Annotated in this window: 54 protein-coding genes (1 of these 54 running past the window's edge); 24 read left to right on the forward strand and 30 right to left on the reverse strand. The window is 57.2% G+C overall.

Features of this window, described 5'->3' with window-relative positions:
- Positions 1-101 precede the first annotated feature (101 nt).
- Positions 102-311 (reverse strand): cold-shock protein, encoded by a 210-nt coding sequence (locus NTD86_RS17795; RefSeq protein ID WP_002554837.1) that lies wholly within the window; start codon positions 309-311, stop codon positions 102-104.
- Between the two features lie 354 nt (positions 312-665).
- Between NTD86_RS17795 and dcd the strand changes: the two genes are divergently transcribed.
- Both dcd and NTD86_RS17805 read left to right on the forward strand, forming a co-directional pair.
- Positions 666-1232, forward strand: coding sequence for a dCTP deaminase (gene dcd / locus NTD86_RS17800; RefSeq protein WP_262204127.1), 567 nt, complete (start codon positions 666-668; stop codon positions 1230-1232).
- A gap of 92 nt (positions 1233-1324) precedes the next feature.
- The gene (locus tag NTD86_RS17805) at positions 1325-1525 is read left to right on the forward strand and encodes a hypothetical protein (RefSeq protein ID WP_262204128.1); all 201 of its coding nucleotides are present in this window, start codon (positions 1325-1327) and stop codon (positions 1523-1525) included.
- Between the two features lie 47 nt (positions 1526-1572).
- On the opposite strand, the gene NTD86_RS17810 is transcribed toward NTD86_RS17805, so the two are convergent.
- From NTD86_RS17810 to NTD86_RS17860, 11 genes are all read right to left on the reverse strand, one after another.
- On the reverse strand, positions 1573-2337 hold the full coding sequence (locus tag NTD86_RS17810; RefSeq protein ID WP_262204501.1) for an ABC transporter ATP-binding protein: 765 nt from the start codon (positions 2335-2337) through the stop codon (positions 1573-1575).
- A 7-nt stretch (positions 2338-2344) separates the two neighbouring features.
- The gene (locus NTD86_RS17815; RefSeq protein ID WP_262204129.1) at positions 2345-3466 is read right to left on the reverse strand and encodes a succinylglutamate desuccinylase/aspartoacylase family protein; all 1122 of its coding nucleotides are present in this window, start codon (positions 3464-3466) and stop codon (positions 2345-2347) included.
- Between the two features lie 9 nt (positions 3467-3475).
- Positions 3476-4186, reverse strand: coding sequence for an ABC transporter permease (locus tag NTD86_RS17820; RefSeq protein WP_262204131.1), 711 nt, complete (start codon positions 4184-4186; stop codon positions 3476-3478).
- On the reverse strand, positions 4183-4911 hold the full coding sequence (locus tag NTD86_RS17825) for an ABC transporter permease (RefSeq protein ID WP_262204133.1): 729 nt from the start codon (positions 4909-4911) through the stop codon (positions 4183-4185). The genes NTD86_RS17820 and NTD86_RS17825 overlap by 4 nt, the downstream gene beginning before the upstream one ends.
- Positions 4912-4968: 57 nt before the next feature.
- The gene (locus NTD86_RS17830) at positions 4969-5751 is read right to left on the reverse strand and encodes a transporter substrate-binding domain-containing protein (RefSeq protein ID WP_262204134.1); all 783 of its coding nucleotides are present in this window, start codon (positions 5749-5751) and stop codon (positions 4969-4971) included.
- 271 nt (positions 5752-6022) lie between these two features.
- Positions 6023-8485 (reverse strand): penicillin acylase family protein, encoded by a 2463-nt coding sequence (locus NTD86_RS17835; protein ID WP_262204135.1) that lies wholly within the window; start codon positions 8483-8485, stop codon positions 6023-6025.
- Between the two features lie 173 nt (positions 8486-8658).
- Positions 8659-9300, reverse strand: coding sequence for a glutathione binding-like protein (locus NTD86_RS17840; protein WP_262204137.1), 642 nt, complete (start codon positions 9298-9300; stop codon positions 8659-8661).
- Positions 9301-9464: 164 nt separating this feature from the next.
- A complete protein-coding gene (locus tag NTD86_RS17845) occupies positions 9465-9662 on the reverse strand; it encodes an SEC-C metal-binding domain-containing protein (RefSeq protein WP_262204138.1) in 198 nt (65 codons plus the stop codon).
- 7 nt (positions 9663-9669) lie between these two features.
- The gene (locus NTD86_RS17850; protein ID WP_262204139.1) at positions 9670-10155 is read right to left on the reverse strand and encodes an LEA type 2 family protein; all 486 of its coding nucleotides are present in this window, start codon (positions 10153-10155) and stop codon (positions 9670-9672) included.
- A gap of 14 nt (positions 10156-10169) precedes the next feature.
- On the reverse strand, positions 10170-10646 hold the full coding sequence (locus NTD86_RS17855) for a YchJ family protein (RefSeq protein WP_262204140.1): 477 nt from the start codon (positions 10644-10646) through the stop codon (positions 10170-10172).
- A 4-nt stretch (positions 10647-10650) separates the two neighbouring features.
- Positions 10651-11151, reverse strand: coding sequence for a DUF6231 family protein (locus NTD86_RS17860; RefSeq protein ID WP_262204142.1), 501 nt, complete (start codon positions 11149-11151; stop codon positions 10651-10653).
- Between the two features lie 191 nt (positions 11152-11342).
- Here NTD86_RS17860 and NTD86_RS17865 point away from each other — a divergent pair, with 191 nt between their 5' ends.
- Both NTD86_RS17865 and NTD86_RS17870 read left to right on the forward strand, forming a co-directional pair.
- Positions 11343-11621: a DUF1145 domain-containing protein gene (locus tag NTD86_RS17865; protein WP_262204143.1), complete on the forward strand. Its 279-nt coding sequence runs from the start codon at positions 11343-11345 to the stop codon at positions 11619-11621.
- Complete coding sequence (locus NTD86_RS17870) at positions 11614-12372, forward strand: collagen-like protein (protein WP_262204144.1); 759 nt, start codon at positions 11614-11616, stop codon at positions 12370-12372. The genes NTD86_RS17865 and NTD86_RS17870 overlap by 8 nt, the downstream gene beginning before the upstream one ends.
- A 138-nt stretch (positions 12373-12510) precedes the next feature.
- On the opposite strand, the gene NTD86_RS17875 is transcribed toward NTD86_RS17870, so the two are convergent.
- Positions 12511-12975: a CopD family protein gene (locus NTD86_RS17875; RefSeq protein WP_262204146.1), complete on the reverse strand. Its 465-nt coding sequence runs from the start codon at positions 12973-12975 to the stop codon at positions 12511-12513.
- A gap of 98 nt (positions 12976-13073) precedes the next feature.
- On the opposite strand from NTD86_RS17875, the gene dinG reads away from it, so the two are divergent.
- The 6 genes from dinG to NTD86_RS17905 all read left to right on the forward strand — a co-directional run bounded on the left by dinG (position 13074) and on the right by NTD86_RS17905 (position 21698).
- Positions 13074-15218 carry an ATP-dependent DNA helicase DinG gene (gene dinG / locus NTD86_RS17880; RefSeq protein ID WP_262204148.1) on the forward strand — a complete coding sequence of 715 codons (2145 nt, stop codon included), beginning with the start codon at positions 13074-13076 and terminating at the stop codon, positions 15216-15218.
- Positions 15219-15315: 97 nt separating this feature from the next.
- On the forward strand, positions 15316-17667 hold the full coding sequence (locus NTD86_RS17885) for a beta-galactosidase (RefSeq protein WP_262204149.1): 2352 nt from the start codon (positions 15316-15318) through the stop codon (positions 17665-17667).
- A gap of 292 nt (positions 17668-17959) precedes the next feature.
- Complete coding sequence (locus NTD86_RS17890; protein WP_262204151.1) at positions 17960-19105, forward strand: serine hydrolase domain-containing protein; 1146 nt, start codon at positions 17960-17962, stop codon at positions 19103-19105.
- A gap of 110 nt (positions 19106-19215) precedes the next feature.
- Positions 19216-20367 carry an OmpA family protein gene (locus NTD86_RS17895; RefSeq protein WP_262204152.1) on the forward strand — a complete coding sequence of 384 codons (1152 nt, stop codon included), beginning with the start codon at positions 19216-19218 and terminating at the stop codon, positions 20365-20367.
- 24 nt (positions 20368-20391) lie between these two features.
- Complete coding sequence (gene pdxH / locus NTD86_RS17900; protein ID WP_262204154.1) at positions 20392-21039, forward strand: pyridoxamine 5'-phosphate oxidase; 648 nt, start codon at positions 20392-20394, stop codon at positions 21037-21039.
- 194 nt (positions 21040-21233) lie between these two features.
- On the forward strand, positions 21234-21698 hold the full coding sequence (locus NTD86_RS17905; protein ID WP_262204156.1) for a glycine zipper 2TM domain-containing protein: 465 nt from the start codon (positions 21234-21236) through the stop codon (positions 21696-21698).
- A gap of 85 nt (positions 21699-21783) precedes the next feature.
- Here the strand turns inward: NTD86_RS17905 and NTD86_RS17910 are convergent, their stop codons facing one another.
- The 5 genes from NTD86_RS17910 to NTD86_RS17930 form a co-directional block, all read right to left on the reverse strand.
- Positions 21784-22383 carry a hypothetical protein gene (locus tag NTD86_RS17910; RefSeq protein WP_262204158.1) on the reverse strand — a complete coding sequence of 200 codons (600 nt, stop codon included), beginning with the start codon at positions 22381-22383 and terminating at the stop codon, positions 21784-21786.
- A gap of 82 nt (positions 22384-22465) precedes the next feature.
- Positions 22466-23647 (reverse strand): Na+/H+ antiporter NhaA, encoded by a 1182-nt coding sequence (gene nhaA, locus NTD86_RS17915; RefSeq protein WP_262204160.1) that lies wholly within the window; start codon positions 23645-23647, stop codon positions 22466-22468.
- 256 nt (positions 23648-23903) lie between these two features.
- Complete coding sequence (locus tag NTD86_RS17920) at positions 23904-25514, reverse strand: NAD(P)/FAD-dependent oxidoreductase (protein WP_262204161.1); 1611 nt, start codon at positions 25512-25514, stop codon at positions 23904-23906.
- 118 nt (positions 25515-25632) lie between these two features.
- Positions 25633-26304 carry a COG3650 family protein gene (locus tag NTD86_RS17925; protein ID WP_262204162.1) on the reverse strand — a complete coding sequence of 224 codons (672 nt, stop codon included), beginning with the start codon at positions 26302-26304 and terminating at the stop codon, positions 25633-25635.
- 131 nt (positions 26305-26435) lie between these two features.
- Positions 26436-27035 (reverse strand): short chain dehydrogenase, encoded by a 600-nt coding sequence (locus tag NTD86_RS17930; protein WP_262204163.1) that lies wholly within the window; start codon positions 27033-27035, stop codon positions 26436-26438.
- A gap of 104 nt (positions 27036-27139) precedes the next feature.
- Here NTD86_RS17930 and NTD86_RS17935 point away from each other — a divergent pair, with 104 nt between their 5' ends.
- A complete protein-coding gene (locus tag NTD86_RS17935) occupies positions 27140-28072 on the forward strand; it encodes a LysR family transcriptional regulator (protein ID WP_262204164.1) in 933 nt (310 codons plus the stop codon).
- Positions 28073-28200: 128 nt separating this feature from the next.
- Here NTD86_RS17935 and NTD86_RS17940 read toward each other — a convergent pair whose 3' ends face one another.
- The 5 genes from NTD86_RS17940 to NTD86_RS17960 all read right to left on the reverse strand — a co-directional run bounded on the left by NTD86_RS17940 (position 28201) and on the right by NTD86_RS17960 (position 33231).
- Positions 28201-28902: an ABC transporter ATP-binding protein gene (locus tag NTD86_RS17940; protein WP_262204165.1), complete on the reverse strand. Its 702-nt coding sequence runs from the start codon at positions 28900-28902 to the stop codon at positions 28201-28203.
- On the reverse strand, positions 28903-29670 hold the full coding sequence (livG, locus tag NTD86_RS17945; RefSeq protein ID WP_262204167.1) for a high-affinity branched-chain amino acid ABC transporter ATP-binding protein LivG: 768 nt from the start codon (positions 29668-29670) through the stop codon (positions 28903-28905).
- The gene (locus tag NTD86_RS17950; RefSeq protein ID WP_262204168.1) at positions 29667-30923 is read right to left on the reverse strand and encodes a high-affinity branched-chain amino acid ABC transporter permease LivM; all 1257 of its coding nucleotides are present in this window, start codon (positions 30921-30923) and stop codon (positions 29667-29669) included. Before NTD86_RS17950 ends, livG begins: the two co-directional genes overlap by 4 nt.
- Positions 30920-31843: a high-affinity branched-chain amino acid ABC transporter permease LivH gene (gene livH / locus NTD86_RS17955; RefSeq protein ID WP_048369467.1), complete on the reverse strand. Its 924-nt coding sequence runs from the start codon at positions 31841-31843 to the stop codon at positions 30920-30922. Before livH ends, NTD86_RS17950 begins: the two co-directional genes overlap by 4 nt.
- Positions 31844-32091: 248 nt before the next feature.
- Positions 32092-33231, reverse strand: coding sequence for a branched-chain amino acid ABC transporter substrate-binding protein (locus tag NTD86_RS17960; RefSeq protein ID WP_315974758.1), 1140 nt, complete (start codon positions 33229-33231; stop codon positions 32092-32094).
- A gap of 357 nt (positions 33232-33588) precedes the next feature.
- Here NTD86_RS17960 and NTD86_RS17965 point away from each other — a divergent pair, with 357 nt between their 5' ends.
- Positions 33589-33894, forward strand: coding sequence for a DUF2288 domain-containing protein (locus NTD86_RS17965; protein ID WP_262204172.1), 306 nt, complete (start codon positions 33589-33591; stop codon positions 33892-33894).
- A 158-nt stretch (positions 33895-34052) separates the two neighbouring features.
- On the opposite strand, the gene NTD86_RS17970 is transcribed toward NTD86_RS17965, so the two are convergent.
- A complete protein-coding gene (locus tag NTD86_RS17970) occupies positions 34053-36251 on the reverse strand; it encodes a putative bifunctional diguanylate cyclase/phosphodiesterase (protein ID WP_262204173.1) in 2199 nt (732 codons plus the stop codon).
- 234 nt (positions 36252-36485) lie between these two features.
- Positions 36486-39332 (reverse strand): RNA polymerase-associated protein RapA, encoded by a 2847-nt coding sequence (gene rapA, locus NTD86_RS17975; RefSeq protein WP_262204175.1) that lies wholly within the window; start codon positions 39330-39332, stop codon positions 36486-36488.
- Between the two features lie 155 nt (positions 39333-39487).
- Here rapA and NTD86_RS17980 point away from each other — a divergent pair, with 155 nt between their 5' ends.
- The 3 genes from NTD86_RS17980 to ccoM all read left to right on the forward strand — a co-directional run bounded on the left by NTD86_RS17980 (position 39488) and on the right by ccoM (position 40317).
- Positions 39488-39799 (forward strand): aspartate-semialdehyde dehydrogenase, encoded by a 312-nt coding sequence (locus NTD86_RS17980; RefSeq protein WP_262204176.1) that lies wholly within the window; start codon positions 39488-39490, stop codon positions 39797-39799.
- A gap of 97 nt (positions 39800-39896) precedes the next feature.
- Positions 39897-40058, forward strand: coding sequence for a hypothetical protein (locus NTD86_RS17985; protein WP_262204177.1), 162 nt, complete (start codon positions 39897-39899; stop codon positions 40056-40058).
- 145 nt (positions 40059-40203) lie between these two features.
- A complete protein-coding gene (ccoM, locus tag NTD86_RS24275) occupies positions 40204-40317 on the forward strand; it encodes a cytochrome c oxidase subunit CcoM (protein WP_315974756.1) in 114 nt (37 codons plus the stop codon).
- Between the two features lie 135 nt (positions 40318-40452).
- On the opposite strand, the gene NTD86_RS17990 is transcribed toward ccoM, so the two are convergent.
- Both NTD86_RS17990 and NTD86_RS17995 read right to left on the reverse strand, forming a co-directional pair.
- Positions 40453-41925: an inorganic phosphate transporter gene (locus NTD86_RS17990; protein WP_262204179.1), complete on the reverse strand. Its 1473-nt coding sequence runs from the start codon at positions 41923-41925 to the stop codon at positions 40453-40455.
- 346 nt (positions 41926-42271) lie between these two features.
- Positions 42272-42472, reverse strand: a complete 201-nt coding sequence (locus NTD86_RS17995; protein WP_262204181.1) for a hypothetical protein — start codon at positions 42470-42472, stop codon at positions 42272-42274.
- A gap of 810 nt (positions 42473-43282) precedes the next feature.
- Between NTD86_RS17995 and pcaR the strand changes: the two genes are divergently transcribed.
- From pcaR to pcaC, 8 genes are all read left to right on the forward strand, one after another.
- Entirely contained in the window at positions 43283-44125 is an 843-nt protein-coding gene (pcaR, locus tag NTD86_RS18000) for a pca regulon transcriptional regulator PcaR (protein WP_262204182.1), read from the forward strand.
- Positions 44126-44408: 283 nt separating this feature from the next.
- Positions 44409-45266: a CoA transferase subunit A gene (locus NTD86_RS18005; protein WP_262204183.1), complete on the forward strand. Its 858-nt coding sequence runs from the start codon at positions 44409-44411 to the stop codon at positions 45264-45266.
- Complete coding sequence (locus NTD86_RS18010; RefSeq protein ID WP_262204502.1) at positions 45263-46045, forward strand: CoA-transferase subunit beta; 783 nt, start codon at positions 45263-45265, stop codon at positions 46043-46045. The genes NTD86_RS18005 and NTD86_RS18010 overlap by 4 nt, the downstream gene beginning before the upstream one ends.
- Positions 46042-47247 (forward strand): 3-oxoadipyl-CoA thiolase, encoded by a 1206-nt coding sequence (gene pcaF / locus NTD86_RS18015; protein ID WP_262204185.1) that lies wholly within the window; start codon positions 46042-46044, stop codon positions 47245-47247. Before NTD86_RS18010 ends, pcaF begins: the two co-directional genes overlap by 4 nt.
- A gap of 122 nt (positions 47248-47369) precedes the next feature.
- Positions 47370-48662, forward strand: coding sequence for an MFS family transporter (locus NTD86_RS18020; protein WP_262204186.1), 1293 nt, complete (start codon positions 47370-47372; stop codon positions 48660-48662).
- A 48-nt stretch (positions 48663-48710) separates the two neighbouring features.
- The gene (locus NTD86_RS18025; protein WP_262204187.1) at positions 48711-50063 is read left to right on the forward strand and encodes a 3-carboxy-cis,cis-muconate cycloisomerase; all 1353 of its coding nucleotides are present in this window, start codon (positions 48711-48713) and stop codon (positions 50061-50063) included.
- A gap of 13 nt (positions 50064-50076) precedes the next feature.
- Positions 50077-50877, forward strand: coding sequence for a 3-oxoadipate enol-lactonase (gene pcaD / locus NTD86_RS18030; RefSeq protein ID WP_262204189.1), 801 nt, complete (start codon positions 50077-50079; stop codon positions 50875-50877).
- A 10-nt stretch (positions 50878-50887) separates the two neighbouring features.
- Entirely contained in the window at positions 50888-51280 is a 393-nt protein-coding gene (gene pcaC / locus NTD86_RS18035; protein WP_262204191.1) for a 4-carboxymuconolactone decarboxylase, read from the forward strand.
- 363 nt (positions 51281-51643) lie between these two features.
- Here pcaC and NTD86_RS18040 read toward each other — a convergent pair whose 3' ends face one another.
- Genes NTD86_RS18040 through NTD86_RS18050 form a run of 3 tightly spaced genes read right to left on the reverse strand, consistent with a single transcriptional unit; the run spans position 51644 to position 57402 of the window.
- Positions 51644-53095, reverse strand: a complete 1452-nt coding sequence (locus tag NTD86_RS18040; RefSeq protein WP_262204192.1) for an AdeC/AdeK/OprM family multidrug efflux complex outer membrane factor — start codon at positions 53093-53095, stop codon at positions 51644-51646.
- Complete coding sequence (locus NTD86_RS18045) at positions 53092-56247, reverse strand: efflux RND transporter permease subunit (RefSeq protein ID WP_262204194.1); 3156 nt, start codon at positions 56245-56247, stop codon at positions 53092-53094. The genes NTD86_RS18040 and NTD86_RS18045 overlap by 4 nt, the downstream gene beginning before the upstream one ends.
- Positions 56248-56250: 3 nt before the next feature.
- Positions 56251-57402 carry an efflux RND transporter periplasmic adaptor subunit gene (locus NTD86_RS18050; RefSeq protein ID WP_262204195.1) on the reverse strand — a complete coding sequence of 384 codons (1152 nt, stop codon included), beginning with the start codon at positions 57400-57402 and terminating at the stop codon, positions 56251-56253.
- A 265-nt stretch (positions 57403-57667) separates the two neighbouring features.
- On the opposite strand from NTD86_RS18050, the gene NTD86_RS18055 reads away from it, so the two are divergent.
- Positions 57668-57671, forward strand: the 5' end (the start) of a protein-coding gene (locus NTD86_RS18055; protein WP_262204197.1) for a TetR family transcriptional regulator. It continues 632 nt past the right edge of the window; the window shows 4 of its 636 coding nt (coding positions 1-4); it begins with the start codon at positions 57668-57670; its stop codon lies beyond the right edge, outside the window.

The following is a 57671-nucleotide window of genomic DNA, read 5'->3' on the forward strand; positions in this document are numbered from 1 at the left end:
AAAAACGAGCGCGCGCCCCCCACGCTCCTACAGCTCTTTAAACGGCGGGCATAAAAAAACCCCGCTTTTGAGGGCGGGGTTTTTTACTGGATCAGTACAAGTTAGATAACTTGAACTTCCTCAGCTTGCATGCCTTTCTGACCGCGAGTAGCGATGAAAGAAACCTGTTGGCCTTCTTTCAGGCTTTTGAAGCCGTCGGATTGGATAGCTTTGAAGTGAACAAACAGGTCGTCACCGGATTGTGGAGTGATGAAGCCGAAGCCTTTTTCATCGTTGAACCACTTAACGGTACCAGTTTGGCGATTAGACATGGTGTAACTCCTTGAACAAAGATAACTGCGACACAGGAAGAGCCCTGGCCGAGACTGAGTGCAAAGAGCAGGAAAAATTCTTGGAGATGGTTGGATCGAAATTCAACATATCGTGTAGAGATTCTCAGTGACACAAGCAGCACAGTGACGCCACCTTAACCCTTTTTCCGGAACGTGCAAAGGGTCTTTGCGAAGGTTTCTCGAAAAACGTGACTGATGGCTGTCTGTACAGCCTGTATTCAGTGCGCCTACGGCTATTTCCAAGATTTTTCCCCCAGCCTTTGAACCCAAACCCCAGCCCCGGTAAGATGCCGAACAGAATTTTTCCACCTCGCTATTCAGGACACCCCCGCCATGAGCATCAAATCAGACAAGTGGATTCGCCGCATGGCGCAAGAGCACGGGATGATCGAACCTTTCGTCGAGCGCCAGGTGCGCGGCGAGGGACCTGATCGTCTGATCTCCTACGGTGTGTCGAGCTACGGCTATGACGTCCGCTGTGCCAATGAATTCAAGGTGTTTACCAACATCAATTCGGCTACCGTCGATCCGAAAAACTTCGATGAGGGCAGCTTTGTCGATGTCACCAGCGATGTGTGCATTATTCCGCCTAACTCCTTCGCCCTGGCGCGTACGGTTGAGTACTTCCGCATTCCACGCAACGTATTGACCATCTGCCTGGGTAAAAGCACCTACGCACGTTGCGGCATCATCGTAAACGTGACGCCGCTTGAGCCTGAGTGGGAAGGCCACGTGACGCTGGAGTTCTCGAACACCACTACGCTGCCGGCCAAAATCTACGCAAACGAAGGTGTGGCACAGATGCTGTTCTTCGAATCTGATGAAGAATGCGAAGTGTCTTACAAGGATCGCGGCGGCAAATACCAGGGCCAGCGTGGTGTGACTTTGCCACGTACCTGACGAACAGCAGGAATTTCTCAGCGAAAAAGCACTCTATTGAATGTATTCCGGTTTCGCACCTCAGCGAACCGGACATCGCTCAGGAGTGCCCCATGAAGATCGATCCGAGTATCCGCGCCAAACTGGCAAACCTTGAGCCAAACCAGGTTGGATTATTGGCCTGGTCCTTACTCGCGTTTCCCCAGTTGCATGCAGGTGGCATCCCCGGCCAGCCTGATCCCGATACCCCGCAACCGACCGAGCCTGGCGTGCCGACACTGCCGGATGAAGCGCCGCCTGCGCCTGTAGCGTGAGACACCGCCCGTAGCTGCTGCAGTGTCAGCAGCTACACGAATATGCGCTACTTCAGGTTACTGCTCAAAAACTGTCGCAAGCGCTCGCTTTGAGGATTGTCCAGAACCTCGCTCGGCGGCCCTTGTTCCTCTATCAATCCCTGGTGAAGGAACACCACTTGACTTGCCACTTTGCGGGCGAAATTCATCTCGTGGGTCACCATAATCATGGTGCGACCTTCTTCGGCCAACCCCTGAATCACCTTTAGCACTTCGCCCACCAGCTCTGGATCAAGCGCTGATGTTGGCTCATCGAACAGTAACACTTGTGGTTCCATCGCCAGCGCCCTGGCAATGGCGACACGCTGCTGCTGGCCACCGGAGAGGAATGCCGGATATTGATCGGCCACCCGTGAAGGCAGGCCCACTTTGTCCAGATAGCGTTTCGCTCGTTCTTCGGCCTCCTTTTTGCTGACCCCCAGCACTCGATGCGGCGCCAGGGTGATGTTCTCCAGCACCGTCATATGGCTCCACAGGTTGAAGTGCTGAAACACCATGGCCAGCCGGGTTCGCAGCAGCTGTAGCTCAGTGTCGTCAGCGACCCGCATGCCGTGTGTATCACTGACCATGCGAATCAATTTCCCATCAAGGCTGATGGCGCCATCGTTGGGTGTTTCCAGAAAATTGATGCAGCGCAAAAAAGTGCTTTTTCCGGACCCACTGGCGCCGATCAGGCAAATAACGTCGCCGGTCTTGGCCTTCAGCGACACGCCTTTCAAGACTTCGTTGTCGCCATAGCGTTTGTGCAATCCGTCGACGCTGAGTTTGTACATGCGCACCTCAAGCAGAGAGAAGGTAGCCGCTACGGTAGGCTTCGTGCCCGGCGACATGCGCAATCACCATGCCGGCGGTGGCCATGCGCCTTATCGAGCGGGCGTAAAGCAGGCCCGCGCGGGTGGTGTAAACCGGTGTGAGCCGGTCACTGATGGGGTCAATGACATCGGCCACCAACTGGCCGGCACTCATGTAGTCGCCGGGTTTGACGTGAAACACCAGCACGCCCCCGGTCGTTGAAGTCACCGGTTCGACACCGGCCAGCGGGGTGGCGGGGTAGAGCAGTTCCGGCAGCGGTTCGGGGACGCCTTCAATGGCTCCCAGCGTGATCAGGTAATTGATCAGCGCCTGACAGTCTTGCTCGGCCAAGGCATGGCTGACATCGCCCTGACCGCGCAACTCTACGGTGACAGAGAAACTGCCTTGTGGAATGTCAAAAGTACCCTCGAAACGCTGCTGCAACGTCCACCACACTAAGGTGAAGCACTCATCAAACGACAGGCCGCCCGAGTCGGTTGCCAGTAGGCTGGCCTGAGACCCGAGGTAACGCGCCAGCGGTTCAACCTGCGACCAGGCTTCAGGTGTGGTGTACACATGGGGCACGGCTTCAAAGTCACAGTGCAGATCCAGCACCACATCGGCGTCACATGCCAGCGTTTGCAGGGCCAGGCGCTGGGATTGCAACTGTGTTGCAGGGACTTGTGCGGTCAAGGCTTTGCGCAGCTGTTGGCGAATGATCTGTCGGTTTTCGGCGGGATCGCGGGTGAGCAGGCCTTGGACTTCATCGCCAATCTGGGCGCTCAGATCGAGAAAGTTGCGGTTAAAGTTTTGTCCGCTTTCCAGCTCAAAACGGCCTAAAGGAATGTCCATCACGACTTGTTCAAGCCCCACCGGGTTGGCCACCGGGACCAGAACGATTTCGCTGCGCAGGCGACCGGCACATTCCAGTTCGGCCAAGTGTTTTTTCAGGTGCCAGGCCACCAGCATGCCGGGCAATTCATCGGCATGCAGCGACGCTTGAATGTAAACCTTGCCCTCGGGCCGGGGCGGGCCGTAATGGAAGCTGTGAATCTGTCGATCGGTGCCCGGCACAGGGGCCAGCAAGGGATGGACTTGATGTCGCTGCATATGAAATTCCTAGTGAGCTGGGCCGAGAAAGGCTAACCAGCGGCGCTCCGCCAGTCGAAACAACCCGACCAAAATGAAGGTCACGCACAAATAAATAATGGCTGCGATACCGAAAGACTCGAAGGTCAAGAACGTCGCCGAGTTGGCGTCCCTTGCGACTTTCAACACGTCAGGGATGGTTGCGGTAAACGCCACGGTGGTCGAGTGCAGCATCAGGATCACCTCATTGCTGTAAAACGGCAATGAGCGACGTAATGCCGAGGGCATGATGACGTAGGCGTACAGTTTCCAGCCACTCAGGCCAAAGGCTTTGGCCGCTTCGATTTCGCCATGGGCCATGCTGCGAATGGCACCGGCAAAAATCTCCGTGGTATAGGCGCAGGTGTTCAGGGCGAAGGCCAGGATCGTGCAATTCATGGCATCGCGAAAGAACTCATTGAGCACCGGTTGGGCGCGAACGGCAGCGATGCTGTAGATCCCGGTGTAGCAAATCAGTAACTGGATATACAGCGGAGTCCCTCGAAACAGATACGTGTAGAACTGCACGGGCCAACGAATCCAGCGTCGTGACGAAACCCGGGCGATAGACAATGGAATGGATAGCACAAAGCCAATGATCAGCGCGGCGCTCAACAACCACAGGGTCATGGCCAGCCCGGTGATCTGATGGCCGTCACTGTACAGAAACGGCCGCCAGTACTCCTGCAACAACTCGATCATCGCACGGCCTCCCGAGCACCCAGGGCAAAGCGGCGCTCAAGCCGGCGCAAGACATAATTCGATGCGCTGGTGATTGCCAGATAAATGAGGGCGGCGATGACCAAAAAGTAAAACAGTTCATATGTGCTTTTGCCCGCATCCTGGGCGGCCTTGACCAAATCAGCCAAACCAATGATCGATACCAGGGCCGTGGCTTTGAGCATGACCATCCAGTTGTTGCCGATACCTGGCAAGGCAAAGCGCATCATTTGCGGGAACACGACAAACCGCAAGCGCTGCCAGCGTTTGAGACCATAAGCGGTGGCGGCCTCGACCTGGCCGCGAGGGACGGAAAGAATTGCGCCGCGGAAGGTTTCGGTGAAATAAGCCCCGTAGATAAAGCCCAAGGTGATCACCCCTGCGCTAAACGGGTTGATTTCGATGTAATCCCAATCCATGGCATCTGTAAGGCTGGTCAGCCAGGTCTGCAGGCTATAAAAAATCAGCAGCATCAGCACCAGGTCCGGCACACCGCGAATCAGGGTGGTGTAAAGCTGTGCCGGAAGGCGCAGCAGTTTCAGGCTGGAGAGTTTGGCGCTGGCGCCGAGCAGTCCGAGTACCACGCTCACCGCCAGCGACAGCACCGATAATTTGAGGGTCATCCACGTGCCCTCCAGCAATAAGGGGCCAAATCCCTTCAGGCTGAGGGCAGAAAGTCCAAGGTTCTGTATGAGATTTTCAAGCATGACAGTCGAACCCAAGGCATCTAAAAAAGCACCCACGCGTACGTGGGTGCCGGAGCGTTATTTGCCGCTGTAGAGATTGAGGTCGCCGAAGTGCTTTTGCTGGATTTTGGCGTAGGTGCCGTCGTCATGTAACGCTTTGATACCCTTGTTCAGCAGGGTCTGTAGCACTTGGTTACCTTTCTTAATACCCACCGCGGTTTTTGACGGCAGCAGCGGATCGTCAATCGGTGCGCTGATTTCGTAACCCACGCCCTGCGGCGACTTCAGGAAACCCAACTCGGCCTGCAGCATGTCCTGCACCGAGGCGTCGAGACGACCTGAAACCAAGTCGGCATAGACCTGATCCTGGTTGGCATAGGCTTGTGTTTTTACCCCGGCTTTATCCAGCACCGCCTTGGCGTAGGCTTCCTGGATGGTGCCTTGTTCATAGCCCACTGTTTTGCCTTGGAGCGAGGCCGTATCGGCGCTTAATCCGGAGCCTTTTTTGTACACCAGCGAGGTGGGGCCCGAGAACAGCTCATTAGAAAAGTCGATGGCTTTTTCACGGGTTGGCGTGACGGTCATCGACGAGATCACACCGTCGAACTTGTTGGCTTTAAGCCCTGGGATCATGCCGTCAAAGTCGGATTCGACCCATTTGCACTTCACTTTCAGCTCGGCGCAGATGGCGTTGCCCAAATCGATGTCAAAGCCCACCAGGCTGCCGTCAGCGGCCTTGGACTCAAAGGGTGCATAGGACGGATCTACGCCGAAACGCAGCTCTTTGTAATCCTTGGCCAGAACAGAACCCGCAGCCATGCATAGCGTCAGTGCAGAAAGGGCCAGAAATGCTTTTTTCATTTTTCAATCCCTATTAGCGGTTGCTGGAGCGTAACGACGTCAGAGACGAAGCAATAACCGAACCACTTAGGGATGCAGGGGGATTTGAAGCTGATGGGCGGTTATTAAGCGACAGGCCTGCACGACAAAAGAGCGCTCATACAGGCGCGAGCCATAACAGTGCGTGGGTTTGCATACCCGCTTCGATGCAACCAGAAGGGGCTACCGAAGGCTGGATCTTTAGCCATCAAAAGATCCAGCCTGCGGCAGTTCCTTCACACCGACAGTGCGTTTATTTGCCGGGAACCAACGTGAGGCGCGTCTTGCCGTACACGCTGTCAAAGTTCTGCGGCTGCATCGGGAAACTCATGTATTGACCCTTGAGCCATGGGTCAATGCCATCCGTGTAATGCGGGCTGGCCGGGTTGCTGGATTGCCCGGTGCTGTTTTGACCCATCATCGGTTCGTTTTGCCCGAAGTCGACGATCATGCGCATGGCCGGCACCACCGTGGTCGCAAAGCTGTTGCTGGCGATGGAGTAGGCCGCCATGTTGAGGGTGGTGTGGTCGCCGCCCGCCGCAATCGGCCCGCGCACGGTCTGGCCATGGGTATTGCGCCACAGGTAGTGGTGCAGTTTGCCCCATTGCCATGCACGGTGATCGCTGCCCATCAGGCTGTCGCCGGCGGTAATGGCTGCGGCCAGGCTGCGGGCCAGAATGGCGGGCTTGTCATCTTTTGGTGCGGTGCGGCTGTCACCCCAGAACGGACTGTCTTCGCGCCCCAGCAAATGGTCGCTAACGGCCGAGTACGACAAGTTGCTGTTGGCGATAAAGGCTTTCCAGGTATCCCCGGACTCCGGGCCCAGTTTGCCGAGGAAGATTTGTTTGGCGCTCTCTTGCAAGAACAGCTCGTACAACGCTGCATCGGCAGAGGTCGGGCTGAGTTTGCCATCAAAGGTCATCAGGCGGCTCAAGGCTTCGTTGGCCTTGGCCTGGTCTGCGGCAGGCAAGGCGGCGATGGCGTGTTTCAGCGGCTGGGCCATGCCCGGTGCGCTGAACATGGTTTTGAGTTTGCCGGCAAACAACGTGGTCTGGTCGTACTGCATGGCGATCAGGCTACGCGCATCCTGCTTGCCGCTGCCCGCCAATTGGGCGATGCGCTCGCTGCGCTCAGGCGAGAGCCACGAGTTGGACAATTGCATGCCGTAGCCGTAGGCGGCCGTGCGTTGGTTCGCCGTGCCCAGCCAGCCTTGCGCCGGGTCCTGATCGTAGGGGTGCAGCATGGCGTCGGCGTATCCGTCCCAGTCGTAGCGGCTGTCCCAGCCCGGCGACGGGTACAGGCCCAGGCCGTCGCGGCGATTCGGGTACAGGCCCGTGACTTGCCAGCCGATATGGTTGGCGTCTGCGTACAAGAGATTCAGCGCAATCGCACGGATTTCGCGGCTCGCGTCCGACGCACTTTCACTGTTTTGCGCGCGAGACAGGTCGAAGAACGCATCTAGGGTTTTGTCGCCCTTGAAGTCCGGCGTTTGCAGGGCCAACCCGAGGCTGCTGTTCAACGCGGTGGTCGAACCTACGACACTGTTCAACAGAGGGCCGTGGCGTGTTTCGTAAATGGCTTCGCGAATCGGGCGCTGACCTTTGACGAAAAAGGTTTCGTTGCGCACCGTGGCGGGCAGCCATTTTCCGTCAGCCAGGTAGTAGAGGCTGTTGCCCTGGCGCTTGAGTTTCTCGATGAACACATCTTGGTTGTCGCCCATGGCCATGCTCATGCCCCACGCGACTTTGCCGTTGAAACCGGCAAACAGAGTCGGCAAGCCCGCAATCGACGCGCCCGCGGCCTGGTATTTGGGGGCGCGGATCTGCACGTAGTTCCAGGCAGAGGGCACGCCGATCGGCTGGTGAATATCGTTGGCCAGCAAACTTTTGCCACTGCGACTACGTTGCGGGCCAATGGCCCAGTCACTGGACGCCGTGACCCCGGGCAGATTGAGCTCTGTTACTCGCTCCAAGGCATGCGTCACGCCATTCAAGCCTGGCAACTGGCTGGCCAGGTTCAGGCCGTTGAGTTTTGCAGCTTCGCCGGTGGGCAGTTGCTCATTGGGGTAGGTCGGCGTCAGCCATGGCAGTTGGCTAGCACCGACTTTTTGTGCCAGTACCAGGGTATTGAGCTCTTCTTGCAAGTTGACCGAGGTCGAGAAGTTCAACAGGCTAAAAATCAGCGCCGAGTCTTCAGGTTTCCAGTATTCGGCCCGATAGCCCGCTTGCGCCAGATCGGCAGGGAGCTTGTCGCGGTAGCGGAACAGATACGCGTTGACCCCGCGGGCATAGACTTCAAAGAACTTTTTAAGGCGTGGCGATGAACTCTTATAGAGCTCGTCGGCGGTTCTTTTCAGATTGATGCTGCGCATCAAACGGTCGGTGTCGAGTGCGTCGGCACCCTCCAGCTCGGCCAAGCGGCCTTGGGCCAGTAACCGCAGGCGAACCATTTGGCTGATACGGTCGCCAGCGTGGACGTAGCCCAAGGTGAACAAGGCATCATGAAAACTGCTGCTTTCGATCAGCGGGATGCCCTGGCTGTTGCGGCGCACCGAGACATTCTGCGCCAAGCCCTTGAGTGGCTGCACACCCGACGTAGGAATCAGGCTTTCACTGGACAGTGAGTTTAACTGGCAACCGGACAGGCCCAGCAGGCTGACCATTGCCGCGGCAACGCCGAACCGGGGTAGAAAATGAGTGAGGGCTGGCGAGGCCATGGCAAAGCTCCTGCGGGGGAATGTCATCGAAAGGCGCTACGTTAGTGAGGCCGATGACACTGCGCAAGCGCTATCTATGGTGCGGCGATGGGCTATTCGCAGGCACACGCTTGCCTTGGGATCTTTTGATTTTTAAAAGACCTCGAGGCAAGCCGCCTCCTGCAGATAGAGGGCTATTTCGGCGGATTGACCGTGTTCACCAGCGCATACGCGCGCTCGGTTGCCGGGCGCGCCTTGATCCGCAAGAACCAGCCCTTGAGCGCCGGGAAATCATCCAGGTTTTGAAGTTGGTACTCGTGCGGCACGATCCAGGGGTAAATCGCCATATCCGCAATGCTGTATTCGTCGCCGGCCACAAATTGACGACCTTCCAGCTGACGGTTCAGTACCCCGTACAGACGAGCGGTTTCGTCGGTGTAACGCTTGATGGCGTACGGGACTTTTTCGGGCGCAAAACGGTTGAAGTGGTGATTTTGTCCCGCCATTGGCCCCAGGCCGCCCATCTGCCAGAACAGCCATTGCAGGGCTAGCTGGCGACCCCGCAGGTCTTGGGGCAGGAACTGGCCGGTTTTTTCCGCGAGGTACAACAAGATGGCGCCCGACTCGAACAGCGACAGCGGTTCACCGCCATCTGCCGGTTGGTGGTCGACAATGGCCGGGATGCGGTTGTTCGGGGCGATCTTCAAAAAAGAGGGTTCGAACTGTTCGTTTTTACCAATATTTACCGGGTGAATCGTGTACGCCAGGCCCGTCTCCTCAAGGAAGAGGGAGATTTTGTGGCCATTTGGCGTAGTCCAGTAATAAAAATCGATCATGAAGGGCTCCAGAGGGAAAGATTCACACAGCAGTCGCGGATCTCTGCGAACTGCCAGTTTTACTCCCATTGGCCCCTCGGTTACAAAATGTTTACGCGAGCCCTTAAACAAACACGCCGCACGTGCTCAAGGCAGGTGCGGCGTGTTTGGGGCGCTCTGAAATATCAGGCGCCGTGGCACTTCTTGAACTTCTTGTTGCTGCCACACGGGCAAGCGTCGTTGCGGCCAACGTCTTTCAAGGCGTTACGCACGGGCTCTTGAGGGGCGTGGCCGCAGTTTGGGCCATGTACATGACCGTGATCGTGATGATGGTCATGATCGTGGTTGCAGTCAGGGCCATGAACGTGGGGTTGCTGGGTCATTACTCAATCACTCTGGAATTAAATCGCCGGGGATTATCTCGCCTTTACGCACCACGTGCACGTCGTAACCGAAGAACAGGCCGGTCTGCAGCGTACCCTCGAGGCGATAGGGGATAGGCTGATCGGGGGTTTCGAGCAATTTGATCAACGGGCGCATGTGTTGCCACAAGTTGGTGCGCACTGGCACCACCAGATCGGCGTGGCTATTGGGCTCGACACTGAACCAGTGGCTGTATTCACCTTCGGTCATTTTGATCGACCCCACGTAAACGGTGTAGACCAGGCCGCGCACTGTGAGGGTCGAGTCATTCGGGTTGTCGATTCTGAAATGCAGCTTGAAGCGTTGCTCAAGCAGTTTGGCCCGAACCAGTTCGATCCGCTCCAAATGCACTTGCGGGTCTTTGTCATCAGCGTTGAACCACGATGCACATCCCGACAGTGCCAGCAGCATGACCAGCACGAGGGTTGTGTTTAAGCGAGTTTTAGAATCCATTCTTTACTCCCGGCTTAGTGGCCGAAAAAACCCGCGCAGCATTTTTTGAATTTCTGCCCGCTGGTGCAAGGGCAGGCATCATTGCGTCCGACCTTGAGTGGCACCGTAGGATCGATGAAGTACCAACGTCCCTTGTTCTGTACAAAAGAAGAGCGTTCCCGGTGGCTGTGTTCGCCGCTAGCGTCATGCCAGCGCGCAGTAAAGGTCACAAAGGCATGCTCAGGCTGACCACCAAACACCTCATTGCTTTCAACATCAAGGCCCAGCCAGGTGCTTTGCGCGCTCCACTGTTCAATAGAACTGCGGTCGAGCCCGGACTGTTGCACAGGCAGCGTCGTCTCGACCAGATAGTCGATCAGCCCCAGGACGTAGGCGCTATAGCGTGAGCGCATGAGTGTTTCGGCGCTGGGAGCCGGGTGTCCACTGTGATAAAGCCCGCAGCAGGCGTTAAGCAAATTGCCGCTGCCGCACGGGCATATGGATGTACTCATCGGCTTACCACCAATACTTGCCAAAATTTTCCGGGTTGGCCCAAAACCTGGCGTTCAGCCAGTCGGGGACTTGTTTGTATTCGCGTAAGTCGTAAGTAAAGAGCGTCAATATCTGTTCGTCACGTTGAAAACGTTCATTGTTTTGTAGCGCAAGTGCGAAAAAATCCGTTTCTTTCCATTCACAGGCGGCCAGGTCCGCCAGCACGGCCATGCGGCTGGCATTCAGATTGCGAATCCCGCCCAGTAACTCCAGACCTTCGCGTTTGGATAAATGTTCCAGGCAATCGACTGCCAGGGCGAGATCGAAACGTTGCCCGGCCAGCGCCTCGGGCAGTGCGCCAGGTTTGGCCTGGGCAACATGTACGTCAGGATGCGCCTCTTTATAGGCCTCCAATGCAGGGAAATGGCTGGCGCCGACTACCAGCAGGCGTTCAGGTGCATAGCTGTCAAGCAACGCGGCCAAGGCTTGTTGAGGTGTTCGTGCGGAAAAAACAGGGGTCGTCATTTCATGTCCTCGATCATAGCGCTCAAGACTAGCGTGCCTGGGCGTTTCATTGCACGCCGCGTCTTTGCGGCAAATCGGCTGCCGATGGGGGCGAGGGTGGCACATTGATGTATTTTTGCAGGCGCCTCTGGCGCGGCTATCCTGCTAGCCGTTAATGTTCACTTAAAGAAAAACATAGATAGGGCTGTTACATGAAGGTGCTTTGGGGACTGGGGAAGGTGCTGACGTTGTTGTTCTGGGTGGTCGTGGTGATCAATATCTTCAAACCCTTGAGCAACCCGTTCGATCTGCTGATCAACCTGGCAGGTAGCCTGTTATTTTTGACCCATTTGCTTGAACTGTTGCTATTTAACAGCAGCTTGCAAGGGCGCCCACATCCTTGGCGTGACCGCCTGTACATCCTTCTCGTGGGCATTCTGCACGTACAAACCCTCCCTAAATCCTCCGGACAAGGCAACAGTCATGCGTAAGTTATGGTTAATGGCTGCCCTTTGCAGCCCTCTCGCACAAGCCGAAGTGGTACAGGTCGATGCCAACTCGATGGTACGGCTGCCCGCGAATGTGTCCGTCCTGAAACTCGAAAAACTCGATGTAGCGGACTACGGCACTTTGCTGATTCCGGCGAGCGTCAGCCAGGTTGATATTGATCAACTGCACCTGGGGCATGAGTCGCGCATTGTCATTGTGCCTGCCGACCATGGGATCGACTTGAGCGTGGGGTACGCGGTACTCGATCAAGGTAGCCAGATCAGCACGCGGGGTGCGCCGGGGACCTTTGAAAAACCAGCCAAACCTGCGCGTGACCTCAATCTGAAAATCCAGGCACTGCAAGCCGATCAACTCGCCATCGACGCCCGTGGCGGCACTGGCGCGCCAGGATTTGCCGGACTGGATGGTGGCAATGGTGCCGAGCCGGGCTGCACCTGGGGAGCGGCCGGTGCGGGGGCTAATGGAGACGACGGCGGCAATGGGCATCAGGGTGCTGCTGGCGCACGGGTGCGGGTTGAACTGCCGCGAGACTTCCCCGATGAGCAGATTAAAGTGTTGGTTGACGGCGGCGCTGGTGGCAAACCTGGCGCAGCCGGCCGGCCAGGCGCGGGCGGCAAGTCCAAGGGCTGCATTGTTTACCGCACCGATGGCGGTAAAGCCGGTCGTCCGGGGCAGGCCGGGCAACCAGGTGAAGCAGGGCCTGCGGGTGCTGTAAGCATCCAGCGCTTGTAACCGCCTCAGCAGGAACGCGCCCGCACCGGTCCAAGAGCCCCTCTCCCGAAGGAGAGGGCACCGACTAGGGAAAGCACGAGATTCCGCCCGTTTGCTGCGCGACAGCGCGGCGTCGAAGACGCAGCTTCAGTAAACCCTTCAAAACATCGGGCGCGCACCGGCAATCGCCACCAGCGCCAGCCCGATCAGCAGGTTGCACCCGACCAGGCGTCGAATCCGCCCCATTACCGCTGCGCCTGCCGGCCATTGCTGCTCTTGGACGGCTTTGCGCAACTCTGGCAGTTGCAGCGCTTGGATGCGGATAAACAGCGCCACCATGACGATGTACAAGCCCATCATGATCTGCACATAGCGTGGCGCCGTTTCAAAACCGTTGAAACGCAGTTGCAACAGACCAACACCGCTTATCGGCAAAATCACCACCGCGACCCACACCCAGGCAAAAAAACGCTGGAACACTTCAACCCACAGTTTTAATCGGGCTGGGCCTTCAAGGGCCGTCATAGCAGCGGGGCGCAGGATCATCCAGGCGAAAAACATCCCGCCCACCCAGATCAGGGCAGCCAGTAAATGCAGGCTGTAAGCAACAGCAAAGGTGGTCATTGGGGTACTCCGTTCGGCGCAGGATCAATTAGCGGGGTATGATAGCGGCCATTCGAACCACTGAAAATTTATCCAGCGTTTCTCGCGCCCGAAGAACCATGATTAGTACCGAACTCAAATCCCAGATCCAGGGCGCTTATTCGCGTTTTCTCGAAGCCAAGAGCCTCAAGCCGCGCTATGGCCAGCGTCTGATGATTGCTGAAGTGGCCAAAGTGCTGGGCGATATCGATACCGACGAAGAGAACCACCGCACCGGCGAGCCGGCGGTGGTTGCCGTTGAAGCCGGCACCGGTACCGGTAAAACCGTGGCTTACAGCATGGCGGCCATTCCGACCGCCAAGGCGGCCGGCAAGCGTCTGGTGATCGCCACGGCGACCGTCGCCCTGCAAGAGCAAATTGTCTACAAAGACCTGCCGGACCTGATGCGCAACAGTGGGCTGAACTTCAGCTTTGCTTTGGCCAAGGGGCGCGGGCGCTACATGTGCCTGTCCAAACTCGACATGCTGCTGCAGGAAGGTCACGCGCAAACTGCGACCGCGCAGTTGTTTGAGGAAGAAGGTTTCAAAATCGAAGTCGATGAAGCCAGCCAAAAACTGTTCACCAGCATGATCGAAAAGCTGGCCGGCAATAAATGGGACGGCGACCGTGACAGTTGGCCTCAAGCGCTGGAAGACCATGACTGGGCGCGACTGACCACTGACCACAGCCAATGCACCAGCCGCCATTGCCCGAACTTCGGCCAGTGCGCCTTCTACAAGGCCCGCGAAGGCATGGGCAAGGTCGATGTGATCGTGACCAACCATGACATGGTGTTGGCCGACCTGGCCTTGGGCGGCGGTGCCGTTCTGCCTGACCCAAAAGACACGCTCTATGTCTTCGACGAAGGTCACCACTTGCCCGACAAGGCCATTGGCCACTTTGCCCACTACACGCGTTTGCGCTCGACCGCCGACTGGCTGGAGCAAACCGGTAAAAACCTCACTAAATTACTCGCCCAGCACCCGTTGCCGGGCGACCTGGGGCGGCTGTTGGAGCAAGTCCCGGAGCTCACAAAAGAGATCAAGGGCCAGCAACAGTTCATGTTCAGCGCCTGTGAGCAAATCGCTGACTTCAAGGTCGGCGAAGAACCAGAAGGCCGTGAGCGCCCGCGTCATCGCTTTGTCGGCGGGGTCATCCCTGACCACCTGCGTGAAATGGGTATTGAACTGAAGAAGGGTTTTTCGCGCCTGACGGACGTGTTCACTCGTTTGACTGACCTGCTCAAGGACGGCATGGAGGGCGAGGTCAACATCGGTATCTCCAGCCAGCAGGCCGAAGAGTGGTATCCGCTGTTCGGCAGCCTGCTGTCGCGTGCTCAAGGCAACTGGGAACTGTGGACGGCTTTCACCACCGAAGACCCGGAAGACAACCCGCCCATGGCGCGCTGGCTAACCCTGGCTGAAAGCGGTTCGCTGTTTGATATAGAGGTCAATGCCAGCCCGATTCTGGCCGCTGAGATGCTGCGTCGCAATTTGTGGAACGTGGCTTATGGCGCGCTGGTGACGTCAGCCACGCTGACTGCGCTGGGCACCTTCGATCGTTTCCGCATGCGTGCCGGCCTGCCCAAAAACGCTGTCACAGCGATTGTGCCGAGCCCGTTCCATCATGCCGATGCAGGCGTGTTGCGCGTGCCTGACCTCAAGGCTGACCCGCGTGATGCCACGGCGCACACGGCAGCCATCATCCGCGATCTGCCGGGGCTGGTTGAAGGCTCGCGGGGCTCACTGGTGCTGTTTTCATCGCGCAAGCAAATGCAGGACGTGTTCGACGGCCTGGAGCGTGACTGGCGCAAGCAAGTGTTTATCCAGGGCAACTTGTCCAAGCAGGAAACCCTCAACAAACACAAGGCCCGGGTGGATGGCGGGGATTCCAGCGTGCTGTTCGGCCTGGCCAGTTTTGCCGAAGGGGTGGATTTGCCCGGCGCTTACTGCGAACACGTGGTTATCGCCAAAATTCCGTTCTCGGTGCCCGATGATCCGGTGGAAGCGGCCTTGGCCGAGTGGATTGAAGCCCGCGGTGGCAATCCCTTCATGGAGATTTCGGTGCCCGATGCCTCGCTCAAGCTGGTGCAGGCGTGCGGGCGTCTGCTGCGCACCGAAAAGGATCGCGGCACCATCACGTTGCTCGATCGGCGGCTGGTTACCCAGCGTTATGGCAAGGCGATTCTCAATGCCTTGCCGCCTTTTCGCCGCGAAATTTCATAAGTGCAGGCCGGTTAAAGCGCCGGTCTTGCTGTCATCTATGCTGTGAGTTTTAGAGCCTCACAGGCCTTTCTGGGCCGTTAGGGAGAACCTGATTCATATGATTCGCCGTTCATTGTCTGCAGCTTTTGCGTTGCTGATCTCGCCTGCGCTGTTGGCTGCGCCTGCCGGCCAGCAAACCCTGTTCAATTTCGTTCGCCCGGCCGATGTGGTGCAAGTGGCAACGGTGGATGCGAACTTGCCGCAGTACAACGCGGAGCAAACAGCAGAAGGCGAAGTATTGCGTCGTGTGACTTTCAACCCGGCAGCCGCGCCCAGCTTGCGCCTGACCCCGCAAACCGGTGTGTGGGACTGGTCGCAATCGGGAATGATGACACTGCGTATTCAAAACGCCATGAGTTGGGCGCTCACGCTCGACATCACGGTGCAGAGCAAGGATGGCAAGACCCTCACCAGTCGCGTTGATTTACCTGCGGGCCCCGCGCAAACCCTGTTGTTGCCGCTGGAGGCAAACTCTGCGCGCAGCCAGGGCATGCGCGCAGGTCCGCCGATGCCAATGAACATCGACGGGCAGCGTAGTTTGCTGGCCAGTAGCCAAGGCGCAATTGATCGCAGCCAAGTGGTCTCAGTGACGTTGTCGATCCCGCAACCCATTGCGGCACAAAGCATCCTGCTGGAGCGCTTTGGCGTGCAGGACGGCACGGGTGTGATCAAGACGGTGTATGGCTCAATCGTCGATGCTTACGGCCAGTCCACCCGGGCGAAATGGCCGGAACGTGTGTCCAGCGATGAACAACTCAAGGCTGCTGCAGCCAAGGAGCAACAACAGCTCAAGGGTTGGTTGGCGGCCCGCACAGGGCTGGATCAGTACGGCGGGTTACTCAAGGGGCCGGCGTTTGCGGCGTCCGGTTTTTTCCGTACAGAAAAACGCAATGGTCGCTGGTACCTGGTGACTCCCGAAGGCCACCCGTTTTATTCGTTGGGCCTGAACGCGGTCACTGCCAATGACAGCCAGACCTATGTCGGTGGGCGCGAGTGGATGTTCAGCGATCTGCCGAAGCCGGGCGAGCACCTGTCAGGCTATTACGGCACCTCCAACAGCGCCAATGACAACGGCGCCTCTCAGGGCCGGGCTTTTGATTCTGGCCGTTGGTACAACTTCTACACAGCCAACCTGCAGCGGATCTACGGGGAGTCGTGCGTCGTTGGCAAAACCGAGCCTGGTTCCGATCCGGCTATTCCTTGTGCACCTGAAGCCTTTGATGCCAAACGCTGGCAGGCCCACACGCTGGATCGCCTACAGGCCTGGGGGTTTAATACTATCGGTAACTGGAGCGATCCGGCGCTGGTGATGAACGACCGCGTGCCTTACACCCTGCCATTATCGATTGTCGGGGACTACAACAGCATCAGTACCGGAAGCGACTGGTGGGGCGGCATGCCTGATCCATTTGACCCGCGTTTTGCCATGGCCACTGAGCGTGCCGTGGCCATTGCGGCCCGCGACCATCGCGATGACCCGTGGCTGATCGGCTATTTCGCTGATAACGAACTGGCGTGGGCCGGTGGCGGGGATGACCCTCAATCACGTTACGCATTGGCCCTTGGGACGTTGCGCATGTCAACGGATGCGCCTGCCAAACGGGCGTTTCTCAAGCAGTTGCGTGACAAATACCGCAACCAGCAAGGTCTGTCCAAAGCCTGGGGCGTTGATATTCCGGCCTGGGAGTTGATGGAAGATCCGGGCTTCAATGGGCCGCTGCCCAATGCGCAACACCCTGAAATCGAAGCGGACTACACCTACTTCCAGAAAGTTTTCGCAGACACCTATTTCAAGACTATTTCCGACTCGCTGAAGTGGCACGCGCCGAATCACCTGCTGCTGGGTGGGCGCTTCGCGGTGAGCACGCCGGAGGCCGTGGCTTCGTGCGCGCAGTACTGCGATGTGCTGAGTTTCAATTTCTACACCCTGCAACCCCAGGACGGTTATGACTTCGCCAAGCTGCGTGAACTGAACAAGCCGGTGATGATTACCGAATTCAACTTTGGCTCTCGCGACCGTGGCCCGTTCTGGGGTGGCGTGACCGAAGTGGCCAGTGAAGAGGCGCGCGGCCCGGCTTATGCCAAATTCATAAAACAGGCCGTGGCCGAACCGTCGATTGTCGGCGTGCATTGGTTCCAGTACCTCGACCAACCCGTGACCGGTCGTCTGCTTGATGGTGAAAACGGCCACTTTGGCATGATCGGCATCACCGACCTGCCGTTTACCGGCTTTGTCGACAGCGTACGCAAGACAAACTTGCAGGCGCTTGACCAACTGGGGCAAGAGGCGGTCAAGGCTCAAGTAGAGGCTGACAAGTCAATCAAGGCGCCACTGCACACGCCCCAGGACGGGAAGGGCGCAAGCTCTGGCACGGGCCATGCGGGCGGGCACTCGGGTAAAGGGCATTAAGCGGACTCCTTGGAGGGCTGAGCGCTCACTGTTGCAGCGCTGCGATTAATTTAAAGCTCGCGAATCAACTCGCTCCTGCAGAGGTAGGGGCGAGTCAAGCGTTTAACACTGAATAGGCGTGGGGCTTGCCAAGGCCTTTTCACAAAAAATCCATCTACGGGTTGATACCTTCCGCAGCACCATGAAAATGCCCATAAATTGTGCGTTCTGAGCGCTTTGCGCTGTTCCAAATTTTGACGGGTGCTGGAACAATGCACGCATTGCAAAGCAATGCTTGATCCAGGAGGTTGAGGTGCATATTCAGGGTTTTCATGACCTTAAGTTCGAAGCCGTACGCGAGGCGTTTGCTGATCTGTTTAATGATCCGCAAGAGCGCGGTGCAGCACTGTGCATCCAAATAGCTGGCGAAACAGTGCTCGATCTGTGGGCTGGCACAGCCGACAAGGACGGCGAGCAGGCGTGGCATACAGACACCATCGTTAACCTGTTTTCGTGTACCAAGACTTTTACTGCAGTGACGGCATTGCAACTCGTCGAAGAGGGCAAGCTCGCTCTGGATACACCTGTTGCGCAGTATTGGCCTGAGTTTGCAGCCGCTGGTAAAGAGTCCATCACGCTTCGACAGCTCTTGAGCCATCGCGCGGGGTTACCGGCGTTGCGTGAGTCAATGCCGGCGGATGCGCTGTACGAATGGCAAACCATGGTCGATGCGCTGGCCGCAGAGGCGCCGTGGTGGACACCGGGTGAAGGTCACGGTTATGCCGCAATTACTTATGGCTGGTTGCTGGGCGAGTTGATTCGTCGCGCAGACGGTCGCAGTGCGGGTCACTCGATTGTGGCGCGCACGGCCAAGCCACTGGGGCTGGACTTTCATGTCGGGTTGGCTGATGAAGAGTTTTATCGAGTCGCTCACATTGCCCGCAGCAAGGGCAACATGGGAGATGCCGCGGCTCAGCGGCTTTTGAAAGCGATGATGACTGAGCCGTTGTCCATGACAACGCGGGCATTTGCAAATCCACCGTCTATTATGACCAGCACCAATAAACCGGAGTGGCGTCGTATGGAACAGCCGGCAGCGAATGGTCATGGTAATGCGCGGAGTTTGGCTGGTTTTTATAGCGGCTTGCTCGACGGTAGTTTGCTGGAAGCAGAAATGCTTGAGCAACTGACCCGCGAACACAGTCTGGGGGAAGATAAAACCCTGCTCACGCGGACTCGTCTGGGACTGGGCTGCATGCTCGATCAGCCAGATACGCCGAATGCGACTTTCGGTCTTGGGCCCAAGGCTTTTGGTCATCCGGGAGCGGGCGGCTCCATAGGTTTTGCAGATCCTGAACGTGAGGTTGCATTCGGCTTTGTGACTAATACACTAGGCCCTTATGTATTGATGGATCCCCGCGCGCAGAAGTTGGTGAAAGTATTGGCCAAGTGTTTATAACCGGGTATTTATAAACCGTAGGTCGGAACGCGATAGCTTTTATGTGTTCAATACGTTTTTTTATATAGGCGTAGTGCCTTTTTATTTTTAATTCATTGTGTGGATATTCAATGTCATCTAATAAGACCCTCGCCCTGGCTCTTTGCCTGGCTATTACCGGTTGCGCTCAAACTCCACAGAATGACGCCGAAGGCGGCCACAAATGGTGGCAGTTCGGGTCGTCTGATCAGGCTTCGACCACTTCAGACAAGACGGCCAGTGCTTCGGCCAAGCCAACAGACACCCCAACGGCAACGGCTCCTGCAGCGCCAGCCGCGAAAACGGCCGCAGCGGCCCCGGCACCCACCCCTGCACCGACTCCGGTGGCTGCAGCTTCCAGCAATAAAGACAGCGGCTCCAGTTGGTGGCCTTTTAGCTCTGACTCGTCCAAAAAAGACGCTCCGTCCGATAAGGCACCAGTGGTTGCCAAAGTTGATGCCGCACCTGCTGCAAGCACTTCAAAAAACTGGTGGTGGCCATTTGGTGGTGATTCCAAGGCTGCCCAACCTGCTCCGGTGGGTGTGATCCCGATGCCGGATCCGAAAGTGACTCAAGCCTGGCTGGACGAGTACGAGCCGCGCTTGCGCGTTGCAATCAAAGACTCCAACCTGCAACTGGAACGTCGCGAGAACCTGATCGTGATTGTTGCTTCGGCAGATACGGCGTTCAAACCGACACGTCCAGACTTGTTGATGCCGTCGATGCTCGGCCCGTTCACCCGCGTCGCTAAAGTGGTTGAAGGCGATCCTAAAACGGCCGTGCTGGTACTGGGCCATGCGGATTCGTCCGGCACCATGGCGGCCAACACCCGCCTGAGCCTGGACCGTGCCAAATCGGTTGCCGCGATCTTTCGCATGAGCGGTCTGCAAGGTAACCGCCTGACCCTGCGTGGTATGGGGTCGGTGATGCCACGTGCAGCCAACGACAGTAACGAAGGCCGCGCTCTCAACCGCCGCGTTGAAATCATGATGACCCCGCAAGCGACCATGCTGGCGCTGGTCAGCAAATACAGCCAGCCGGTACTGACTCCAGAAGAGCTGGTCGCCGCACAACCGGCTGTTGCGCCTTCGACGTTGGCCAAGACCGATGCAGTGTCGACCAAAAAAGCGACACGCAGCAAGAAGGCTGCCCCGGCTAAAAAAGCTGCCCCGGCCAAAAAACCGGCAGCGGCTCAAACCGCCGCTGACAAGAAAGTGGCTGCCAACGATCAGAGCAAAAACTGATTGGTTTAGGGAAGGACTGCCTCCATGACTCAAGCGCTGGCCGATATGCGCCGCGATTACACCCGTGATGGACTGGCCGAGGCACAAGCCCCGGCCGAACCTTTCGCGCTGTTTCATCAGTGGTTCAATGACGCGGTCAAGACCGAGCAACCACCGGTGGAGGCCAATGCCATGACCCTGGCCACAGTGGATGCCGAGGGTCGCCCGCATTGCCGGGTACTCTTGCTCAAAGGGCTGGACGAGCAGGGGTTTACCTTCTTCACCAACTACACCAGTGCCAAGGGTGAGCAGTTGGCTGCGCGTCCCTTTGCCGCCATGACGTTTTTCTGGCCGACTCTGGAGCGTCAAGTGCGCATCGAAGGCCAAGTGGTCAAGGTGACTGCGCAGGAGTCGGACGCTTACTATCAAGTTCGCCCCCTGGGCAGCCGAATTGGCGCCTGGGCCTCGCCGCAAAGCCAGGTAATTGCTGATCGTGAGGAACTGGCTGCGCTGCTGGCAGCCACCCAGGCGCGTTTCAGCGATACACAGCCGCACTGCCCGGAACACTGGGGCGGTTACCGCTTGTTGCCACAGCGTATTGAGTTTTGGCAGGGCCGACCGAGCCGCTTGCACGATCGGCTCAACTATCGCCGAGAGGGCGATGAATGGGTTCGTGAGCGTCTGGCACCCTGAAAAACGCAATAAACACGCAAGGCGTGCAAGGCAAAACCACTTTTTCGCGCTACCCTTGTCATCAGTTTGCAAGCGTTTGTTACACACGTTGTGTCTGTACAAGCGCTGAATAAAGACCACATTATCTGCGCTGCGCGGTGACAGGCACCCGGCGGCAGAGTTTAATAAATCCCTGATCTTTTGGAGTTGACCCTATGCGTAAGACCGTACTGTTAGTTGCGGCTTTTTCAACCATGACAGTTCTGTTGAGCGGCTGCGCCTCGAACCTGACCGGTGACACCTACTCGCGTGATGAAGCGCGTCGTGTACAAACCGTACGTACTGGCACTATCGTTGCCTTGCGCCCTGTACAAATTGAAGGTACCAAGACCCCGATCGGCGCAGCCACTGGTGCTGTGATCGGCGGCGTTGGCGGCAGCGCCATCGGCGGCGGCCGTGGCAGCATCGTCACTGCAGTGATTGGTGCGGTAGCGGGTGGTTTGCTGGGTTCGGCGGCCGAATCGGGCCTGACCAAGACCCAAGGTGTGGAAATCACCGTACGTGAAGACGACGGCAGCACCCGCGCCTATGTTCAGCAAGTTGAGCCAAACCAGGTATTCCGTACCGGTGAGCGCGTTCGTATCATGACCGTTGACGGCACCAGCCGTGTGACCCAATAAGTCTTAAGTCAGCGCTCAAACAAAACCCCGGCCAGTATGAACTGGCCGGGGTTTTTTTATGTGGCAGTGGCGTCGGCAAGGCCGCTTAAGACGAGCGCCTGAAGGCCTGCTCGGCACCGGACAGCGATATGGCAATGTGGTCCAGGAGCTTTTCTGCCGAGTATTTCGGGCTCAAACTGCATACCAGCACCACAACCAAGCCCATGGCCAGCGCCGGGCGAGGGATTTTGCCGATGGGGTGATGGCTCAGCAGCATCAGGAACACGCCCGCCGAGATTGTCCCTACCAGCGCGCCCGCAATCGCTTCAGCCAATGGGTGGATGGTATGGCCGATGTAGTTGATGCTGAACCACCAGGTCAGCACGACCCCAATCCCGAATGCAGGCCAGCGCAGGCGTGGATGAATCTGTTGGCACAACAGGCTCAACATCACGGTGAAGACCAGGCAGGAGTTGGTTGCATGGCCGCTGAACACCGCTATGTCGAGTCCGTGGAATCCGATTCCCCAACCTTTGAACAGGATTTTGGTCACGCCTACGATGAAGTAGGCGCACAGCAATACGCCCAACCACAAGCAGGCAATTTTTTTTGAGGCAGCAGCCCATAGCCACGCTGCGATTACCAGCGCGGCAGGGAACATCACACTGATCCCAGCGAATTGTACGAACTGAAGTTTTGCGTCCACATTTCCCTCGTAGGGCGACAAATTGCGCAGGGCAACACCGATTGCTGGTGTTGCCCTTATCAGGGTTACTGATGAAGTTGAGTTATGCGACTGCCTGTTTGCGGCTGAAAAGGGCTGTCACGGCATAGCCAATCAATGCGGCAAGGATCGAGCCGGTCAAGATACCCATGCGGTCCATGCCGACGTAATCGCTGCTGCCGGGCACAAAAGCTAGCGAACCGACGAACAGACTCATGGTAAAGCCGATGCCGCAGAGAATCGCCACCCCGAACACCTGGCCCCAGTTGGCGCCTGTGGGCAGTGCTGCGAGGCCCGCTTTGATGGCGATCCAGGTCAGGCCAAACACACCCACGGTTTTACCGATCAACAAGCCAGCGGCAATTCCCATCGGTACGTGGTGGGTGAAACTGTGCAGGTTGACACCTGTGAGCGAAACGCCAGCGTTGGCGAAGGCGAACAGCGGCAGAATCCCGTAGGCGACCCACGGATGAAGGGCATGCTCGATGGTTAGTAACGGCGACGTTTCGGCGTTTTTGGTACGCAGCGGGATGCAGAACGCCAGGGTCACGCCAGCCAGCGTGGCATGTACACCGCTCTTGAGCACGCAGACCCAGAGGATCAGACCGATGATCATGTAGGGTGCGATCTTGATCACGCCCATGCGGTTCATCACGATCAAGGCGATCAGGCAGGCCGCAGCCAGCAGTAAGGAAACGCCTGACAGTTCACTGGAGTAAAACACCGCAATTACGATGATCGCCCCCAGATCGTCAATGATCGCCAGTGTCATCAGAAAGAGCTTGAGTGATACCGGTACCCGCTTGCCCAACAAGGCCAGTACGCCCAGGGCAAAGGCAATGTCGGTGGCCATGGGAATCGCCCAGCCGTCCAGCGCGTCCGGATAGTCTTTGTTGAGGAACCAGTAAATGAGTGCCGGTACGACCATCCCGCCAATGGCGGCGGCGCCTGGCAACACGACCTGTGAGGGTTTGGACAGGTGGCCTTCTAGCAGCTCGCGCTTGACCTCCAGGCCAATCAGGAGAAAGAACAGGGCCATCAGCCCGTCGTTGATCCACAGCAGCGAAGGTTTGGCAATTTGCAGGGCGCCGATCTGCACGGCGACCGGCACATCAAGAAAGGCCGTGTAGTAGTGGGACAGCGGTGAGTTGTTGATGATCAACGCCAGAGCCGCAGCTGCAATCAACAGCAGCCCGCTGGCAGCTTCCATCTGAAAGAAACGAGTGAAAGTGCTACGCAGAGGCAAGGTGGCTCTCCAACGAATGGATATTAGGTGCGACACCCTAACCTGTGCGGATAGTTGTTAAAACAAAAACTATATTCTTTTTTGTTATAAGTGGCCGCTTGATCTCGCGCTGCACACGAGACTATCAGTCATGTATCAAAATGAGTCAGGAAACAGCGATCGATGCTGTAGGAAAGGTCTTGCTGGAGCGAGGCTGGTGGTCGTTTAAACGGTCAAAAACCGTGACGCACGCTCGCTCCAGCAGAGCAGGGAGGTGTTACGCCTCGAGGCCGAGGATGTCGCGTGCTACGGCTTCGGCGATGCGGATACCATCTACGCCGGCCGACATGATGCCGCCTGCATAACCTGCCCCTTCACCGGCCGGGAACAGACCTTTGACGTTAAGGCTTTGCATCGACGCGTCGCGAGTGATGCGCAGTGGTGACGATGTGCGGGTCTCGATACCAGTCAGTACCGCGTCGTGCATCGAGAAACCCCGAATCTGCTTCTCGAACGCAGGCAGCGCTTCGCGTATGGCGTCAATGGCATAAGCGGGAAGGGCCAGCGCCAGATCGCCCAGTGCCACACCAGGTTTGTAGGACGGTTCAACTGTACCCAGCGCCGTGGACGGCTTGCCAGCAATAAAGTCGCCGACCAACTGTGCGGGTGCTTCGTAGTTGCTGCCGCCCAGCACATAGGCGTGGGCTTCCAGGCGTTCCTGCAACTCGATGCCAGCCAGTGGGCCTCCCGGGTAGTCTTCAGGGGTAATACCGACCACGATCCCGGAGTTGGCATTGCGTTCGTTACGCGAATACTGGCTCATGCCATTGGTGACCACGCGCCCTGGCTCGCTGGTCGCGGCTACCACAGTACCGCCCGGGCACATGCAGAAGCTGTAGACCGAACGACCGTTTTTGGCGTGATGCACCAGTTTGTAGTCGGCAGCGCCGAGTTTCGGGTGGCCTGCGTATTTGCCCAGGCGTGCGCTGTCGATCAGTGATTGCGGGTGTTCGATACGGAAGCCGACCGAGAAGGGCTTGGCTTCCATGTACACGCCACGGCCATGCAGCATGCGGAAGGTGTCGCGGGCGCTATGGCCCAGAGCCATGATCACGTGACGGGCCTTCAGTTGTTCGCCGTCAGCCAATACCACGCCGGTCAGTTGTCCGTCTTCAATCAGCACGTCAGTCACGCGCTGTTGAAAACGCACTTCACCACCCAGCGCGATAATCTGCTGGCGCATGTTTTCAACCACGCCGGTCAAGCGGAATGTGCCGATGTGTGGCTTGCTGACGTAAAGAATCTCTTCGGGAGCGCCGGCTTTGACAAACTCGTGCAGCACTTTGCGACCGTGGTGTTTCGGGTCCTTGATCTGGCTGTAAAGTTTGCCGTCGGAGAACGTCCCCGCTCCGCCTTCACCGAACTGCACGTTGGACTCTGGGTTGAGGACGTTTTTACGCCACAGGCCCCAGGTATCTTTGGTGCGCTGACGCACTTCGGTGCCGCGCTCCAGAATGATCGGTTTGAACCCCATCTGGGCCAGGAGCAGACCGGCGAAAATCCCGCAGGGGCCAAAACCCACCACAATCGGGCGTTCGCTCAAATCCTCAGGGGCCTGGCCTACCACTTTGTAGCTGACATCGGGTGCCGGGTTGACGTTACGGTCATCGGCGAACGTGCGCAGCAGCGCGGCTTCATCACGCACATTCAGGTCAATGGTGTAGATGAAGCACAATTCGGAGGATTTTTTACGCGCGTCGTAGCTGCGCTTGAACAAGGTGAAATCGAGCAAATCATCGCTAGCGATGCCCAGGCGCTGCACGATAGCGGCGCGCAGGTCTTCTTCGGGATGGTCGATTGGCAACTTGAGTTCGGTGATTCGTAACATGACGGAGTCCAGTTTCGGGGCCAGGTAAACCCCGGCAGCCTTAAGCGAGCCGGGGATTATATGCGCCTTCGAGCCGGAGGGTCAGGCTAAAACAGCAAACTCTGGTGACAGTTGTCGATTAGTCGTTTCGAGCGCCCCCGAAATAGCCGCACCCGCGTTGAACCTGGCCATTGACCCTGAGTTCGGCGGCCAAGTGTTGCACGCTGCCATTGGCGCTGTCGGTGCAGCGTTGCGGCGCGACCCACAGTTCTATGTGCTGGTTATTGGCTTCAGTGGACAGGTAGAAGCGGCCATCACCGACTTGTTCTTCAACATAAGGCAATGCCAGGTCTTGCTGGCCCTCACGTATCAGAACCAGGCCCTTGCCACCCGCCTGTACTTCCCATGCGGGGGCATTGCCGTTGGCATGGACGGTCTGTTGCTTGAAGTTGGGGTCATTGCACGCTGAACTGCTGCGCTCGAGGCGGTACACCTGCTGCAGCTTTACTTCACCGGTGCTGTCAGGGGTTTTTGCGCTGACGAAACTACCGCGAATGTCGGCGAACAGTTTGCCGGGCTTGTCGGGCATATCCGTTGCGTCTTGTACCAGCGTGGTGGTGGCGCCGTCGCTGATGACGTAGCGCTGTTGACCCACGCACGGTTGGAAAATCAGTTGGCCATTATCCGTCACCAATTCGCCTTGCAGGCGGCTCAGGCCGGCGGTGTTATCAACCGGTTTGCTGTTAAACATCTGGCAGCCGGCAAAGACGGGCAACAGGGCGACGAGAACTAAGGAACGGGCAGTAGGCATTATTGGGTCTCCTGACTAATGCCGCCACGTTACTCAGGCTCGACGTGCATCACAAGGGGCGTCATTGCAACCGGTGGATCGGGCTTGCTGGTGCCGCGAGCATGCCCGCTCCCAAAGTTGGCAATGTAGGTTTAGCCCACCAGATATGTCTGCCCGGTGTGCAGGCCTTCGACGCTTTTCGCGTAAGCCAGGGCGACATCGGCGGCGGCAACAGGTTTGAATCCGCGGAAATACGGTGCGTATTTGTCCATGGCTTCTGCCAGTACGGTAGGGCTGACGGAGTTAACGCGCAGGCCTCGTGGCAGTTCAATTGCCGCCGCCCGAACAAAGCCGTCTATCGCGGCATTGACCAGTGCTGCCGAGCTGCCCGTGCGGATGGGCTCGCGGTTGATGACACCGCTGGTGAAGGTAAACGAGGCTCCGTCGTTGGCGAACTCGCGGCCGATCAGCAACAGATTGACCTGCCCCATCAACTTGTCCTGCAAGCCCAGGGCAAAGTCTTTCTCAGTCATGTCGGCCAGCGGCACGAAGTTCACATTGCCCGCTGCGCAAATCAGCGCATCGAAACGGCCGGTTTTTTCAAACAGGGCGCGAATCGACGCGCTGTCGCTGATATCAACCTGAAAATCACCGCTTTTGCGTCCAATACGCACGATCTCATGGCGCGCGGACAGCTCGCGATCAATGGCAGAACCTACTGTGCCGTTAGCACCGATCAACAGAATTTTCATCACAAAGCCCTTGGGTGAGGAAGTGTGAACTCAGTCTAGTCTTGGTTTTTGGGTGCGATAAGCGCACTAATAGGCAACCTTTGGTTTTCATATGGAAACAATCCATGAGTGAAATGGATGACTTGGCGGCGTTTGCCGTGCTGATCAATGCGGGGAGCTTTACCTTGGCTGCCCAGCAATTGGGTTGCAGTAAAGGGCAGTTGTCCAAGCGCATCAGCCAATTGGAGGCACAGTACGCGGTGGTCTTGCTGCATCGCACCACGCGGCGCTTGAGCCTGACCGCAGCGGGCGCGGCGTTATTGCCGCAAGCACAAGCGCTGGTGGTGCAAGTCGAGCGGGCGCATCAGGCGCTGGCGCGGCTCAAGGACGACATGGCCGGGCCTGTGCGGCTGACGGTGCCGGTTTCGCTGGGAGAAACCTTTTTCGACGCCTTGCTGCTGGAGTTTTCCCGTGAATATCCCTTGATACAGATCGAGCTGGAATTAAATAACAGCTACCGCGATTTGATGCGCGAAGGGTTTGATCTGGCGATTCGTTCGCAAGTCGGCAGCCATGAGCGATTGGTTGCCAAGTCCGTACTGATCTGGCACGAAATGACCTGTGCCAGCCCGGCGTACCTTGAACAGTACGGTGAGCCCACAACCCCGGCGCAGTTGGCCGAGCACCGCTGCCTGCTCAACAGTCACTATGCCGGTCGTGAAGAGTGGCAATACCACCAGCAGCATGAGCTGCATCGGGTGAGGGTTTCTGGGCTTTTTGCCAGTAATCATTACAGCCTGCTGAAAAAGGCCGCCGTGATTGGTGCCGGTATTGCGCGGTTGCCGTCTTACATGCTTCATGAGGAACTGGCTGACGGGCGCTTGCGACAGGTATTGCTTGGGTATCAGACACGTAGCAACCCAATGTACCTGGTACATCCCTATGAGGGCGGCTTGCCCAAGCGCACCCAAGTGTTGGCGGATTATCTGGTGCAGTGGTTCCAGCGCGGCGAGCAAAGCTCGGTAACGGTTACAGGGGACGGCAGCGCGATCGTCTAGCTGCTGACGACGGTGCGATGCGGGCTGCAGGAAGCAGCCCCTCGTAACCTTGCGGTGCACAGGGCGCAGCGGAATCTACAGGTACATGAAAAACGGCCCCGAAGGGCCGTTTTGTTTTTCTGGCGAACTTAGCCGCCGAGGTACGCGTCGCGAACTTTTGGATCGTTGAGCAATTGCTCGCCAGTGCCTTGCATCACCACTCGGCCATTTTCCAGTACGTAGGCGCGGTCAGCGATTTTGAGCGCCTGGTTGGCGTTCTGCTCGACCAGGAACACGGTCACACCCTCATCGCGCAGTTGTTCGATGATGTCGAATATCTGCTGAATGATGATGGGCGCCAGCCCCAGTGACGGCTCATCAAGCAATAGCAACTTGGGCTTGCTCATCAGCGCCCGGCCAATGGCGAGCATTTGCTGCTCGCCACCGGACATGGTGCCACCACGTTGCGTGAAGCGCTCTTTGAGACGCGGAAACAGGTGCAAGACCTTGTCGATCTGCTCCTGATAATCGTGCTTTTCAGTAAAGAATCCGCCCATGGCGAGGTTCTCTTCTACGGTCAGACGAGCAAACACCCGACGACCTTCTGGCACAACTGCAATGCTCTTGCGCATGATCTGCGCCGAGGTCAGGCCCACCAGCTCTTCACCCATGTAGCGAATACTGCCGCTATGGGCTTGTGGGGAACCGCACAGGGTCATCATCAGGGTGGATTTGCCAGCGCCGTTGGCGCCGATCAAGGTCACGATTTCACCCTGGCGCACTTCGACGTTGACGCTGTGCAGCGCCTGGATCTTGCCATAGAAGGTCGAGACGTTTTCAAACTGCAGCATTTACGCTTCCCCCAAATAGGCTTTGATCACGTCAGGGTTGTCGCGGATTTGCTCCGGGGTCCCGTCGGCCAAAGGTGTGCCCTGGTTGATCACCACGATATGGTCGGAAATGCTCATGACCAGTTTCATGTCGTGCTCAATCAGCAACACCGTGACGTTATGCTCGTTGCGCAACACGCTGATGAGCATCTTGAGGTCTTCGGTCTCCTTGGGGTTGAGCCCCGCCGCTGGCTCGTCGAGCATGAGCAGACGCGGGCGCGTCATCATGCAGCGGGCAATTTCCAGTCGGCGTTGCTGACCGTAGGCCAGGGTGCCCGCCGGGCGGTTGGCGAATTCGGTCAGGTTGACCTTGTCCAGCCAGTACGCGGCAAATTCCATGGCCTCGCGTTCGCTTTTACGGAACGCCGGGGTCTTGAACAGACCCGACAGGAAGTTGGTGTTGAGGTGACGATGCTGAGCGATCAGCAGGTTTTCGACGGCGGTCATGTCCTTGAACAAGCGCACGTTCTGGAAGGTGCGCACTACGCCCTTGCGAGCGATTTCATGGCCAGTCAGCCCCTGGATCGGCTCGCCGTCCAGCAGGATGGTGCCTGCCGACGGCTTATAGAAGCCTGTGAGGCAGTTGAACACGGTGGTTTTACCGGCACCGTTAGGGCCGATCATCGATACCACTTGTTTTTCCTTGACGGTCAGGGCTACGCCGTTCACCGCCAACAAGCCGCCAAAGCGCATGCTCAGGCCGCTGACTTTCAGTAACTCGCGGCTCATTTTCGCAGCTCCAGGTGAGGACGTTGCATAGGCAGCAGACCTTGCGGCCGCCAGATCATCATCACGACCATCAGGGCGCCGAACAGCAGCATCCGGTACTCACTGAAGTCACGCATCAGTTCAGGCAACAGAATCATCACCACCGCCGCCAGAATTACGCCCAGTTGCGAGCCCATGCCGCCCAGGACCACGATCGCCAGAATGATCGCCGACTCCAGGAAGGTGAACGATTCCGGGGTCACCAGGCCTTGGCGAGCGGCAAAGAAGCTGCCTGCGAAACCGGCAAAGGTAGCGCCCAGGGTGAACGCCGACAGTTTGATAACGGTAGGATTCAAGCCCAGTGCGCGGCAGGCGATTTCGTCTTCACGCAGGGCTTCCCACGCGCGACCAATTGGCATGCGCAGCAAGCGGTTGATCACGAAAAGTACGATCAGCACCAGCACCAGCGCGATCAGGTACAGGAAGATGACCTTGTTGATCGAGTTGTAGGCGATACCGAAATATTCGTGGAAGGTCTGCATGCCCTCGGCGGCGGTCCGGTCGAAGCTCAGGCCAAAGAGGGTCGGTTTTGGAATGTTGCTGATGCCGTTCGGCCCACCGGTGATGTCCGTCAGGTTACGCAGGAACAAACGGATGATTTCACCAAAGCCCAGGGTCACGATAGCCAGGTAGTCGCCACGCAAGCGCAGCACCGGGAACCCCAGCAGGAAACCAAAGGTTGCGGCCATCAACCCCGCCAATGGCAGGCATACCCAGAAGCTCAGGCCGAAGTAATGCGCCAGCAGTGCATAGGTGTAGGCACCGACGGCGTAGAACCCTACATACCCCAGATCCAGAAGGCCAGCCAGGCCGACCACGATGTTAAGGCCAAGGCCCAGCATCACGTAGATAAGGATCAAAGTGGCGATGTCGACAGCGCCTCGTGATCCATAGAACGGCCAGACCAGTGCAACGACGACCAATCCCAGAATGATCCAGCGTTGGGTGCTGGGCAGAGTCAGGAAGTTAGTCGCTTTGGTGGGGACTTTCGGCAGGCTCGGTGACGCACGCCAGGCGGCGCTCAGTTGATGGTGGAACAGCACGCGCAAAAACATCAGCACAGAGCAGATCGCAATCACGCTCAGGGTAAAGGTGCTGGTGTTGTGAACTTCAATGTTGATTCCGACGATGGTCAGTTTCAACCCGAGTACCGGGTAGGCGACGGCCCAGACCAACAGGGCGCTGAAGAGCGCCGCTTTAAGATTCCTGATCATACTTTTTCAATCTCCGGACGTCCCAGAATGCCGGTCGGACGGAACAGCAGTACCAATACGAGCAAGCTGAAAGCCACTACGTCTTTGTACTGGTCGCCGAAAATGTCAGCACCAAAGGCTTCAGCCACACCAAGCACCAGGCCGCCGAGCATGGCGCCGGGAATACTGCCAATCCCGCCCAATACTGCAGCCGTAAAGGCTTTAAGCCCTACCAGGAACCCTGAACCGGGGTTGATCACGCCGTATTGCACGCTGATCAGAACAGCAGCAACGGCTGCCAGGGCTGCGCCAATCACGAAGGTCAAGGCGATCACGTTGTTGGTGTTGATACCCAGCAGGTTGGCCATCTTCATGTCTTCGGCACAGGCGCGGCAGGCGCGGCCCAAGCGTGAACGGGAGATGAACAGGGTCAGGCCGAGCATGGCCACCAGAGTGACGACGAAGACCACGATTTGCATGTAGGAGATGACAACTTCGCTCGCACCGCCTGGACCGAAGCTGAAGCCGCCCGGGATCAGGTTGGGGATCGATTTGTCTTTTGAGTCCTGGGACAGGAGCACCATGTTTTGCAGGAAGATCGACATGCCGATGGCAGAGATCAAGGGGATCAAGCGATTGCTGCCACGCAAGGGACGGTAAGCGACCCGTTCAATGCTGTAGCCGTAGGAACTGGTCACTACGATGCTCGCGATAAATGCACCGGTCAGCAGCAATGGCACGCTGTCCAGGCCCATCATGGTCAAACCGGCGATGGCGATAAACGCGATGTAGGAACCAATCATGTACACCTCGCCATGGGCGAAGTTGATCATTCCAATAATGCCGTAAACCATCGTATAGCCGATGGCGATCAGGGCATACGTGCTGCCAACGTTGAGGCCGTTAACCAGCATTTGGAAGAAGTGATAGATGTCAGGCATTACAAGCTCCTAAAAACCTGAGACGCATTTCACTGGTGGAGTCATTTTCCGGCCTGCTTCTTACGGTTTTTTCAGCCGTTTGAGCACAGGTCTTTTGCCAGCGAACCGCTGGTGACGGTTTTAAAGATTTTCAGGTGGGGAGACTTCCGGATCACGAAAGCGCGGCCCAATTTCTGTGGGCCTACGGCCCGTAAAACAAAGCCCACCGTTCGCGCAGTGGGCTTTGTAGTCAGATCAAGAACCGACCCTTATTGAGGGCTTACTTCAGTTTTAGGTTTGCCGAAGTGCCATTCGTAGACCACGAACTTAAAGTTCTTCAGGTCGCCTTTGTCATCAAAAGCCAGGTCGCCCATTGGGGTTTTGAATGTCCCGCTGTGGATCGCTTCTGAAACCTTTGTGGTGTCTTCGGTTTTCGCCTGTTCGATACCTTGGGCGATCACTTCAACAGCGGTATAGGACGGGAACACGAACGGGCCAGTAGGGTCTTTCTTGTCGGCGACGAACTTGGCAACCAGTTCCTTGTTCTCAGGCTGTTGGTCGAATGCTTGTGGCAGGGTAACCAGCAGGCCTTCGGAGGCACCTTGAGCGATTTGCGAGATGGAATCGTTACCCACGCCTTCCGGACCCATGAACTTGGCTTTCAGGCCTTTTTCTTGAGCCTGGCGCAAGATCAGGCCCAGCTCTGGGTGGTAGCCGCCGTAGTAGACGAAATCTACGTCATCTTTCTTGAGCTTGGCGATGATGGCCGCGAAGTCTTTATCACCTGCGTTCACGCCTTCAAATACCGCGACTTTGACGCCTTTCTTTTCCAGGGTCTCTTTAACGGCGGTAGCGATGCCTTCACCGTACTGCTGCTTGTCGTGCAGGACAGCGACCACTTTCGGCTTCACGTGATCGGCGATGTAGTTACCCGCTGCCGGGCCTTGGGCACTGTCCAGGCCGATGGTGCGGAAGACGTTCTTGTAGCCACGAGCGGTGATTTCCGGCGCAGTTGCGGCCGGCGTGATCATGATGATGCCTTCGTCTTCGTAGATGTCCGAAGGAGGCTGAGTGGAGCTTGAGCACAGGTGGCCCACAACAAATTTGACGCCGTCGTTGACGATTTTGTTGGCTACGGCAACGGCTTGTTTCGGATCGCAAGCGTCGTCGTATTCTTTGGCTTCAAGCAGGTGCTTGGTGCCGTTTACGTCGACACCGCCTTTGGCGTTGATATCTGCAATAGCTTGTTTGGCGCCAGTGAACTGCATGTCGCCGTACTGGGTCACGGGCCCGGTTTTAGGGCCAGCAATACCGATCTTGATGGTATCTGCAGCAAACGAATGGCTGGCAACCCCGGCCAAAACCATAGCGGCAAACAGTTTAGTAATCTGCTTCTTAGCCATCTTTATTGGTGCTCCACTCTTCTGTTGTAATTTTTATAGTCCTGGAAGCCAAGGCAGCCGGACCGGGTTTTTTCTGAGCGAAATTCCCGACCAATCCCCCCTGCAACTGTACCGGTACAGTGTAGAGCGCCGGTTCAACGCTTGAATAGCGGGCTACCGGGAGAAAAAGCAGGAAATGTCGCTTAAACGAAAGAAAGAGACAAAATAGCGGCGGATTATGTTGTTGATCTATATCGAGATGTTGCCAAGTCAACGGGTAACCCTTTTGCTTTCGCTCTTTGATCGTTTCTATCCCTCTCTTTGGGTTCATCTACCGGGTAGGCGGCGCTATCATTGCGCCGATTTTTTTACCTGGTGGATCCCATGACTCAAGAACCTAGCACCCTCTATGCCAAACTGCTCGGCGAGACCTCAACAATTGAATGGCAGGTGTTGCAACCGTTCTTCGCCAAGGGCGATTTGCTGTGGGTTGACCCCGCACTGGACTTGATCGAGGCCGCAATGGCCGTGACTCAGGATGAAGCAGAGAAAATCAGGGCCTGGATGGACTCCGGGTTGTTTGGAAAGATGACTACAGAGCAGGCGCTAGACGTTCTTGAGCATGCCCCGCAGCTATGGGCCGTGGTGGTTTCGCCATGGGTGCTGGTCCAGAAGAGGGCAGAAAAATAATTGTACGCACCAAATTTGCGCATTCATTGAGCTGAGATTCAGGTGCTGTGGTGTGTAGGCCAGTAACTGCTTACCCAATGATGGCCACTTGCCGTAGAGAAATGCCACAGTCACCATCGTGGCATTTTTTGATCGGTAAACCCGTGCAGCCGATCGTTCTACTGGATTTGGAGAGCTGAATAGCTCGACGTAAAACGATGGGACGTATTGAGCTGCTCCAGCACCCTGGGTAGCGCATCAAGCTCCACCGGGCGGCTGATGAGGTAACCCTGGATGAAGTCACAACCGTAATGGCGCAATAGCTCCAGTTGCTCAGTGGTCTCGACACCTTCGGTCACCACCTGCAACTGCAGGGTGTGGGCCATGACGATGATCGCCTGGACAATCTCCATGTCCTGGCTGGACGTTTGAATGTCTTGGATGAATGAGCGATCGATCTTCAAGGTGTTGAGTGGCAGGCGCTTCAAATAGGCCAGGGAGGAGTAGCCGGTGCCGAAATCGTCTATCGATAAAGACACCCCCAGCGCACGAATCTGACGCAATAGCTGCGAGGTGTTGCTGATGTTGCCCATCAGTGCGTTTTCAGTGACCTCCAGTTCCAGCCGATGTGGGGCGATGTCTGAGGTATATAACGCGCTTTCGATTTCGTCAGCCAGTTCCTCGCGCACCAGGTTAAGCGCTGAGCAATTCACCGCGATCCCCAACTGTTGCCAGCCGAGCCGTGAAAGCGTCGCCAGATCAGTACAGGCCTTGCGCAAGACCCAATGGTCGAGTTGGGCAATCAGCCCGTTGGTCTCGGCGATATTGATAAAGCGATCCGGGCACAGCAGGCCGTGCTCGGGGTGCTCCCAGCGCACCAAGGCTTCGAGCTTGGCGACGCGCCCGTGTTTGAGGTCGACGATGGGTTGGTAATACAGCACCAGCCCGGTGTCTTCGGTTAGTGCATGGCGCAGTTCTTCTTCTATCTGCAGCTCCAGTGAGGCACGAGTTGTCAGGTTGCGGCTAAAAAAATTCAGGCTGTTTCGGCCGTTGCCCTTGGATTGGTAGAGCGCCAGGTCCGCCTGCTTGAGCAACTCGGTTGGGGTGGTCCCGTCGTCCGGGAACACACTGATGCCAATGCTGGTGGTCATGACCATGCGCCTGCCAGCCAGCTCTATGGGGTCCTTGAGCGTGTGCATGATCCGCTTGGCCATGTTTTGTGCTTCGTCGCGCTGGTGAATGTCGATCAGGATGCAGAACTCATCACCGCCAAATCGCGCAACGACATCTTCATGGCCTCGCGCCGTGCCTCTGATGAGGCTGGCGATGTTTTGCAGCAGTTCATCGCCGGCGTCATGGCCCAGGCTGTCATTGATGCGCTTGAAGTGGTCTATGTCGAGAAACAGCACCGCCAGTTTGTTGTTATTAGCGGTAGCGTCAGCGAGTTTTTCAGCAAAGATCTGGTTGAAGCCGCGCCGATTGATCAGGTTGGTCAGCGGGTCGTAATGCGCCACTTGCTGCAAAAACATCCGCGCCTCATCGAGTTGGCTGAGCAGGGCGTTGACCCGTGCCAGGTCCTGCTCTTTTTGCTGCAATTTCTTATCGACCAGTGCCGCGCTGATGCTGCTGCCAATCAATAGCAGCGTAATCACGGCGACCATCAGGGCCAGTTGCCAGTGATTGGTCTCGATGTACGCCTGGCTGCCTGCATCCAGCGGTGAAAAACTATGCAGTGCCCACATGCCGATAAAGTGCACGCTGAGAATGGCGGTGCCTGCGGTGCAACTGATGGCGTATTTGAACAGTTGGTGAACTACACCCTGGGTTGAGCGTAGTGCGATGGCCATAAGCAACGCCCAGTAACTGCCCCCGACAGCCAGTACCAGGGAGAGGGCAACCCCGATGGGGTCATATTGCTGATGGCTGTAGGTGTGCATGGCCGACATGCCGCTGTAATGCATGCCGCCTATTCCAAGGCCAAATATCAACGCCGCCAGCATCATGCGGGCGCGTGAAAGCGAGGGCTGATTGAGCAGGTACATGGCAAGCAGAGCGCTGACCCACATGATCAGCAGCGAGCCTATGGTGATGACCAGGTTGTAATGGACTTCAATGGATGACTCAAAGGCCAGCATGCTGATGAAATGCATGGCCCAAATGCCACCAGCCAGGCAGCTAGCCCCGAGCCAGCGCCAAAGCGTCTTGGCGGTTGTTTTTTCGGCGTTGCAAGCGCGTTCAACCATCTGCAGCGTGGCCAGACTTGCCGCACAAGCGACCAGCCAAGCAATCAATACCAAGTAAAGGTTATGACTGCTGTGCAGTATTTGTTGGCTATGTTCTACATGTTTGCCGAGAAACTGCCATTCGAACCAATCCATTACGGCCCTCGGCGCTGAGTCCAAGTTTGCTAGTCAGCAGGTGCTAACGTGTTTTCAGTGTAGAGGGTGGGATAAGGCGGGGGAGGGTGGTAGCTATATGATGCCAATCATTTTGCAATAAAAAATGGGCTATTTATTACAGTAAGGGAATGAATGGTCTGTAGGAGCGAGCTTGCCTCGCGATCTTTTAAAGATCAAAAGATCACAAGCAAGCTCGCTCCCGCAGAAGGTGGGTTAGCCGGCTACCAGTACGCGAATCGCTTCAAGGCGCAGCGCGGCTTTTTCAAGCATGGCCAGGCCTTGTTCACGCTGTTTGCGCAGGGCAACCAACTCGCTGTCACGCACGGTCGGGTTAACCGCTTGCAGCGCTGTCAGACGTGCCAACTCTTCTTCCGTGTCCGCAGCCAAACGGCGTTGTGCTTCGGCCACACGCTCGGCGTGACGCGGGGCGACCTTGGCTTCACCGGCATTGATTTTTGGCGTCAGGTTGTCGCGCTGGGCCTGGATGAATTTGTTGGCGCTGGCGCGTGGAACGCTTTCTAGCTGTTCATTCAGGGTGTCGAAGGCCACGCGTGAAGACAGGTCGTTGCCATTGGCATCGAGCAAGCAACGCAGGGCTGCAGGCGGCAGGTAGCGACCCAACTGCAGGGCGCGCGGGGCAACGGCTTCGCTCACGTAAATCAGCTCGAGCAGTACGGTCCCAGGTTTGAGTGCCTTGTTTTTGATCAATGCCACCGCGGTGTTGCCCATCGAGCCCGAGAGCACCAGGTCCATGCCGCCTTGCACCATCGGGTGTTCCCAGGTGATGAACTGCATGTCTTCGCGCGATAGCGCCTGGCTGCGGTCGTAGGTGATGGTCACGCCTTCGTCGTCACCCAGCGGGAAGCTGGCGTCGAGCATTTTTTCGCTCGGCTTGAGGATCAGGGCGTTTTCGGAATGGTCTTCACTGTCGATGCCGAACGCATTGAACAGGGTTTCCATGTAGATCGGCAGGGTGAATTGATCGTCCTGCTCCAAAATCGCCTCAACCAGCGCTTCACCTTCTCCTGCACCGCCGGAGTTGAGCTCGAGCAAGCGGTCACGGCCGGTGTGCAGCTCTTGCTCCAGACGTTCACGCTCGGCGCGCGCTTCGTCGATCAGGGCTTGCCACTGGTCATCGTCAGTGCCTTCGAGCAACGGCAACAGGCGTGGGCCGAATTGATGTTGCAGGGCGTTACCCGTCGGGCAGGTGTTGAGGAAGGCGTTCAATGCCTCGTGGTACCACTGGAACAGGCGCTCTTGCGGACTGGTTTCCAGATACGGCACGTGAAGCTCAATTACATGCTTCTGGCCGATACGGTCCAGACGGCCGATACGTTGTTCCAGCAGGTCCGGATGGGATGGCAGGTCGAACAGCACCAAGTGATGGGCGAACTGGAAGTTGCGGCCCTCGCTGCCAATTTCCGAGCAGATCAGCACTTGCGCGCCGAACTCTTCATCGGCGAAGTACGCGGCTGCGCGGTCACGCTCAAGAATATTCATGCCTTCGTGGAAGACTGTCGCAGGAATGCCGGAGCGAACGCGCAGGGCGTCTTCCAGGTCCATGGCCGTTTCGGCATGGGCACAGATCACCAGTACTTTGGTGCGTTTGAGCATTTTCAGGGTGTCGGTGAGCCACTCTACGCGAGGGTCAAAGCGCCACCAGCGCTCTTCATCGCTGGCGTCCGGCTGGGCCTGGAAGCTGACTTCCGGGTACAGGTCGGCGTGTTCGCCTACCGGCAGTTCGAGGTATTCGTCTGGGCACGGCAGCGGGTAGGCGTGCAGTTTGCGCTCAGGGAAGCCTTGAATCGCGGCGCGAGTGTTACGGAACAAAACGCGGCCAGTGCCGTGGCGGTCGAGCAGTTCGCGAACCAGGCGCGCGCTGGCTTGAGCATCGCCTTCATTGACGGCTGCCAGCAGCGAGTCGCCCTCTGCGCCAAGGAAGCCGTGAATGGTTGTGTTGGCTTCAGGTGACAGGCGACCTTTGTCCAGCAGTTCCTGCACCGCCTGAGCGACCGGGCGATAGTTTTCGCTTTCGGCGCGGAAGGCGGCCAGATCGTGGAAACGGTTTGGATCGAGCAGGCGTAAACGGGCGAAGTGGCTGTCCTGACCCAGTTGCTCCGGGGTTGCCGTCAGCAGCAGGACACCAGGGATCACGCCAGCCAGTTGCTCAACCAGGCCATACTCAGGGCTGACCTGGTCTTCGTGCCACACCAGGTGGTGAGCCTCGTCGACGACCAGCAGATCCCAGTCAGCAGCGAACAGCGCTTCTTGAGCTTTAGGGTCATCAACCAGCCACTCCAGGGCCACCAGGGCTAACTGGCAGTCTTCAAACGGGTTGCCGGCATCGCTTTCAATGAAGCGTTCTTCGTCAAACAGCGCGACTTCAAGGTTGAAGCGGCGACGCATTTCAACCAGCCATTGGTGTTGCAGGTTTTCCGGGACCACGATCAGCACGCGGCTGGCGCGACCACTGAGCAACTGGCGATGGATCACCAGGCCCGCTTCAATGGTTTTGCCCAGGCCCACTTCGTCGGCCAGCAAAACACGTGGGGCGATGCGGTCAGCGACTTCACGGGCAATGTGCAGTTGGTGGGCAATCGGCTGTGCACGCACGCCACCCAGGCCCCACAGTGGCGATTGCAACTGGCGGCTGGTGTGTTCAAGGGTGTGGTAACGCAGCGCGAACCACGACAGCGGGTCAATTTGCCCGGCAAACAAGCGATCGCTGGCCAGACGGAACTGGATGAAGTTCGACAGCTGGGTTTCTGGCAGCGTTACCAGTTCGTTGCGCTCGTTGAAACCGTGGTAAACCATCAGACCGTTGGCGTCTTCGACTTCGCGAACGGTCATCTTCCAGCCTTCGAAGTGGATGATGGTGTCGCCTGGCGAGAAACGCACGCGCGTGAGTGGGGCGTTGCGCAGCGAATATTGGCGGGTTTCGCCAGTGGCCGGATAGAGCACGGTCAGCAAGCGACCGTCCTGTGCCAGAACGGTGCCTAAGCCTAGCTCAGCTTCGCTGTCACTAATCCAGCGTTGCCCCGGTTGATACTGCTGCGCCATGCTGCCTGACTCCCGCTTTGAAAAAGCCGAGTATATTAACGCAGCAGGGGCCTCAGTCCAAAGGACTCTCACAAAAAGCTGCTTTACTCAAAAGAAGCCCCTGGCGCTTTTCGACGAGTGGTTTTCAGTTGGCCTCAGAACAGGAGCATTCGACCATGCTGCCGCCGATTCTACCGCTGAGCGTTGTCCCCGTGACCTCACAACAAGACCCGGTACGTCCGCGCCCGGACATCCCGGCGGTCGTGCCCACGCAGGCCAGTTCGGGTGACAGCACGGTCAACCTCAAGCAGCGTGATGCCGATCAGGCGACGCTGTTGTTGCGCGAAGAGCAGCAACGCCAGCAACAGCAGCGCCAGCAGGAGGCAGGCGTGCCGGTTGCTGATGGCAGCGAGGCGGATCAACACACCCCTGATGGCGTTGTCGATGGTGCGCCACGTCAGGGCGTCTGGATTGATATCGAGGTCTGAGTCGACTTTTTCTGGCCTGTTGTGCAGGCTCCACGCATTATTGGGCTGTCCCTTGAAACCCTTTTAGCCAACAGCCTCTGACAGTGACCCGATTTATATGAGCCAAGACAGCAAACTGGTTGACCTGGGTGCAGAGCGTGCCAAGCGCGTGCATGACATCAATGAAAAGCGCCTGAATGAAGTGCGCCAGGCTTTCGAGCAAGCGATGCCGCTGACGAGCGCCAAGAAAAAACCTAAAAAGAAGCCTAAAAAGCGCTGAGGTGTGGCGTTTAACCTGATCTGAGTCAACTTTTCCCTCCATGCTCTCCAAGGTCGTGATCACTATTGATCCCGGTCAAGTTCTGCGCCTGCCTGTGTGGTTAACCTAGCTTCAACAGGCAAACAGACATCCGCAGGAGGCCGTCATGTTTCTCGATAATGTGGTTATCGCAGGGGTATTAACGGTCGGTCTGATGGTGTTGTTTTTCGCAGGCCTGGGTTTTTTTATCTGGAAAGACGCCCAGAAGCGCAATAAGTAGCGCCGGATCTCTCTGGAACACGAGCACGCAAGGCATTTTGGGCGACTTCGGTCGCCTATTTTTTTGCCCTTAAAAAAGAGCATAAAAAAAGGTACGCCCTGTAGTGGGGGCGTACCTTTTTTGTCTGGGGCTGTATCAGTTGAGCATGATAGACGCCAACCAGAACAGAGCCGCAGCCAGGGCTACGGTGGCAGGCAAGGTGAGCACCCAAGCCATCAGGATGGTCTTGATGGTGTTGCCTTGCAGGCCGCTTTTGTTGGCGACCATAGTGCCCGCCACACCTGAAGACAGGATGTGGGTGGTGGATACCGGTAGGGCGAACACGTTGGCCAGGCCAATCGCGATGGTGGTGGTGATCTGCGCCGACATGCCTTGGGCATAGGTCATGCCTTGCTTGCCGATCTTCTCGCCAATGGTTTTAACCACGCGTCTCCAACCCACCATGGTGCCAAGGCCCAAGGCCAGTGCAACGGCCAGAATTACCCAGAACGGGGCGTATTCAGTGGTGGCTGTCAGGTCTTTGCGCAGTTTGTCGAGATCCGCTTTTTCAGTGGTGTCGAGTACTGGCAGTTTGCCGACTTTTTTCGCCGTATCATCCAGGCAAAGCAGGTAGCGACGAATCTCGATACGCTGCTCGGAGGTCATGGACTGGTAGTCGGTAACACCTTTCAGCGATTCAAGCAGCGCCGCAATGGTCGGCTCGGTCTGCTGCGGGTTGCAGCTGAACTTGCCCGGCAGGTCGCCTTTTACGCCTTTGCCCAAGGCCAGAAATTCATTCAGGCTCTCGTGATTACGCTGATAGAACTGGCTCAGGTGCAGCGTGGCATCGCGAGTCCGCTCAATCTGGTAGGTGGTGCTGTTCAAGTCCAGAACGAAAGCGCTTGGCACGATACCGATCAGCACCAGCATGATCAGGCCAATACCCTTCTGACCGTCGTTGGAGCCGTGAACGAAGCTCACGGTCATCGCAGAAATCACCAGCACCAGGCGGTTCCAGAACGGTGGGTGCTTCTTGTCATCGATCTTGCGGCGTTCTTCAGGCGTTTTGTGCATCTTGGAGTTTGGACGCCACCATTTCAGCCCAATCAGCATGATGGCAGCAATGATGAAGCCAGCCAGTGGAGAGAACACCAGCGAGGCGCCAATCTCTACCGCCTTCTGCCAGTTAACGCCCTCGCTCACCGGGATACCGTTTATCAAGGCGTTGGCCAGGCCTACGCCGAGGATCGAGCCGATCAGGGTATGGGAGCTTGAAGCAGGGATCCCGAAGTACCACGTGCCCAGGTTCCAGGTAATCGCTGCGGCCAGCAACGAGAACACCATGGCCAGGCCATGTCCGGTGTTCACGTTCACCAGCAGCTCTACCGGCAGCAGGTGGACGATGGCGTATGCCACCCCAACCCCGCCCAGCAAAACGCCAAGAAAGTTGAACACACCTGAAAAGAACACCGCCAGGTGAGGCGGCATGGCTTTGGTGTAGATGACAGTCGCTACCGCATTTGCGGTGTCATGAAAGCCGTTAATGAACTCGAAGGCGAGAACAAAGGCTAGGGCGAAGAAGAGGCTGATAAGTACCCAGGCATCCAATCCGCTTAGTAGATCGATCATGAAGGTTTTCTGACACGGTCATAAAGGGGGCCGGATTATGCCAGAAAACCTCGGTAATCGATGCACTTGGTGCTCGCCGGTAACATCTATAAATGAAAAAACCTGTAAGAAGCCTCTTTTTTCAGGCACCTGAGAACGGCTCCAACCCACTGATAACAAAGGCTATAAGCGATTCGGAGCGAAGCGTCTGCGCGCAGTGGGCCGTCTAATCTGAATGTATGAAATTTCTGTAATCAGACGGTCTGACGTGATCGGCCACGGCTTCTGGTGAGCGAAAAGCAGCCGCCGATCATGCATCGAAATGAGGTTCTGTTGCGGTCTTCACACAGACTTCAGACGCTGGGCGTCATGAGTCTTCAGCTTTGAGTTCTTTCTCAATTTTTTGAATTTCTTGAGAAAAAGCCTGATCCATCAGGCTGGCACGTTTGCGCCAAGGCTTGCGCTCGGGCTCGGGCTGAGCGGCATAGGTGGTAATTTCGCCGCCGTAAACATCCTTGTAACGTTGTTCCTGACGCTCAAGTTCTGCGCGCAGTTCGTCTTTCGTCACAGTGCTACCTAATTAAGTAGAGATTAAACCTGGTGAACCACTCGGCAAGAGAGGTTGATCCATTTGACGTCTGAGTCAGCTTTAGAAGGTGATACCTATAAGCCCTATAAGCAACGTCAAGGTTAAACAAACCACTCTTTGCACGCTGCAACGTCATTAATTAACAGATGAGCGCTGCAGCACTTAAGTGCTCACCCCGAGGGGTGGACAATGCAGGCTGCACTTGGAAGTTAAGCCTCTCGGCCTGTTGAGTTCAACGAGCGGGTTGGATCCAAAAGGCGCGAATGCTCGACTTTGTGCATTCAATTACTTGCGGGCCATACAGGCTTGAGTAAGGCCCCTACTATCGCCGAAGCGCTTTGGGCACGTCAACTTCCTATTGCAATCTTTGTTGCAAAATTCAGGGGATTAACAGGTAGCGCCAGTTTTTACTCTATTAATACCCGTGACAGGTAAATGCACTGTCAAGTTAGGTTGCTCTCGTGTCAGCTTAATTCACCTGGCATATAAGGCAAATGCAATCCTATCAATGGGGGTGGCTGTTTGTCGCAGTGCCATAGGTAAAAGATGCTTAATGAAAATCAGACGCGGGTGTTGTCGTCAGTTGCAAAGTACCGCAACGGAACTTCAATAAGCGCACAGAGTCGAGTGACGCGGGTGGGGCGGCATGCATATCCATGGCCGGCGCCTGAAGATTGCGATTATCGGTCATCGGTTCGATAATCGGCCATTATTGCGTCTGCCTCGGTGTCTGTTGTTAGCGGGGACGATCTGTAATAACAATAAGAAGCCGATTCAGAGGGATACGGAATGAGTGAGCAATTGCGCAATGCAGTAACCGGCCTCGCGCCACCGATTGTTGCGTCGCCTGCCAAGCGTATTCAGGCGTTTACCGGTGACCCTGATTTTATGGCCTCGCTGGCCCGGGGCCTCGCAGTGGTGCAGGCCTTCCAGGAGCGAAAACGGCACCTGACCATCGCCCAGATCAGCCATCGCACCGAAATCCCGCGCGCTGCAGTGCGTCGCTGTTTGTATACGTTGATCAAATTGGGCTACGCCACCACCGATGGCCGCACGTATTCACTACTGCCCAAAGTGCTGACCCTTGGGCATGCCTATTTGTCGTCCACACCATTGGCCGTGTCGGCCCAGCCATATCTGGACCGCATGAGCGAGCAATTGCACGAAGCCTGCAACATGGCAACCCTTGAGGGCGACGACATCCTCTACATTGCTCGCTCGGCCACCACTCAGCGCCTGATTTCAGTAGACCTTTCGGTAGGTGGTCGCTTGCCAGCGTACTGCACGTCGATGGGGCGTATCTTGCTGGCGGCTCTGGACGACGTGAGCCTGAGCGAATACCTGGCCCATGCCGATTTTCAGGCCAAAACCAGCCGCACCTTGCACACACAGCAGGCGTTGCTCGAATGCCTGCAGAAAGTGCGTGAGCAGGGCTGGTGCATTGTCGATCAGGAACTGGAGCAAGGCCTGCGTTCGATTGCCGTACCGGTGTACGACGCATCCGGTCAGGTCTTGGCGGCCTTGAACGTCAGCACCCACGCCGGGCGCGTCACCCGTACCGAGTTGGAGCAGCGCTTCTTGCCGATCATGCTCAGTTCAAGCCGCGAGCTGAGCGCGCAGTTGTTTACCTGACCCACCACTAATCACCGAACCGTGTAGGAGCCAACTGTCTCGCGATCTTTGAGTCTTCAAAGATCGCAGCTTTTGTACCTCGTCAGCGCCTAAGAGTTGTACAAGAGAATTACCCGGGTTTTGGCCGATTCCAAGCAGGCTAACTAAGTGTTCGATTACCGAACACATCGTCGATTATCGGATTGTTTGAGCAGTGGGCCCGGCTTAACCTGCTGACAGTCCGGTGCAACTCTGGTGCACCGTTTTCTATTCAGTGGCAAACAAGAAACGGGAGCTACCCCTCATGGCAGACATCATTTCGCTGCACGACGCCGTGAAACAGTTTGTGAAGGACGGTGATACGGTCGCCCTTGAAGGTTTCACTCACTTGATTCCGACCGCAGCGGGTCATGAAATCATTCGTCAGGGCAAGAAAGACCTGACTCTGGTTCGCATGACGCCTGATCTGATCTACGACCAGTTGATCGGCGCCGGATGTGCACGAAAGTTGATTTTCTCTTGGGGGGGTAACCCAGGTGTGGGCTCTCTGCATCGTCTGCGCGATGCCGTGGAAAAACAGTGGCCGCAACCGTTGGAAATCGAAGAGCACAGCCACGCCGACCTCGCCAACGCTTACGTGGCTGGGGCTTCGGGTCTGCCCTTCGCGGTGTTGCGTGCTTATGCAGGCTCCGACTTGCCTAAGGTCAATCCACTGATCAAAACCGTGACCTGTCCGTTTACCGGCGAAGTGTTGGCGGCCGTGCCATCGGTGCGCCCGGATGTCACCGTGATTCATGCCCAAAAGGCGGATCGCAAGGGCAATGTGCTGTTGTGGGGGATCTTAGGGGTGCAAAAGGAAGCCGCCTTGGCCGCCAAGCGTTGCATCGTCACGGTTGAGGAGATAGTCGATGACCTTCAGGCGCCCATGAACGCCTGCATTTTGCCAACCTGGGCGTTGAGTGCTGTGTGCCATGTGCCGGGTGGCGCGCATCCGTCCTACGCTCATGGTTACACCGAGCGCGATAACCGTTTCTATCAGGCGTGGGATCCGATTGCCCGTGACCGTGAAACCTTCACTGCCTGGATCAACGAATACATCCACGGCACCGCCAATTTCAGCGAGTTCCAGGCCAAGCTGGCCCGCACATCGGAGGCAAAATAATGGCTTACTCCACCAGCGAAATGATGACCGTGGCCGCTGCCCGCCGCTTGCACAATGGCTCCGTCTGTTTTGTCGGCATTGGTCTGCCCTCCAAAGCCGCGAACCTGGCGCGCCTGACGTCGTCACCGGATGTAGTACTGATCTACGAATCGGGCCCGATTGGTGCCAAGCCGAATGTGCTGCCGCTGTCGATTGGTGATGGGGAACTGGCCGAAACAGCTGACACCGTGGTCTCCACCAGTGAAATTTTCCGTTACTGGCTGCAAGGTGGGCGCGTGGATGTTGGCTTCCTGGGCGCCGCACAGGTTGACCGGTTTGGCAATATCAACACCACTGTGGTCGGTGACTATCACCATCCCAAGGTTCGCCTGCCGGGAGCCGGTGGTGCACCGGAAATCGCTGGCTCGGCCAAAAGCGTGCTGATTATCCTCAAGCAATCCGCCCGCTCATTTGTCGACAAACTCGACTTCATTACCTCCGTGGGGCACGGCGAAGGGGGCGATTCGCGCAAGCGTCTGGGCCTGCCGGGGGCGGGACCAGTGGGCATCATCACTGACCTGTGCATCATGGAGCCGGAAGCCCAGACCAATGAATTCGTGGTCACCTCGTTGCACCCTGGTGTGACCCGCGAGCAAGTGGAGGCGGCAACGGGCTGGGCGATTCGCTTTGCCGACAAGGTCGAAGAAACCCGAGCGCCTACCGACGTCGAGTTGAGCGCCTTGCGCGATCTCGAAGCGCGTACTGCACTGGCTCATGGTCAGGCACCAGGAGAAGCGTGATGCGTGAAGTCTTTATCTGTGACGCGATTCGTACCCCGATCGGCCGCTTCGGTGGCGGTTTGGCCGCCGTTCGTGCCGATGATCTGGCGGCAACGCCGATCAAGGCGCTGATGGAGCGTAACCCCAATGTGAACTGGGACGAAGTCGACGAAGTGTTTTTGGGTTGCGCCAACCAGGCGGGCGAAGACAACCGCAACGTGGCGCGCATGGCGGCGTTGTTGGCCGGGCTGCCAGAGACGATCCCAGGCGTGACCCTCAACCGCCTGTGTGCTTCGGGTATGGACGCCATTGGTACGGCGTTCCGCGCGATTGCCAGTGGCGAAATGGAATTAGCGATTGCCGGAGGCGTAGAGTCCATGTCCCGCGCACCATTCGTGATGGGCAAGGCTGACGCGGCGTTCTCGCGCAACATGAAACTGGAAGACACCACCATTGGCTGGCGCTTTATCAACCCGTTGATGAAGGCTCAATACGGTGTGGATGCGATGCCGCAAACCGCTGACAACGTGGCCGATGACTATCGGATTTCCCGTGCCGACCAGGACGCGTTCGCCCTGCGCAGCCAGCAGCGTACAGCCGCAGCGCAAGCTGCTGGCTACTTTGCGCAAGAAATTGTCCCGGTGCGCATCGCCCATAAAAAAGGTGAAACCGTGGTTGAGCAGGATGAACATCCGCGTGCCGACACCACCCTTGAAGCCCTTGGCAAGCTCAAGCCTGTTAACGGGCCGGATAAAACCGTGACTGCGGGCAATGCTTCCGGGGTTAACGACGGGGCAGCGGCGTTGATTCTGGCCTCGGCCGATGCAGTGAAACGCCACGGCTTGACGGCCCGTGCCCGTGTCCTGGGTATGGCCAGTGCCGGTGTTGCGCCGCGGGTGATGGGGATTGGCCCAGTGCCTGCGGTGCGCAAACTGGTGGAGCGTCTGGGGGTATCGGTCAGTGACTTTGATGTAATCGAACTCAATGAGGCCTTTGCCAGTCAAGGGCTGGCCGTATTGCGCGAGCTGGGGCTGGCGGACGACGCGCCTCAGGTCAACCCCAATGGGGGCGCCATTGCACTGGGGCATCCCTTGGGCATGAGTGGCGCACGGCTGGTGTTGACTGCGCTGCACCATCTGGAAAAAACCGGCGGCAAAAAAGGCCTGGCAACAATGTGCGTTGGGGTCGGCCAAGGCCTGGCACTGGCCATCGAACGGGTCTGAATGACCGGCAATAGACGGCTTGCCAAACGATTGGCTCATCAATCGTTTGGCTGTTTGAGGTTGCAGTGTTACTTGTTGCAAGGTATGTCTAAAAAGTAACTAACCCAGATGAGTCCAAAAACATGACAACAGAAACTCACTACACAGGAGAGGAACGTCGGAAAAGAATCTTCGCGATTGTCGGTGCCTCCTCCGGCAACCTGGTCGAATGGTTCGATTTTTACGTTTACGCATTCTGTGCCATTTACTTTGCACCTGCTTTTTTCCCGTCTGATGATCCCACCGTTCAGTTGTTGAACACCGCCGGTGTGTTTGCGGCAGGCTTCCTGATGCGTCCTATCGGTGGCTGGCTGTTTGGCCGAGTGGCTGATAAACATGGGCGCAAGAACTCGATGATGATTTCGGTGCTGATGATGTGCGCCGGCTCATTGGTGATCGCCTTTCTGCCAACCTACGCCTCGATTGGCGCCTGGGCGCCTGCCTTGCTGTTGCTGGCAAGGTTGTTTCAGGGGCTGTCGGTGGGCGGGGAATATGGCACCACCGCCACGTACATGAGTGAAGTGGCCCTAAAGGGCCAGCGTGGTTTCTTCGCCTCATTCCAATATGTGACCTTGATCGGCGGGCAATTGCTGGCCGTACTGGTGGTTGTAATACTTCAGCAGATTCTCTCTGAAGAAGAACTGCGCGCCTGGGGCTGGCGCATTCCGTTTGTGATTGGTGCTATTGCGGCGGTTATTTCGTTGTTGCTGCGTCGCTCCCTGAAAGAAACCACCAGTGCTGAAACCCGTCAGGACAAGGACGCAGGCAGCATTGCGGCGCTGTTCCGCGACCACAAGGCGGCCTTTATCACTGTGCTGGGTTACACCGCGGGTGGCTCGCTGATTTTCTACACGTTCACCACCTATATGCAGAAGTACCTGGTGAACACGGCCGGGATGCACGCCAAGACCGCCAGTTACATCATGACCGGCGCACTCTTCCTTTATATGTGCATGCAGCCGGTGTTTGGCATGCTGGCTGACAAGATCGGGCGTCGCAACTCGATGCTCTGGTTCGGTGGCCTGGGTACGCTGTGCACCGTGCCGATTCTATTGAGCCTTAAAACCATCACCAGCCCGTTCCTGGCCTTTGTGCTGATTACGCTGGCGTTGGCGATTGTGAGTTTCTACACCTCCATCAGCGGTCTGGTTAAGGCCGAGATGTTTCCGCCACAAGTTCGAGCCCTGGGTGTCGGCCTTGCCTACGCCGTGGCCAACGCCGTGTTCGGCGGCTCGGCGGAATATGTGGCCTTGGGCCTCAAGTCCATGGGCATGGAGAACACCTTCTACTGGTACGTGACGGTCATGATGGCCATCGCCTTCCTGTTTAGCTTCCGCTTGCCGAAGCAACCCAAGTACCTGCATCACGACCTGTGATGTGTTCGCGCGCGCCGGTCTGCGGCGCGCGCTTGCAAAGGATGGTTTATGAGTAATCAACTGTTTGATGCCTACTTCACGGGCAAGGCCATGGATGCGGTGTTTTGTGACCATGGTCGGGTTCAGGCCATGCTCGATTTTGAGGCCGCTCTGGCCCGGGCCCAAGCCAGGGCAGGGGTGATCCCGACGTCAGCAGTTGCACCGATTGAGGCGGCCTGTCGCGCCGAACTCTATGATTTTGAAGCCTTGGGGCTGGCCATTGTCAGCGCCGGCAACTCGGCTATTCCGTTGGTTAAAGCGCTCGGCAAGCAGATCGCCAGCGTGAGCCCCGAAGCAGAACGTTATGTGCATTTGGGCGCGACCAGCCAGGATGTGATGGACAGCGGGCTGGTGTTGCAACTGCGCGCGGCTTTAACGCTGATTGAACATGATTTGCAGCAGTTGGGAGACATCCTCGCTCAACAAGCTCAACGCTATTCGACAACCCCGCTGGCTGGCCGTACGTGGTTGCAGCAAGCCACACCCGTGACCCTGGGGATGAAAATCGCCGGCTGGCTCGGCGCCGTTACCCGCAGCCGTCAGCGCCTGCACGTGTTGAAGCCGCGTCTGTTGAGCCTTCAGTTCGGCGGGGCTTCCGGCACCCTGGCGGCGCTAAGTGAACACGCGTTGCCAGTGGCCGATGCCTTGGCGGACGAATTGAAGCTAAACCTGCCGGACCAGCCTTGGCATACCCAGCGCGACCGTTTGGTGGAGTTCGGTGCGGTTCTTGGGCTGGTGGCCGGCAGTCTGGGCAAGATGGGGCGCGACATCAGCCTGTTGATGCAAACCGAAACAGCGGAAGTCTTTGAGCCGTCAGCGCCGGGCAAGGGCGGTTCTTCCACCATGCCGCACAAGCGTAATCCTGTGGGGGCGGCGGTGCTGATCAGCGCAGCGACACGGGTGCCTGGCCTCCTGAGTACGTTGTTCAGCGCTATGCCTCAAGAGCACGAGCGCAGCCTGGGCTTGTGGCACGCGGAGTGGGAAACCCTGCCCCAGATTTGCTGTTTGGTGGCCGGTGCGCTGGTTCAAGCCCTCAACATCGCGCAGGGACTGGAAGTCGACGCCGGGCGCATGGCGCAGAATCTCGAGTTGACCCACGGTCTGGTGCTGGCAGAAGCCGTGAGCATTGAGCTGGCGCAGCGAGTGGGGCGCGACACTGCGCATCATCTTCTGGAACAGTGCTGCAAGCGGGCTGTGGCCGAGCAGCGGCATTTGCGTGCGGTGTTGGCCGATGACCCCGACATCACCGCCCAGCTATCAGCGGACGAACTGGATCGCTTGCTCGATCCTGCCCATTACCTGGGGCAGGCGACGACATGGGTCGAGCGGGCACGGGCTGAACATTTTGCGTTGGCATTCTAAGAAGGAGACAACCGTGGGGCGTGTACAACTGGCGGAAGGTGAACTCAACTACCAACTCGATGGCCCGCAAGGCGCCCCGGTGCTGGTGCTGTCCAACTCATTGGGCACTGATCTGAACATGTGGGCGTCGCAGATCCCAGCGTTCACCGAGCATTTTCAGGTACTGCGCTACGACACCCGTGGCCATGGTCAGTCGCTGGTGACCGACGGCCCGTACTGCATTGAGCAGTTGGGCGGCGACGTGTTGGCCTTGCTGGATGCGCTGCATATTGAACGTGTGCATTTTTGCGGGTTGTCGATGGGCGGCCTGATTGGCCAGTGGCTGGGCATTCATGCGGGGGCACGTCTGCGCTCACTGGTGCTGTGCAACACTGCGGCCAAGATTGCCGAGCCCTCGGTGTGGAACCCACGTATTGATACGGTGCTGCGTGACGGTGCGGCGGCGATGGCGGGATTACGTGATGCTTCAATTGCGCGCTGGTTTACCCCGGATTTTGCTCAGGCCCACCCGGCGCAGGCCAAGCGCATCACCGATATGCTGGCGGCTACCTCGCCTCAAGGCTATGCGGCCAACTGCGCGGCAGTGCGTGATGCGGATTTTCGTGATCAGTTAGGCGCAATCGCAGTGCCGACGCTGGTGATCGCCGGTACCGAAGATGCCGTGACGCCGCCCTCAGGCAGCCGTTTCATCCAGCAGCATGTGGCAGGTGCTCATTACGCTGAGTTCCATGCGGCGCACCTGTCCAATGTGCAGGCGGGTGATGCATTCAGCCAGTGCGTGCTGGATTTTTTGTTGGCCCAACCATCGCTTTAAGGAGCACTCCGTGGACGAGAAACAACGTTATGACGAAGGCATGGGAGTGCGCCGCGCGGTGTTGGGCGACGCTCACGTCGATCGTAGCCTCAACGCCCTGACCGAATTCAACAGTGAGTTCCAGGAAATGATCACCCGTCACGCCTGGGGAGATATCTGGACCCGCCCAGGCTTGGCGCGTCACACCCGTAGCCTGATTACCATTGCAATGCTGATCGGCATGAATCGCAGCGAAGAGCTCAAATTGCACCTGCGTGCAGCGGCCAATAATGGTGTCACTCGGGCTGAGATCAAGGAAGTGATCATGCAGAGTGCCATTTACTGTGGCATCCCGGCGGCCAATGCCACCTTCCATTTGGCGGAGTCGGTGTGGGATGAACTGGGCGTGGAGTCCCGGGAATAATTTGTGGGAATTGCTGCCCCGTCTACGCCGCCGCGTTGTCGAGCAGCAAACAGGCCACAGACTACCCTTAGCATCCCCCAATCGGTTCCCTCTCCTTCGGGAGAGGGGGCTCTTGACTTGAGGGGATTAGAAAGGATTTGAGTACATATCCGTTGCTGCGGCAATGGCCGCTTGGGGGGCTGCCCTCACCACAGGCATTGCTCCGTGGGGTCGCTGCGATCGGCAAGCGTGGTTTAACGGGGCCTCTTAGATCAAGATCAAAAGCCAGGCCAAGATCTAAAGATCGCGAGGCAAGCTCGCTTATAGTCAGTGATCAACAAAAAACCCGCCAATTGGCGGGTTTTTTGTTTTATCGGGTTGCTATCAAGCCTTGGGCGGCTTGTCCGAAATAGGCCGGTTTTGCCCGGTCTGTTCGTACCAGCCACCTCCCAGCGCCTTGTACAGCGTCACTTCGCTGGTCAACTGCGCCAGACGGTCAGTGATCAACGCTTGCTGGGCGCTGAACAACGAACGCTGTGCATCCAGGAAGGTCAGGTTGCTGTCGACACCAATCCGGTAACGACGCTCTGCCAGACGGTAGTAGTCCTGGTTGGCGTTGACGAAGTCGGCTTGGGCCTGCAACTGCTGGTTGTAGGTTTGACGTGCTGCCAGGCCGTCAGAGACTTCCTGGAATGCTGTCTGGATCGCCTTCTCATATTGCGAGACGGTGATCTCTTTCTGGATTTTCGAGTAGTCCAGGCTTGCGCGCAGAGAGCCGGCGTTGAAGATCGGCAGGTTGATCTGCGGCGAGAACAGCCAGGTGCCTGAACCGCCCTTGAACAGCCCCGACAGGTCCGGGCTCAAGGTCCCGGCATTGGCGGTGAGGCTGATGCTCGGGAAGAATGCAGCACGCGCAGCGCCAATGTTGGCGTTGGCCGCCAATAATTGGTGCTCGGCCTGGAGGATGTCCGGACGACGCTGCAGCAAGTCGGAAGGCAAGCCCGCCGGTACTTGGGTCAGCAGGTCAGCCGACAGTGGTTGAGCTGGCGGCAGGTTGTCCGGGACGGTGGTGCCGAGCAGCAGGGCCAGGCTGTTTTCATCCTGAGCGACCTGACGGGTGTATTTGGCCAGTTGGACCCGGGCGTTTTCCACCGAGGTACGTGACTGGCTGACATCCAGGGCCGAGGCCACACCGACTTCATTGCTGCGCAGAGTCAGCTTGTAGCTCTCGTCGAACGCCTTGAGGGTGTCTTCGGTCAGCTTGAGCAGCTCTTTGTCGGCTTGCCAGGTCAGGTAGGCCGTTGCAACGTTGGCCACCAGACTGATCTGGGTCGAACGACGGGCTTCTTCGGTTGCAAAGTAGTTTTCCAGCGCCTGATCGCTCAGGCTGCGGACACGTCCGAACAAGTCCAGCTCATACGCGCTGACGCCCAGGGTTGCCGTGTATTGGCTGTTGATGCCCGACTTGCCCGTTTGCGACATACGCGCCGGAGTGCGCTGACGGCTGCCGCTGGCATCGGCCGACACGGCCGGGAACAGGTCCGCACGCTGAATGCGGTACTGCGCGGCGTAGGCGTCGATGTTCAACGCCGCGACCCGAAGGTCGCGGTTGTTGACCAGAGCGGTCTGGATCAGCTGTTGCAGGGCTGGGTCATGGAAAAACTGACGCCAGCCTTGTTCCGCGGCGGCCTGGTTTGGCGCCTCGTTTGGCGAGTAGGCCGGGCCCTGCGGGTATTGCGCGGCTACCGGCGCCTCAGGGCGCTGGTAGTCCGGTATTAGCGAGCAGCCACTTAGCGTAAACGCTGCAACCGCTACTGCGAGAAGCGACTTGCTCATTGGCCAGCCTCTTTATTTGAAGTGTTAGACAGTTCTGCTTTTTGCTCGGTGTCTTTTTTACTGCCAATCGAGGAAATGGCAACAAAGAACAGCGGCACCCAGAAAATAGCCAGGAAGGTTGCACTCAGCATCCCGCCGATTACGCCTGTACCAATGGCGTGCTGGCTGCCCGAACCTGCGCCATGGGAGATGGCCAGCGGAACCACACCAAGAATGAACGCCAGGGACGTCATGATGATCGGTCGCAGACGCATCCGGCACGCTTCAATCGCCGCATCGAACAGACTACGCCCTTGTTCATGCAGTTCCTTGGCAAATTCGACGATCAGAATGGCGTTTTTCGCCGCCAGACCGATGGTCGTCAACAGACCTACCTGGAAGTACACGTCGTTTGACAGGCCCCGCAGGCTGGTCGCCAGCAATGCCCCGATAATCCCCAGTGGTACCACGAGCATGACCGCGATCGGAATCGACCAGCTTTCATACAAGGCGGCGAGACACAGGAACACCATCAGCAAGGAGATCGCGTACAAGGCCGGTGCTTGAGAACCTGACAAGCGTTCTTCGTACGACAGGCCTGTCCAGGAAATACCGACACCTGCAGGGAGTTTCTTGGCAATGGCTTCAACTTCCGCCATCGCTTCACCACTGCTGTAACCCGGTGCAGGTGTACCCAGGATCTCCATGGCCTCTACGCCGTTATAGCGCGACAGCTTCGGTGAGCCATAGATCCACTCGCCCTTGGCGAAGGCCGAGAACGGAACCATGGTTCCCTGGTTGTTGCGTACGTACCACTTCTTCAGATCTTCCGGGCTCATACGGGAGGAGGCAACACCTTGCAGGAATACCTTTTTAACCCGGCCGTGGTCGATAAAGTCGTTGACGTAGCTGGCACCTAGAGCGATGGACAGCGTGCTGTTCAGATCCGACAAGCTGACACCCAGCGCTTGTGCGGCTTCATCGTCGATAACCAGTTTGTACTGAGGTTCGTCGTTCAAACCGTTTGGACGTACACCTGCGAGCACTTTGCTTTGTGACGCCATGCCCAGGAACTGGTTGCGCGCTTCCATCAGCTTCTCGTGGCCGATACCCGCCCGGTCTTGAATGTACAAGTCAAAACCAGTGGCGTTACCCAGCTCCATTACTGCCGGCGGAGCAAAGGCGAATACCATGGCGTCGCGGAAGGTGAAGAAGTGTTTCTGCGCGCGCTCTGCCAAGGCTGCCACACTGTTTTGGGCATCACGCTCGTCCCAAGGCTTGAGCATGATGAATGCCATGCCCGAGCTTTGACCACGACCCGCGAAGTTAAAGCCGTTCACGGTAAATACCGAGGACACTGCCGCGGATTCGTCCTTGAGCAGGTAAGCACGCATCCGGTCAATGACGTCCTGAGTCCGCTCGGCCGAAGTACCCGGTGGGGTTTGAACCTGAGCAAAAAGCACACCCTGGTCTTCTTCTGGAAGGAAGGAGGTCGGGATGCGGGTGAACAGGAACACCATGCCAACGACAATCAGCAAGTAGGCAAGCAGGTACGGCGCCTTGTGACGAAGAATGCTGCCAACGCTTTTTTCATAGCGTTGAACACCACTGTCAAAGGTGCGGTTGAACCAGCCAAAGAATCCACCCTTGTTCTGACCGTGATCACCTTTGGCAATCGGTTTGAGCATGGTGGCGCACAAGGCCGGTGTGAACACCAATGCCACCAGCACCGAGAGGGCCATGGCCGACACGATGGTGATCGAGAACTGACGGTAGATCACACCGGTGGAGCCACCGAAGAACGCCATTGGCAGCAATACAGCAGACAACACGAGGGCGATACCCACCAGCGCGCCCTGGATCTGGCCCATGGACTTTTTGGTGGCTTCTTTGGGCGGCAAGCCTTCTTCGGCCATTACCCGCTCGACGTTTTCAACCACAACGATGGCATCGTCCACCAGCAAGCCGATGGCCAACACCATACCGAACATGGTCAGGGTGTTGATGCTGAATCCAGCAGCGGCCAGGATCCCGAAAGTACCCAGCAATACAACCGGTACGGTCATCGTGGTGATGATCGTGGCACGGAAGTTCTGTAGGAACAGGAACATCACCAGGAACACCAGCACGACCGCTTCAACCAGGGTTTCCACTACACCTTCGATGGAAGCCGAAATAACCGGTGTTGTGTCGTACGGGTACACGACTTCCATCCCTGGCGGGAAGAAAGGTTCGAGGTCCGAGATAGTCTTGCGAACGGCTTTAGCTGTATCCAGAGCGTTGGCATCAGAAGCCAGCTTGATAGCAATACCTGAAGACGGCTTGCCGTTGTACTGGGCGCTGATGCTGTAGTTTTCACCGCCCAGGGCCACATCGGCCACGTCACCCAGGCGAACCTGAGAGCCGTCGGTGTTTACTTTAAGCAGGATCTTCTTGAACTCGTCGGCGTTTTGCAGACGGGTTTTACCAATGATCGTTGCGTTCAGCTCCTGACCTTTAACCGCTGGCAGACCGCCCAACTGACCGGAAGAAACCTGGACGTTCTGTGCCGCAATGGCGGACTGAACATCGACCGGTGTCAGGTTGTATTTGTTCAGCTTGCTTGGGTCCAGCCAGATACGCATGGCGTACTGGGCACCGAACACCTGGAAGTCACCCACACCTTCAGTCCGCGACAGCGGGTCTTGCATGTTGGAGACGATGTAGTTCGACAAGTCGTCCTTGTTCATGCTGCCGTCGGTGGATACCACACCGACCACCATCAGGAAGTTTTTCACTGCCTTGGTGACTCGGATACCTTGCTGCTGCACTTCTTGAGGCAGCAGAGGGGTGGCCAGGTTCAGCTTGTTCTGCACCTGAACCTGAGCGGTATCAGGGTTAGTACCCTGGTCGAAGGTAACGGTGATGGTCATGCTGCCGTCGGAGTTACTTTCCGATGACACATAACGCAAGTGGTCAATACCGTTGAGCTGTTGCTCGATCACCTGGACCACGGTGTCCTGTACGGTTTGTGCCGAAGCACCCGGGTAGGTCACGGAAATCGAGATGGCCGGTGGTGCAATGCTCGGGTACTGGTTTATCGGAAGTTTCAGGATCGATAAAGCCCCGACCAGCATGATCACCAGGGCAACTACCCAGGCGAAAATCGGACGGTCGATAAAAAATTTCGACATTGTTTATTCCCCTTTACTGCCCGAAGCTTTATCTGTGGCCGGGGCCGATGACGGGGTAGCGCCTGGAGTCTTGTCCATGATTTTTACTTCAACGCCCGGACGCACATATTGCAGGCCGTCAGTAATCAGGCGGTCGCCAGCGTTCAGACCTTTTTCAATCAGCCAGTCAGAGCCGACAGTGCGTGTTGCTTGCAGCACGCGCAGCTCAACCTTGTTGTCCGGCCCTACGACCATCGCGGTTGGCTGGCCTTTGGCGTTGTGAGTTACACCAACTTGTGGAGCCAAAATGGCATCGCTGTTGACGCCTGCTTCCAGCTGGGCGTGCACAAACATACCGGGCAGCAGAACGTTGTCCGGGTTCGGGAATACCGCGCGTAGGGTGACCGAGCCGGTGGTTTCGTCAACCGAGACTTCGGTGAACTCCAGACGACCTTCCTGTGGGTATTCGCTGCCGTCCGGGAGCGTCAGCTTGACCTTGGCTGCGTTCTCGCCCGCTTTTTTCAAACGACCGTCGGCGAGATCGCGACGCAATTCAAGCATCTCGACCGAAGACTGGGTTACGTCGACGTAGATCGGGTCCAACTGAGTGATCACGGCCAATGCATCTGCCTGACCACTGGTCACCAACGCACCTTCTGTGAAAAGAGAGCGGCCGATACGGCCTGTCAGAGGTGCCAGAACCTTGGTGTAACGCAGGTTCACCTGAGCGGTGTTCAACGCGGCTTCAGCTTCAAGACGAGAGGCTTCTGCGTTGTCGTATTCCTGACGGCTCACGGCTTGCTCTGCGACCAATTGCTTGTAGCGATCAGCCAGCGATTTGGCCGATTGTAGGGTCGCTTTGGCGCTCAGCACGTTGCTTTCATAGATGGCCGGGTCGATCTGATACAGCTGCTGGCCTTCTTTGACGTCGCTGCCTTCCTTGAAGTAGCGCTTGAGGATAATGCCGTTCACTTGAGGACGAACTTCTGCCGAACGGTATGAAGTCGTTCGACCTGGAAGGTCAGTGGTCAAGGTAAATGGCTGGGCTTTCAGCGTCACGACGCCGACCTGAGGGGTTTGTGGGGCAGGTGCTGACTCTTCCTTCTTACATCCGCTGAGCAGCGAAGCTAGAGTGATGGCAGCAACCAGAGCGGTAACAGCTGGCTTAAATTGCATGAAGATCCTCGGGTCAGGCACGCGAAAGCGCACAAGAATAGTGGAAGGGTATAGAAAGCTGTTCCGGGTGGATAAATAGCTTACTAAGGAATATACTTACATTCATGTCTGTTTGTAAATAGTGGGGCTCTGTCGCAATCGTCGTTACAGATCCTTTTTTTAAGCTTGAAGTGAACCGGGATAAGGCACAAAAAACGCTACCCGATGACGGTTTGGATGCTGCAACGCACTTGTCCAAGCCCCCCTGATTGAGGTTTTTATTGCCATGG

Source organism: Pseudomonas sp. 7P_10.2_Bac1, assembly GCF_025465935.1.
GTDB lineage: Bacteria > Pseudomonadota > Gammaproteobacteria > Pseudomonadales > Pseudomonadaceae > Aquipseudomonas.

Bases quoted from the DNA above. Each gene is read 5' to 3' on its own strand.
- NTD86_RS17805 (WP_262204128.1), top strand. From the start codon at position 1,325: ATGAAGATCGATCCGAGTATCCGCGCCAAACTGGCAAACCTTGAGCCA.
- pdxH (WP_262204154.1), top strand. From the start codon at position 20,392: ATGACTCAAGCGCTGGCCGATATGCGCCGCGATTACACCCGTGATGGA.
- livG (WP_262204167.1), bottom strand. From the start codon at position 29,670: ATGAGCCGCGAGTTACTGAAAGTCAGCGGCCTGAGCATGCGCTTTGGC.
- NTD86_RS17965 (WP_262204172.1), top strand. From the start codon at position 33,589: ATGACTCAAGAACCTAGCACCCTCTATGCCAAACTGCTCGGCGAGACC.
- dinG (WP_262204148.1), top strand. From the start codon at position 13,074: ATGATTAGTACCGAACTCAAATCCCAGATCCAGGGCGCTTATTCGCGT.
- NTD86_RS17895 (WP_262204152.1), top strand. From the start codon at position 19,216: ATGTCATCTAATAAGACCCTCGCCCTGGCTCTTTGCCTGGCTATTACC.
- NTD86_RS17970 (WP_262204173.1), bottom strand. From the start codon at position 36,251: ATGGATTGGTTCGAATGGCAGTTTCTCGGCAAACATGTAGAACATAGC.
- NTD86_RS17835 (WP_262204135.1), bottom strand. From the start codon at position 8,485: ATGGCCTCGCCAGCCCTCACTCATTTTCTACCCCGGTTCGGCGTTGCC.
- NTD86_RS17990 (WP_262204179.1), bottom strand. From the start codon at position 41,925: ATGATCGATCTACTAAGCGGATTGGATGCCTGGGTACTTATCAGCCTC.
- NTD86_RS18050 (WP_262204195.1), bottom strand. From the start codon at position 57,402: ATGCAATTTAAGCCAGCTGTTACCGCTCTGGTTGCTGCCATCACTCTA.
- NTD86_RS17940 (WP_262204165.1), bottom strand. From the start codon at position 28,902: ATGCTGCAGTTTGAAAACGTCTCGACCTTCTATGGCAAGATCCAGGCG.
- NTD86_RS17860 (WP_262204142.1), bottom strand. From the start codon at position 11,151: ATGACGACCCCTGTTTTTTCCGCACGAACACCTCAACAAGCCTTGGCC.
- NTD86_RS17925 (WP_262204162.1), bottom strand. From the start codon at position 26,304: ATGCCTACTGCCCGTTCCTTAGTTCTCGTCGCCCTGTTGCCCGTCTTT.
- NTD86_RS18040 (WP_262204192.1), bottom strand. From the start codon at position 53,095: ATGAGCAAGTCGCTTCTCGCAGTAGCGGTTGCAGCGTTTACGCTAAGT.
- NTD86_RS17825 (WP_262204133.1), bottom strand. From the start codon at position 4,911: ATGCTTGAAAATCTCATACAGAACCTTGGACTTTCTGCCCTCAGCCTG.
- NTD86_RS17950 (WP_262204168.1), bottom strand. From the start codon at position 30,923: ATGATCAGGAATCTTAAAGCGGCGCTCTTCAGCGCCCTGTTGGTCTGG.
- NTD86_RS17870 (WP_262204144.1), top strand. From the start codon at position 11,614: ATGCGTAAGTTATGGTTAATGGCTGCCCTTTGCAGCCCTCTCGCACAA.
- dcd (WP_262204127.1), top strand. From the start codon at position 666: ATGAGCATCAAATCAGACAAGTGGATTCGCCGCATGGCGCAAGAGCAC.
- NTD86_RS17905 (WP_262204156.1), top strand. From the start codon at position 21,234: ATGCGTAAGACCGTACTGTTAGTTGCGGCTTTTTCAACCATGACAGTT.
- NTD86_RS17815 (WP_262204129.1), bottom strand. From the start codon at position 3,466: ATGCAGCGACATCAAGTCCATCCCTTGCTGGCCCCTGTGCCGGGCACC.
- NTD86_RS17850 (WP_262204139.1), bottom strand. From the start codon at position 10,155: ATGGATTCTAAAACTCGCTTAAACACAACCCTCGTGCTGGTCATGCTG.
- pcaR (WP_262204182.1), top strand. From the start codon at position 43,283: ATGAGTGAGCAATTGCGCAATGCAGTAACCGGCCTCGCGCCACCGATT.
- NTD86_RS17830 (WP_262204134.1), bottom strand. From the start codon at position 5,751: ATGAAAAAAGCATTTCTGGCCCTTTCTGCACTGACGCTATGCATGGCT.
- NTD86_RS17885 (WP_262204149.1), top strand. From the start codon at position 15,316: ATGATTCGCCGTTCATTGTCTGCAGCTTTTGCGTTGCTGATCTCGCCT.
- NTD86_RS18020 (WP_262204186.1), top strand. From the start codon at position 47,370: ATGACAACAGAAACTCACTACACAGGAGAGGAACGTCGGAAAAGAATC.
- NTD86_RS17795 (WP_002554837.1), bottom strand. From the start codon at position 311: ATGTCTAATCGCCAAACTGGTACCGTTAAGTGGTTCAACGATGAAAAA.
- NTD86_RS17855 (WP_262204140.1), bottom strand. From the start codon at position 10,646: ATGAGTACATCCATATGCCCGTGCGGCAGCGGCAATTTGCTTAACGCC.
- NTD86_RS17980 (WP_262204176.1), top strand. From the start codon at position 39,488: ATGCTGCCGCCGATTCTACCGCTGAGCGTTGTCCCCGTGACCTCACAA.
- NTD86_RS17820 (WP_262204131.1), bottom strand. From the start codon at position 4,186: ATGATCGAGTTGTTGCAGGAGTACTGGCGGCCGTTTCTGTACAGTGAC.
- rapA (WP_262204175.1), bottom strand. From the start codon at position 39,332: ATGGCGCAGCAGTATCAACCGGGGCAACGCTGGATTAGTGACAGCGAA.
- NTD86_RS17875 (WP_262204146.1), bottom strand. From the start codon at position 12,975: ATGACCACCTTTGCTGTTGCTTACAGCCTGCATTTACTGGCTGCCCTG.
- livH (WP_048369467.1), bottom strand. From the start codon at position 31,843: ATGCCTGACATCTATCACTTCTTCCAAATGCTGGTTAACGGCCTCAAC.
- NTD86_RS17920 (WP_262204161.1), bottom strand. From the start codon at position 25,514: ATGTTACGAATCACCGAACTCAAGTTGCCAATCGACCATCCCGAAGAA.
- NTD86_RS18005 (WP_262204183.1), top strand. From the start codon at position 44,409: ATGGCAGACATCATTTCGCTGCACGACGCCGTGAAACAGTTTGTGAAG.
- NTD86_RS17985 (WP_262204177.1), top strand. From the start codon at position 39,897: ATGAGCCAAGACAGCAAACTGGTTGACCTGGGTGCAGAGCGTGCCAAG.
- NTD86_RS18045 (WP_262204194.1), bottom strand. From the start codon at position 56,247: ATGTCGAAATTTTTTATCGACCGTCCGATTTTCGCCTGGGTAGTTGCC.
- NTD86_RS18025 (WP_262204187.1), top strand. From the start codon at position 48,711: ATGAGTAATCAACTGTTTGATGCCTACTTCACGGGCAAGGCCATGGAT.
- NTD86_RS17930 (WP_262204163.1), bottom strand. From the start codon at position 27,035: ATGAAAATTCTGTTGATCGGTGCTAACGGCACAGTAGGTTCTGCCATT.
- NTD86_RS17845 (WP_262204138.1), bottom strand. From the start codon at position 9,662: ATGACCCAGCAACCCCACGTTCATGGCCCTGACTGCAACCACGATCAT.
- NTD86_RS17865 (WP_262204143.1), top strand. From the start codon at position 11,343: ATGAAGGTGCTTTGGGGACTGGGGAAGGTGCTGACGTTGTTGTTCTGG.
- NTD86_RS17840 (WP_262204137.1), bottom strand. From the start codon at position 9,300: ATGATCGATTTTTATTACTGGACTACGCCAAATGGCCACAAAATCTCC.
- NTD86_RS17810 (WP_262204501.1), bottom strand. From the start codon at position 2,337: ATGTACAAACTCAGCGTCGACGGATTGCACAAACGCTATGGCGACAAC.
- ccoM (WP_315974756.1), top strand. From the start codon at position 40,204: ATGTTTCTCGATAATGTGGTTATCGCAGGGGTATTAACGGTCGGTCTG.
- NTD86_RS17935 (WP_262204164.1), top strand. From the start codon at position 27,140: ATGAGTGAAATGGATGACTTGGCGGCGTTTGCCGTGCTGATCAATGCG.